Genomic DNA, 55,568 nt, shown 5'->3' on the forward strand with positions numbered 1-55,568 from the left:
GTATGCTCGCTAGCCTGCCAGAAGGGCCCGCAAACCAGGTTTGCGGGCCCTTATTTTATTTGTCCTCTCGTTGTGACCCCACAACAGCTGTTGAACTATTTTGGTGCAGCGCGTCATGGGCCGCTAATTGGAGTACTATGTCGAAAATCAGTACAACAAAACAATGGTGGGATATTGATGAGCGACACACTACTTGATACCGAGATTATGGAATTTCATAAAGAACTCGATGCGCGGGGCTTGAATTGCCCCTTGCCGATTCTGAAAGCAAAAAAAGCATTGGCAGAGCTGCAAAGCGGTGAGGTACTGCGCATCATGGCAACCGATCCCGGTTCCGTGCGCGACTTCCAGGCCTTTGCCAAACAAACCGGCAATGCGCTGCTGTCGCATGTGCAAACGGGTACGGAGTTTGTTTTCTTGATGCAACGCAAGTAAATCTGATGGGCCGGGGCCGTCGCAGAACGGCCTGGCCGCGTATCTGCACCCCGTTGCTGCCACGCTTTTGCTGCCCTGCAGCGTTCTCTTTTTTTCCTTGAAATCCGTGCAACATCCTGATTTAGATGGATTGCTCTAACAAAAAATCGCACGATCGTGCTTAAATTCGGTTCAAGATTCAAATTTCTCTTATAATCGAAGTCACAATCAGCACTTGATCCGTCATTTTTATAATTTCCCAAAGGCATAGCTATGAAAGTCTTGGTACCCGTCAAACGCGTGGTCGACTATAACGTCAAAGTACGCGTCAAGAGTGACGGCACTGGCGTCGATACCGCCAACGTCAAAATGTCGATGAATCCTTTCGATGAAATCGCGCTGGAAGAAGCCACGCGTCTGAAAGAAGCCGGCAAGGTGACTGAAGTGGTCGCCATCTCCTGCGGCGTGACCCAATGCCAGGAAACCCTGCGCACCGCGATGGCCATCGGCGCCGACCGCGGCATCCTGGTGGAAACGACGACCGAACTGGAACCGCTGGCCGTGGCCAAGCTGGTGAAGGCGCTGGCCGAGAAAGAGCAGCCACAACTGATTATCCTGGGCAAGCAAGCCATCGACGACGACAGCAACCAGACCGGCCAGATGCTGGCGGCGCTGCTCGGTTGGCCGCAAGCCACCTTCGCCTCGAAAGTCGTGCTGGAAGACGGTAAAGTCACCGTGACCCGCGAAGTCGACGGCGGCCTGGAAACCCTGGCGTTGACCTTGCCAGCAATCATTACCACCGACCTGCGCCTGAACGAGCCGCGTTATGTCACTTTGCCGAACATCATGAAGGCCAAGAAAAAGCCGCTCGACATCACCAAGCCGGAAGACCTGGGCGTCGATGTCACGCCACGTTTGAAAACCGTGAAAGTTGCCGAACCAGCCAAGCGCTCGGCCGGCATCAAGGTACCGGACGTGGCCACCCTGGTCGCCAAGCTGCGTACCGAAGCCAAAGTCATCTAAGCGGCTTGCCGCCAAAAAATTTAAACCTGGGGTCAGACCCGACGGGTCTGACCCCGGCACTTATAGGAATAATCATGGTCGCATTAGTTATTGCTGAACACGACAACGCTAGCTTAAAAGGCAGCACCCACCACACCGTGACCGCGGCTGCCCAGTGCGGCGGCGACGTGCACGTACTCGTCGCTGGCTCGAACGCCGCTGCCGCTGCTGCCGCTGCTGCGCAAATCGCCGGCGTATCCAAGGTCATCGTGGCCGACGCGCCGCATTTCGCTGACGGCCTGGCTGAAAACGTGGCCGAACAAGTGCTGGCGATCGCCGGCAACTACAGCCACATCCTGGCGCCCGCCACCGCTTACGGCAAGAACATCCTGCCACGCGTGGCCGCCAAGCTGGACGTCGCGCAAATCTCGGAAATCACCAAGGTCGATAGCCCGGATACGTTCGAGCGTCCCATCTACGCCGGTAACGCAATTGCTACCGTGCAATCGGGCGACAAGATCAAGGTCATCACCGTGCGCACCACCGGTTTCGACGCCGCTGCCGCCACCGGCGGTTCGGCTGCCACCGAGACCATCGCTGCCGTGGCCGACAATGGCAAGTCCGCTTTCGTGGGCCGCGAAGTGGCGAAGTCCGACCGTCCTGAGCTGACCGCCGCGAAAATCATCGTGTCCGGTGGCCGTGGCCTGGGTTCGGCTGAAAACTTCCAGATCCTCGAGCCGCTGGCTGACAAGCTGGGCGCCGCCATGGGTGCTTCGCGCGCTGCCGTGGACGCCGGTTTCGTGCCGAACGACTGGCAAGTGGGTCAGACCGGCAAGATTGTTGCGCCATCGCTGTACATCGCCGTCGGTATCTCGGGCGCGATCCAGCATCTGGCCGGCATGAAAGATTCGAAAACCATCGTGGCGATCAATAAAGATCCGGAAGCGCCGATTTTCGCGGTCGCCGACTACGGCATCGTGGGCGATCTGTTCGAGATCGTGCCGCAACTGGTCAAAGAACTGGGCTAATTCAAGCCACTTCGGGTTTTGTTTATTACAAAGCCACGCCGGCCCGCCTCCACGGCGAGCTGCGCGTGGCTTTTTTCTTGGAGGAAATAAGATGAGCTATCAAGCCCCGCTGAAAGATATGTTGTTCGTCATGAACGAACTGGCCGGCCTGGCCGAAATCCATACGCTCCCCGGCTGCGAAGACGCGACGCCGGACACGGCCGAGGCCGTGCTGGAAGAAAACGCCAAATTCTGCGGCGGCGTGGTAGCCCCCTTGAATGGTCCCAGCGACAAGGAGCCGAGTTTTTTCCATGACGGCAACGTCACGACTTCGAAAGGCTTCAAGGAAGCCTTCAAGGCTTACGGTGAAGCGGGCTGGCAAGGCGTGCAGCATCCAACCGACTTCGGCGGCCAGGGCTTGCCGAAACTGCTGGCCACGCCCTGCATCGAAATGCTCAACTCGGCCAGCATCTCGTTTGCGCTGGTGGCCTTGCTGTCGGATGGCGCCATCGAAGCGCTGCTGACGGCGGGCAGCGATGGTCAAAAAGCCACTTACCTGGAAAACCTGGTGTCGGGCAAGTGGACGGGCACCATGAACTTGACGGAGCCGCAAGCGGGTTCCGACCTGGCTGCCGTGCGCACGCGCGCCGTGCCGCAGGAAGATGGCACCTATAAAGTGTTCGGCACCAAGATTTTCATCACCTATGGCGAGCACGACATGGCCGAGAATATCGTCCACCTGGTGCTGGCCCGCACGCCGGATGCGCCGGCTGGCGTGAAAGGCATTTCGCTGTTCATCGTGCCGAAATTCCTCGTCAATGCCGATGGCAGCCTGGGCGCCCGCAATGATGCGCACTGCGTGTCGATCGAGCACAAGCTGGGCATCAAGGCCAGCCCGACGGCGGTATTGCAGTTCGGCGACCATGGCGGCGCCATCGGCACCCTGGTGGGCGAGGAAAACCGTGGCCTGGAATACATGTTCATCATGATGAATGCGGCCCGTTTCGGCGTCGGCCTGCAGGGCATCGGCCTGGCCGAGCGCGCCTATCAGCAAGCGGTCACTTTCGCCAGGGACCGCGTACAGTCGCGCGACCTGGCCGGCTCGCCCGGTCCCGTAGCCATCATCCATCACCCGGACGTGCGCCGCCTGTTGATGTCCATGCGTTCGCAAACGGAGGCGGCGCGCGCGCTGGCCTATGTGGGCGCGGCCATCAGCGACGTGGCCCATCACCACCCGGAGGCGGCCGTGCGGGCGGAAAGCCTGGCCACCTATGAATACCTGGTGCCGATTATCAAGGGCTGGTCGACGGAAATGTCGCAGGACGTGGCGCGCGATGGCGTGCAAGTGCATGGCGGCATGGGTTTTATCGAGGAAACAGGCGCCGCCCAGCATTACCGCGACGCCAAGATCCTCACCATCTATGAAGGCACGACGGCGATCCAGGCGAATGACCTGGTGGGCCGCAAGACCGTGCGCGACGGCGGTGCGGTCGCCAAGGCCATCATCGCCCAGGTGCGCGCCACGGAAGCCCAGCTGGGCGAGCTGACGGGCGCCGACTTCCAGGCCATGCAGCGCCACCTGGCCGAAGGCAGCGCCGCACTGGAAGCGGTCGTCGAGTATGTGCTGGCCAACGTCAAGACGGATATCAAGGGCGTGTTTGCCGGCAGCGTGCCGTATCTGAAACTGGCCGGTATCGTGCTGGGAGGCTGGCAAATGGCGCGCGCGGCCATCGTGGCGCAGCAAAAACTGGGCGAGGGCAGCGGCGATGCGGCCTTCTACAAGGCCAAGATCGGTACGGCGCGCTTCTTTGCCGACCATGTCCTGTCGCAGGCGCCGGGCTTGCGCGCCACTATCATCGAAGGCAGCGCCGGCGTGATGGCGCTGGATGAAGCGCAGTTTTGATGGTTTTAAATCTTAAATCTTAAAAACAGCGGGCCGGAGACGCGGCCCTGAGAAAACGTCGATGGCGGCGTTGCAGCTTCCTTGCCGTACATGCGTACTGTCTGCGTCGCTGCGCCTTGCCCTCGACATTTTTCAGGGCCGCTAGGCCCGGGAGCCTTGGTTCAGGACTCGGGCTTATTGTTGCTGCGCTGATTTTTATCGGCGGGCAATGCCATTGCCTGAGTTGCGCACCAGGTCACCAGCCGCCAGGCCCGGGTCCTGGTCGAAATTGAAATCGGCCTTGGCGCCGGTTTCATATTGCACGGTGACGGTCCACACCTTGGCGTTTTTGTAGTGGCCTTCGACTTGCTTGCCTGCATACGCGCCGCCCGCGGCGCCGGCCAGGGTGGCCAGGTCGCGGCCTGTGCCGCCACCCACCTGGCGGCCCAGCAGGGCGCCAGCCACGCCGCCGCCGATCAGGCCCAGCGCGCCGCCTTCACCGGCTTTTTCGGTCACATTGACTGCCAGCACCTTGCCGCAATCGGCGCAGATCTGGTGTTGTGCCTGTGGTGGCTGATATTGAGTCGAGCCGCCGGCCAGCGCCGCTTTTTGCGCAGCCTTGGCGTTGATGATGGCCTGGTCGTATTCGCTCTTGGCGTCGCGCAGGCACTGCAAACGCGTTTTCGAGGTGGTCTCTTCGGCGCACAATTTCTTGTCATCCGCATAGCGCGTGTTGGCCTGCTTGGTATCGTAGGTGTATTGCGCCTTGGGCGACAGGTTTTGCGCGCTGGCCATGCCACTGAACAGGGTGGCGATGGCGGCTGCTAATATTAAGGGGCGACGAATCATGATCTTCTCCATTAAGAAATGCCAGCAAGGCTGGTCTTGAAACCAGTATAGAGGAAAAGCATAATTGCTTGCCAACACCGCCGCGTGCAGTGCGCGGGGTGGCGATTTGTCAGGGGACATGACAACGCCTAACAAAACCGTAGCGAGCGGAAGGGAGAGGTGGCTAAGAAGCGCAACCGTACACAAGTACGGGGGCGCCTAGCTGGTGAGCATCGCAGGCTACCTATACCGACGCGCAGTAGGTTTTGATAGGCGTTCTCAACCGTAGGCACCGCCCGTATAAAGCAAATCGAACAGGCGCGCCATGGTGGCGATCAGCACGCCCGCGCCTAGCATCAGGGTAGCGACCAGCACCACGGCCAGCGGCCAGCCGGTATCGGATTGCTGGCTTGAGGCGGCGTTGTAGCGGGCATCCCATTTTTCATCGGGCATCAGTCCCAGCACCAGCGCTTCCAGGAAACCGGCCAAAGCAGAGATAATCAGGGGCAGTATCTGGTAAAACCAGTCCGCTGCGGGAAGCAGCCAGCGCAGGGCCAGGCTGGCGGGCAAGGCAGCCAGATGCAGCCAGCCCCAGCGATCCTTGCCGCCATGCAAATAGAAGCGGTGCAGGCCCAAGGTGCCCAACAGAAACGCCAGCAGGGTGGTAAAAGCCTTGTTCTTGTGTACAGATTGCGTCATGGTCGTGCTGTTCATGCGAACTCCAGGATTGCTGATCGGTAAAGATTGCCAGTATGGTGCATCGCCTGCGCCAGGGATAGCATTTTGTGTAGCATAAGCGCCATGCTACGCACGTGTAAAATACGCGTTTTATGACCGTGCAAGCCTGATAAACGCAGACGGGTATTGCGTCTTTGGCGATGTCTGGTCATAATGTTTGATTAGCCCAAATTACACGCCCGTCATCATAACGCTTGCTGCATGGCGGTAAAGCGCGCTATAATTTGCGGCTTTTTCCGCCTCAGCACACTTTTTGGAAATATTATGGTCGTTATTCGTTTAGCTCGTGGAGGCGCCAAGAAGCGCCCGTTCTTCAACATCGTCGCTACTGATTCGCGCAATCGCCGCGATGGTCGCTTCATTGAGCGTATCGGTTTTTACAACCCGATGGCGCAAGGTGGCGAAGTTCCACTGCGTATCACCGCAGACCGTCTGGCCTACTGGCAAGGCGTTGGCGCACAATTGTCGCCAACCGTTGCTCGCCTGGTTGCCAGCAACGGCAAAGCAGCAGCTTAATTTCAGATCACTGGTTTGACGGTCAAGACTGCATCCGGGGTGAAAGTCCCCGATGACCTGGTACAGGTAGGCTATGTCTCCGGTGCCTATGGCATTGCTGGCGGGGTCAGGATCACTCCTTTCTCCGACGACGCGGATGCATTATTAAACGTTAAAACCTGGTGGTTTGATAAACCGACCTTGCATGACGTCAATGTCAGGCAGGCGAAGTTACACGGCGGCGACGTCGTGGCCCAGCTGGTGGGTGTGGTAGGGCGGGATGCCGCAGAAGCGCTGAAAGGCGTCTCTGTGCATATTCCGCGTAGCCATTTCCCTACGCTGGCAGCCGATGAGTTTTATTGGTCCGATCTGATCGGGCTGACAGTTGAGAATTTACAAGGCGAGTGCCTCGGTGTAGTGAACGACATGATGAGCAATGGTCCGCAATCGATATTGCGTATCACTCCGGTCGAGAACCCCGACGACACCGCTGAAAAGGCGCCCGAGCGCCTGATCCCGTTTGTTGGCCAGTTTGTCATTAACGTGGACAAGGCCGGCAAGAAGATTACGGTCGACTGGGGCCTGGATTATTAAGCCGATTGCGCCCATTTTGCGCCGGGCAACGTTTTTGGAAAGGGTGAACGATGCAATTTGATGTCGTGACCCTGTTCCCGGAAATGTTTGCCGCGCTGACGCAGTCGGGGGTAACCCGGCGTGCCTTCGAACAGAAAAAATGTGGCTTGTCTTTGTGGAATCCCCGCGATTTCACGACCGACAATCACCGTACCGTGGATGACCGCCCGTATGGCGGCGGCCCCGGCATGGTGATGATGGCCCGCCCGCTCGAAGCGACGATCAACGCCGCCAAGCAGCGCCAGGCGGAGCTTGGCCTGGCCGCGCCGCGCGTGGTGTTCATGTCGCCGCAAGGCCGTCCATTGACGCACGAGCGTGTCACGCAGTTGAAAGCCGAACCTGGCCTGGTGATTTTGTGCGGCCGTTATGAAGCGGTCGACCAGCGTTTGCTGGACCGTTGTGTGGATGAAGAAATCAGCGTCGGCGACTTCGTGTTGTCGGGTGGCGAATTGCCTGCCATGGCCTTGATGGATGCGGTGATCCGCTTGTTGCCCGGTGTCTTGAACACCGAGGCGTCGGCGATCGAAGACAGCTTCGTCAATGGCTTGCTCGATTCGCCCCATTACACGCGGCCTGAAACGTATGAAGGCGTGGCCGTGCCATCCGTCTTAATGGGTGGCAATCATGCCGAGATCGTCAAGTGGCGCCGCCAGCGCATGCTGGAAGCGACCGCAAAAAAGCGTCCGGATCTGCTGGCCGGCGCGCGTGCCGCCGGCTTGCTGAGCAAGACCGACGAACAATTTTTGGCCAGCCTGTAAGCTTTCTTCGGAAGGCGGACAGGGTGGTTGTAGTGCCGGGCATGTTGCCCATATGTAGTACCCATCCTCTACCGGGCGGATAGTGCGCTATCCACAGTGCGCCGGCATGATGGTTTTCGGAGTTATAAAAATGGACTTGATTCAACAATTAGAGCAGGAAGAAATTGCCCGCCTGGGTAAAACCATTCCTGATTTCGCACCTGGCGATACCGTTATCGTCAACGTCAACGTAGTCGAAGGCACCCGCAAGCGCGCCCAGGCATACGAAGGCGTCGTTATCTCCCGTCGTAACCGCGGCCTGAACTCGAACTTCATCGTTCGTAAGATCTCGTCGGGCGAAGGCGTTGAGCGTACGTTCCAGCTGTACTCGCCGCTGATCGCTTCGATCGAAGTGAAACGCCGTGGTGATGTTCGCCGCGCCAAGCTGTACTACCTGCGTGAGCGTTCGGGCAAATCGGCTCGTATCAAAGAAAAACTGCCAAACCGTCGCGTTGCGGCAAAAGCAAGCGCGTAATATCAGCGTCTGCCTTGGAAAAGGGGGGTACCATCGGTACCCCCTTTTTTATTTCAGCGCAGAATGGATGTCCAGGAGGGCTGCATGACGACACTCACATTTGATCCACAGCAATTAGCTGTCGATGCGATCGCTGGCGAAGCGGCGCTCGATGCTGCGCGCCTGGCGCCGGACTGGCTGCGCGAGCGCCTGGCGGCACCGCCCGCCTGGCAAGCCGAGATTCCCGAAGCGGCGCTGTCCACGCGCGCCACGCCCGTGCCGGCTGCCGTGCTGATTCCCCTTGTTCAGCGCCCGCACGGCTTGAGCGTGCTGCTGACCATGCGTACCGACCACCTGAGCAGCCATGCAGGCCAGATCAGTTTTCCCGGTGGCCGTAGCGAAGAATATGATGTGACGCCGGTAGCCACTGCCTTGCGCGAAACGGAAGAGGAGGTAGGCCTGGCGCGTGACCACGTCGAAGTGCTGGGCTGCCTGCCCGATTACCTGACCGGCACCGGTTACCGGGTCACGCCGGTGGTGGGGCTGGTCACGCCGCCGTTCAGCTTGCGGGCCGATCCGTCCGAGGTGGCGGAAATCTTCGAAGTGCCGCTGGCCTTCCTGATGAATGGCGCGCATCATCAGCGCCTGTCCGTGGAATTGCCGGGCGGGCGCCGTTCCTTTTATGCCATGCCGTATGAGCGGTTCTTTATCTGGGGCGCCACCGCAGGCATGCTGCGCAACCTGTTTCACCTGTTGCGGGCTTGAAGTGCGCCTGCAAAAATCCGTGCCGCACGTAATAAGTTTGATTCCAGCACGGCACTGCGCTATCGTAGCGGGCATTGCGGCATTGCTGAAAAAGACAAAAAAGGACGTTTGATGACATTTCTCTCCATACTTTGCGCATTATTGATCGAGCAGCTCAAACCTTTGCGCGCGGATAACCCGATCTACGCCTGGATCAAGAGCCTGGCGATGCGCATGGAGACCTGGTTCAATGCCGGCCATGCCAGCCATGGCCGCATGGGCTGGTTCCTGATGCTGGCCATGCTGATGGTGCCGACGGCGGGTGTGTACTGGGTCTTGCAGTACTACAAGCTGACCCCGGTGGCCTTCGCCTGGAATATCCTGATCGTCTACCTGACCCTGGGTTTCCGCCATTATAGCCATTACTTCACGTCGATCCAGCTGGCCCTCAGCGCGGGTGACGAAGCGGCCGCGCGCACCTTGCTGGCCGAGTGGACCAAGCAAGATACGGTGGGCATGGAAGTGAGTGAAATCTCGCGCATCGCCGTCGAAAAAGCCTTGATCACCACCCATCGCAATGTGTTTGGCGTCTTCTTCTGGTTTTTGATGCCGATCGGCCCGGCCGGCGCCGTGATGTACCGCGTGGCCGAATACCTGGCGCGCGCCTGGAATGAACCGGAACACATGCGCAACGAAGCATTCGGCCAGTTCGCCGAACGCGCCTTTTACTGGATCGACTGGATCCCCGTGCGCCTGACGGCCGTGGCGTTTGCCGTGGTGGGCAATTTTGAAGATGCCATCTATGCCTGGCGCAACTTTGCCCACCGCTGGCAGAATGAAGCGATCGGCATCATCCTGACGGCAGGCGGCGGCGCCATGGGCGTGCGCCTGGGTACGCCTGCCGAAACAGCGGCCCGCGTGGTGGTCACGCCCGACATGGCGGTCGATGACAGCGACAGCGAAAGCGATATCCTGCCCGGCGATGAGCCTGGCCCGCGCGCCTTGCAGAGCACGGTTGGCCTGGTCTGGCGCGCCTTGCTGCTGTGGATGCTGTTACTGCTGTTGATGTCAGGCGCCGTCTGGCTCGGTTAAGGCCGGGTCTGCCGCATCCGCATCGCAGCTGTGTATGCGCATTGCGGGGTGAACAGAGGTAGAATGCAGGGCTGGCGCGTAGTGCGCGCCAGCCCTGTTTTTTTTGATCGTTCATATCTGCTTACATCTGCGCTGCAGATCGGGCTAGAACCCAGGTCTTCTATAAGATATAATACTGACTGACTGCAGTAGCCGCAGAGCAAGGTAGTAGCAAGCATGGCAATGTAGTCGATGTAATTTAAATACCGCAGTTGAAATACCAGCCCGGCTTCGCCGCCGGGGCCATTCACGCAATCCAGTCCCGACAAGCCACATGGCCGAGTTATCTCAAAACAACGGAGAACTCTCAGACGAGTTCTTTATCCTAGGTCTCACCAGCAATGGCAAGCAGTTTCGCCCCAGCGACTGGGCCGAGCGCCTGTGCGGTGTGATGTCCTGTTTCAATCCTGAAGGCGGCGGGCGCAATGCGCACCTGCAATATTCGCCCTACGTGCGCCCGACCCTGGTCAATGGCGTGAAATCGGTGGTGGTCAATACCAAACTGCGGGAAATCGAACCGATGGCGTTTCACTTCGTGCGCGAGTTCGCCAAGGATAACGACCTGCAAATCGTCGAAGCCTGTTTCCTGCCGCACCCCGACGAAAAGTAAGCTGCGTTGCAGTGGCCCCGCGCTGCCGGGTGCCAGGCGTGCTTCATGCAGCAGCTGCAGGCGCCACGCGCGCATACATGAAAAAATCCCCCGGTGCGCCCCGCACCACGCGGTAGGCGCGTAGCCAGCCTTCCCGTTCGAATCCCGCTTTTTCCAGCACCCGTATCGATGCCGCATTGGTGTCGAGTACGCAAGCCTGTACGCGCAGGCAGCCTTGTGATCGTAATGCCCAGTCGCTGGCCGCCAGGCAGATGGCGGTGGCGATGCCGCGTCCCCACAGGCGGGCGCCAGGTCGTAGGCGATTTCCGCCTGACGGTGCAAGTGCGAGCGCTGGTTGAATCCCACGCTGCCGATCAGGCGGCCCGTGCTGCCGTCTGCACAACGTTCTGCAATCGCAAAACGCAGCGGCGTCTCCGCTCCCTCGCTCCGGTAGCGGTTGAACAGCGCATACAGATCATGGATGTCGCGCAGCTGCCAGCTGGTGTGGCGGATGACTTCCGGATCGCGCAGATAGGCATACCAGTGTGGTATGTCGGCCGCCAGCAGCGGCCGGATCTCGACCAGTGGATGGTTGCAAGGGGGGAGAAGCGGCACTGGCATGGACATCTCCTATCCCGTATTGCGGCTGGCATTGATTGCTACTTAGCTCGTACTCAATTCTGCCACAAAGTCATACATGTCACCGCGAAAGTAGGAGCGGCAGAATTCCACCGCGCGGCCATCGCGCAAGAAACCCAGGCGTTCCACCGACAGGCCAGCATCGCCTTCCTCCGCTTGCAGCAGGGTCGCCTGTTCGCCCGTCAGCAATAGCGCACTCAGGCGTTGCAAGGCGCGCACGGGGCGGTTGCCTGCCTGTTCCAGCGCGTCGTACATGGAAATATCCACCGCTTCCAGGGCCGGCAGGCAGCTGGCCACGATGGTCGCGTATTCCAGGCACATCGGCACTTCGTCCGCATAGCGGATGCGGTGAAAGCGGTACACGGGCGCACCGGGCGAGAGCCGCAGCCGCAGCGCTTCTTCCGGCGTGACCGTGCCTTCCGAGCGCTTCAGCCACACGCTGCGCGGCGTACGGCCACGGGCGCGCATGTCTTCGGAAAACGAGGTCAGCTTGGCAAAATTCTTTTCGATGCGTGTATTGATGAAATTGCCGGAACCGGGACGCCGCACCAGCAAGCCTTCGCTGACCAGGCCATCGATGGCCTTGCGCACGGTGATGCGCGACACGGCCAGGTCCATCGCCAGCTGGCGTTCGGCCGGCAGCGCTTCGTCCGGGCCAAGGATGCGTTTGTCGATCGCTTCGCGCAGCGCACGCTGCAATTGCTGGTACAGGGGCAGGCTGCTGGTTTGCCCCAGGCCTTGCATGATTTGAGCCAGGGTAGTCATACGGTGGGCGTCTCCGTTATGGCGCGTTATGGACGCGCTCTGCATGTGTTTTTCGTCGCTGGATAATACCAAAAAAGGCCGTTATAAAACCAATTTTCATGGTCAAGGCGGCAATTGCGTGAAAATCACGGCTGGTATTTATCGCTGTTCCCAGAGTGAAGCACAGAATAGAGACAAAGTGGTCTGTGTGTTTCAAACAACGTTATGAAAAAAATGTTTCAACTGGTAGTGCTGTGGTATTGGTTAGTAGTATATTGGAGTTGAATTGGTTTTGTAAGTGGTTGACAGAAGGATCTGCAGAGGCTGCCAGTTGGGAGCCGACTGTCAAGAAGATCTACGTTAAAAATGAAAAGGTTCCATCCTGGGGCCCAAATCAAGGGGGAGTACATGAAAAGCAATTTGACACCTGCTGCTGTCGTTGTGAAATCCGGATCGCGCAGCCGTACGCCGATCGCCATGGCCGTTGCCGTGATGGTCGCTGGCCTGGCTTTTTCGGCGCAGGCGCAAGAAGCACCGGCCGATGATCTGACCACCGTGACGGTGACCGGCGTGCGCGCATCGCTGGAAAAATCGCTGAAGCAAAAACGGAATGCTGATTCCGTGGTGGAAGTGGTGACGGCCGAAGATATCGGCAAAATGCCAGACCGTAACGTGGCTGACGCGATCCAGCGCTTGCCAGGTGTGAATACGCAATCGTCGGCCGGTGGTGAAGGCGGCTTTGGTGAAAACGACCGCGTCAGCTTGCGCGGCACCAGCCCCAGCTTCCAGCAAACGCTGTTCAATGGCCATGCCATCAGCACCGGTGACTGGTTTGTGTTGAATCAATTCGGCGGCAACGTCGGCCGCAGCAGCAGCTTCTCCCTGCTGCCATCGGAACTGGTGAGCTCGGTGGTCGTGCACAAGAGCGCCACGGCCGACCTGCCTGAAGGCGGTGTGTCGGGCACCATCGACGTGATCACCCGCCGTCCACTGGAATTCAAGAACAAGATCACGGCAGAAGGCTCGATCCAGGGTTTTTATAACGACCTGGCAGGCAAGACCGATCCGCAGTTCTCGGGCCTGGTGAACTGGAAAAATGATGACAATACCTTTGGCATCATGGTGCAGGGTTTCTCGCAAAAATCGACCGTGCGCCGCGACGGCCAGGAAATCCTGGGCTACACCCCGATCCTGGCTGACAGCGCTGCAGCCAAGGCCCATCCGGAACTGGCTGGCGTGAAAGTGCCGACCTTTATCGGTGCATCGCTGTTCGAGCAAAAGAAAAAACGTGAAGGCGGTGCATTCGATATCGAATTCAAGCCAACCAAGGACCTGACCCTGGATTTGAACGGTTTCTACTCGGAACTGAAAGCGCCGCATCAAAATACCAACTGGCTGGCGGCCCCTGCCAACTCGGTCAACACCGCCAATCTGGTGCCGACCAATTACACGGTCAAGAACGGCACCCTGACGGGCGGTTCGTTTACCCAGAACTCAGGCGAGGTCGACAATATCTACCGTCCTAATGCAGGCGGTAAATCGCAATATATCGATTTCAACTTCAAGTACCGCGCCACCAAGGACCTGACGCTGACCGGCAAGCTCGGCTCGACCCGTGGCGTAGGCTATGACCGCGACGACGTGTACTACCAAAACAACGTCGATGGCGGCATGGTGTACCAGTTGAACGGCATGAGCCCGGCGAGCGTTTCCTATCCAGGCGGCACCACCAATAAACCAGGCTCGACAGCATGGGCCGGTGGCGGGGAATCGCAGTCCATCGATAAGGAAAAATATGCCCAGCTCGATGCAGAGCTGCGCTTGTCCAGCGGCATCTGGGATTCGGTCAAGTTCGGTGGCCGTTTCACCGACCATAAACGCAGTGCCGAGCATCCGTTTGAAACCCGTCCGGGCGCCCTGGGTTTTTCCAATCCGGGTCCGGTCTGGAATGGCACCATGTATCCGAGCGACTTTGCCAAGAACCTGGGCGGCAACCTGACGAACAATTACTTCAAGTATGACGGTGCGGCATTGGGCGCCTGGGGCGCGGCGCCTGGCAACCGTTTGTTCGACTATGTGCGTCGCCACAACTGGACCGACGAATTCAAGCTGCAGGAAAAAACCTCGGCCGTCTACGGCATGGCTAACCTGACCGGCGACAACTGGAGCGGTAACTTCGGCCTGCGCGCTGTGCAGACCAAGCAATCGACCCTGGTCAACCAGGCTGGCGGCACGATTACCGGTTCCGACTGGGGCCCGTACTCGCAGCACCTGTACGAGCGTACCTACAACGACTACCTGCCTAGCGCCAACATCAAGTTTGACGTGCGTAACGACCTGGTAGTGCGTGCAGCGATCGCCCGTACCATCGCCCGTCCTGACTATAGCGCACTGGGTGGCTCGGTTTCGCTGAACGACGATGCATTGAGCGGCAGCGGCGGTAACGTCGCGCTCAATCCGGTCAAGTCCGATAATGCCGAAGTGAGCGCCGAGTGGTACTTCGCGCCGAAATCGGCCTTCTCGGTGGGCTTGTTCTACATGGACCTGAAATCGGTCGTGTCGAACGGCACCGTCAGCGCTACCTATTTCAACAGCAAGCGCAACGCCAATGCCGTGTACCTGATCACCTCGCCATTCAACACCACCGGCAAGAACAAGGGCGCGGAATTCAGCTACCAGCAACCGCTGTTTGGCGACTTCGGCGTGCTGGCCAACTACACCTATGCAGATGGCAAGCTGGACAATGGCGATGAGCTGATCAATGCATCGCGCAATACCTACAACGTGACGGGCTTCTATGAAGCCAATGCCTGGAGCGCACGTCTGGCCTACAACTATCGTTCGTCCTACAAGGCGGGCGTGGACCGTGGCGCCAGCCAGCACGTTGAAGGCAGCGGCGGCCTGGCCGGTTCGATCAACTACAAGATCAACGAACATTTCACTCTGACGTTCGATGCCCTGAACTTGACGAACACGACCATCAAGATGTACGCCGAGAACCGCGATCAGCCACGCGCGTTCTACAGCAATGGCCGCACCTACTATTTTGGTGTGCGCGGCAAGCTGTAAGCAGTGATATGGCCTGGCGCCTGTGCGCCAGGCCAGCTTCTTCCCAGATCTTTCTTTAAGCAAGTCCCTGTTGCAGGCGGCTTGCTTTTTTTTCGGCGTCCGATCCGTACGCCTGTCCTGCCGTAGTACCTCAGCCGTTGCCTTCTGTCTTCATATAAAACACCCCGCCACCGGCGGCATACCTATAAACCGAGGAGCTTATGAACAGTCGTTTGCATGCCGTTTTCCCTTCCGTATTTCCCCCTGTCCTTGGTACCACCTTGCGTCCTGCCGCTGCCGCCGTCGCCCTGCTGGCGATCAGCATGGCGGCGCAGGCGCAGCAGGCCGATCCTGCCCCTGCCGCCACCGATCCGTCCATGCAGGCGGTGATAGTGACGGGCATCCGTGCTTCGCTGGAACAATCGCTGAGCCAGAAGCGCAACAGCGATTCCGTGATCGACGTGGTCAGCGCCGAAGATATCGGCAAGTTGCCCGACAAGAACGTGGCCGACGCCGTGCAGCGCGTGCCGGGCGTCAACATTTCATCGTCGGCCGGCGGCGAGGGCGGTTTTTCCGAGAACGACCGGGTCAGCATCCGCGGCACCAGTCCCAGCCTCACGCAAACCCTGATCAATGGCCATGCGGTGGGCACGGGCGACTGGTTTGTCACGGATCAAGTCGGCACCGTGGGGCGCAGCGTCAGCTTTGCCTTGCTGCCATCGGAAATCGTCAGCCGCGTCACGGTGCAGAAAAGTGCCCAGGCCGACCTGGTGGAAGGGGGCGTGGCCGGTTCGATCAATATCGAAACGCGCAAGCCGCTGAGTTTCAAGGATCCGTTCACGGCCGAACTGGCGGTGCAGGCGATTTATGCCGACTTGCCCGGCAAGACCGATCCGCAAATGAATGCCCTGTTCAACTGGAAGAATGAAGCCAAGACCATGGGCGTGCTGTTCCAGGTGTTTTCTGAAAAGCGCCACGAGCGCCGCGACGGCCAGGAATTCTTTGGTTATGCGCCCATCGACGCCAACAGCCCGGCCGCGCAAAAGTATCCGGAACTGGCCGGCGTGCTGGCCCCGCTGGGCATCAACGCCGCGCTGTTCGAGCAGGTGCGCAAGCGCCAGGGCGGCAGCATCGACTTGCAGTTCAAGCCCACCAATGACCTGATGCTGGACGTGAACGGTTTTTACTCCAAGCTCGACGCGGCCAACTACAACCGCAGCTTTTATAACCAGCCGGGCGCCAACCTCAATGCGGTGGACAATGACGGCAAGCATGTGGGCGTGATCCCCAGTGCCTTTACGGTCAGGAACAATACCCTGGTGGCGGCAGAAATTCCTGCTTCGCAATACCCCGTTGCCGGCGCCACGCCCTACAACGGCCAGCTGTATCCCGGCCTGGTGGACCAGATCTACCGTCCCGGCTCGAATTCCTCGACCGCGTACATCGACTTCAATGGCAGTTACCGCGCCAGCGACCGCCTGCGTATCACGGGCAGCCTGGGCTATACGCGCGGCCTCGGCAACACGCCGGTGGACCTCGGCTACGAAGCGGGCCTGAGCGGCATCGGCGTGTCGTATCAACTGAACAGCCTGTCACCGGCCAAGATGAACTTCCCTGGCCTCGATGTGTCCAAGTTCGGCAATGTCGTCACGGCTTCGGCCTGGGGTTCCCACGTGGAAACCCTGGACACGGAAAAATACGGCCAGGCCGACGCTGAACTGAGCATGGATATGGGCGTGCTCGAATCGCTGAAATTCGGCGCCCGTTATGCGGAGCACCACCGCAACGTGGCGTGGCCGGAAAACCGCAGCTGCGCCCTGTGCGATGGCAGCACCAATGCACCGTTGCCGGCCTGGAACGGCGCCACTTATCCGGGCGACTATGGCAAGGGCCTCGGCGGTGGCGGCTATGGCCGCTACTGGCAGCTCAATCCGGCCGACCTGGTAGCGTGGGCCAATCAATACGATACTTCCGGCGGCCCCAATTCGCGCAACTGGCCAGCCGAACTGGACGTAAAGGAAAAGGATAGCGCCGCGTATGTGATGGCCAATTTGTCGGGCAATAAATGGCGCGGCAACGTGGGCGTGCGCCTGGTGCGCACGCAGCAGACGACGGTGACGAACGTGCCGGGCGGACCGAATCCGATCGGCCAGGAAAACGTGTTTGGCACGTACACGCCGACCGTCGTCAAGCACAGCTACACGGACGTATTGCCCAGTGCAAACTTCAAGTTTGACCTGAGCAAGGACCTGGTGGCCCGTGCCGCGGTGGCAAAAACCATGGCGCGCGCCGATTACAGCGCGCTGGTGGGGGCCGTCAACCTGAATGACCAGCTGCTGACCGGCACGGGTGGCAATCCCGATTTGAAACCGATCCGTTCGACCAATTACGACGCTACCCTGGAATGGTATTTCGCGCCCAAGGCCATGTTGTCTGCCGGTGTGTTTTATATGGACATGAAGTCGTATGTCACTTTCGGCACGGCGCCCGTGACCTACTACAACAATACGTTCAAGAAATTTAACACCTATGTGATCCAGTCGCCGACCAATATCGGCGCCACCAACAAGGGGGTGGAACTCAGTTACCAGCAGGGGCTGTGGGGCGGCTTCGGCGTGGTGAGCAATTACACCTATACCAATGGCAAGGCGGCCGATGGCGCCGCCGTGGTGGGCAGCTCGAAGGGCACGTACAACGTGGAAGGCTATTACGAGGATGCGCGCCTGAGCGCACGCCTGGCCTACACCTACCGCTCCAGCTTCCTGGCCGGCCTGTTCAGCAGTTCGCCGCAGTATGTGAATGGCGTGGGCAACCTGGCCGCGTCGATCAATTACAAGATCGACGAGCGCTATTCGCTGACCTTTGACGTGCTGAACCTGAACAATCCGGTGCTCAAGTATTACGGCGCCAACAAGGACCAGCCGACGGCGCTGTACTCGAATGGCCGCCAATACTATTTTGGCTTGCGCGCCAAGCTGTAGTCATCCCTGATAAAACCTGCTGCCCCGGTCTTGCCAGGCGCCGGCAGGTTGGCTTGCCATCCCCCTGCCAGCTGCAGGGAGATGGTTGTTGACTTCTCCATACGACCGAACCATGACTAATTTAACGCATAGCTCTCAACGTTATCTCGCATTCGATGTGTTGCGCGGCATGACTGTCACCCTGATGATCGTGTTTAATACACCGGGTGACTGGGGTGTTTTTTATAGCCAGTTCTTGCATGCCCAATGGCATGGCTTTACCTTGACAGACCTGGGTTTTCCCAGCTTTCTATTTGTGGTAGGCAATGCCATGGCATTCGCCCTGGAGAAATATGAAAAGCTGGGCCAGGGGGCCGTGCTGGCCAAGCTGTTCAGGCGCAGCGGGCTGATCATTTTGCTCGGTGTTTTGCTGTATTGGTTTCCTTTCTTTAAGATTGACGAAGCGGGACAGTTTGCCTGGCTGCCGCTGTCGCAGGTTCGCCTGCCCGGTGTGCTGCAGCGCATCGGCGTGTGCTACCTGGCCGCCGCACTGGTCCTGTATTACTGGAAAACGCGTGGCGCACTGGTCTTCAGTGCCGTGGCCTTGCTGGGTTATTGGGCCATCCTGGCGTACTGGGGCGACTATACCTTGCAGGGCAATGCGGCGGTAAAGCTGGACGTGTGGCTGCTGGGCGAGGCGCACCTGTACCACGGCGAAGGCGTCGCTTTCGATCCCGAGGGCATACTCGGCGCGTTGCCGGCCACGGTCAACGTGATCGCCGGCTATCTGGCGGGCAGCCTGCTGCGCCGGACCGCGCCGGATCGGCTGCGCGCCAGCTTGCGCAAGCTGATGCTGGCAGGCTGCATTTGCATTGCCGTGGCCCTGTGCTGGAATGCGGTATTTCCCATCAATAAAAAACTGTGGACCAGTTCCTACGTCATGCTGGGCGTGGGTTTCGATTTGCTGATACTGGCACTGCTGATGTTTGTCACCGACGTGCGCAAGATCACGGGCTGGACGTATTTTTTCGAAGTTTTCGGTAAAAATACCCTGTTCATCTACGTACTGTCGATCGTGCTGGTACTGATCTCCTTTAACATTCGCATCGGCCCGCAACATGCATATCGCTGGCTCTACGACGCGCTGTTCCAAAGCTGGGCATCGCCACCTGTGGCTTCCCTGCTATTTGCCGTCAGCTTCATGATGCTGTGCTGGTTGATCGCGTATGGCATGGACCGGCGCAAGATTTATATCAAGGTTTGAAGCGTCAACTGGTTTGAAGTGGCCGGCGCGGCGCTGTATGGCTGGGCGCCGGCTTTTATGTTGAGTTTTATGTAGCGAGATCATCACGATGAAATTACACGCAATGTTTGCCTGCCTTGCCTGCGCCTTGCCGCTGGCTGCCGGGGCCGCCGCTGTTGCTGCGCCAGCGCCGGAAGCGGTGGCGTACTACCCGGGCTGGAAATCGGCCGTTTTCCCTGGCAGCGGCATTAATATCCGCGCCAGCAATGTCAGCCTGATCCGGCATGCGTTTGCCGATATCTGCTGCGGTGGCGAGCAGGTGCTTGGCACGGCCCTGGCGCGTATCCTGGAGGCGCAACCATGAGCCAGCGCTATCTCGCACTCGACGTCCTGCGCGGCCTGACCGTGGCGCTGATGATCGTTGTCAATACACCGGGCGACTGGGACACCGTGTATGCGCCGTTCCTGCATTCCGACTGGCATGGTTTTACCTTGACCGACCTGGTGTTTCCCAGCTTTCTGTTTGTCGTCGGCAATGCGCTGGCCTTTGCGCTGGGCAAATATGAAAACCTGGGGCATGGCGCCGTGCTGGCCAAGCTGTTCAGGCGCAGCGCGCTGATTTTCCTGCTGGGCTTTTTCCTGTACTGGTTTCCCTTCTTTAAGATCGATGCCGCGGGCCAGTTTGCCTGGACGCCGCTGTCGCAGGTGCGTATTCCCGGCGTGCTGCAGCGCATCGCCGTGTGCTACCTGGCCGCCGCCCTGATCCTGCATTACTGGAAGGCGCGCGGCGCGCTGCTGTTTTCCGCCGTGGCCTTGCTGGGCTATTGGGCCATCCTCGCGCACTGGGGCGATTACACGCTGCAGGGCAATGCGGCGTCCAGGCTCGATCTGTTCCTGCTGGGCGAGCGCCACCTCTACCATGGCGAGGGCATGGCCTTCGACCCGGAAGGCATCCTCGGCAGCTTGCCATCGATTGTCAACGTGATCGCCGGCTACCTGGCGGGCAGCTTCTTGCGCCAGACGGCGCCGGCGCAGCTGCGCCGCAGCCTGTACCAGCTGGCCGTGGCGGGCGCCATCTGCGTGGCCGTGGCCCTGTGCTGGAATCCTGTTTTCCCCATCAATAAAAAGCTGTGGACCAGCTCTTACGTGATGCTGGGCATCGGCCTCGATGTGCTGCTGCTGGTGGTATTGATGTTCATCATCGATGTGCGCCGTTTCACGGGCTGGACTTACTTTTTTGAAGTGTTCGGCAAGAACACCCTGTTCATTTACCTGCTGTCGATGGTGCTGGTGATCATTGCGTTTACAGTGCGCGTTGGCTCCCTGAACGCATATGACTGGCTGTACCGCACGCTGTTCGTGGGCTGGGCGCCGCCGCATCTGGCGTCCCTGCTGTTTGCGACCAGCTTCATGCTGCTGTGCTGGCTGATCGCCTACGGCATGGACAAGCGCCAGATCTACATCAAGGTATGAGCACTAAAATTTCAGCTTCAGCTGGTAGCGGCTGGCCAGCAAGGTCAGCAGTAGCATCAGGGCGGTGACGGCGGCGGCGTTCAACAGGCCGGCGGCGCCGCCCGTTTCCCACCAGGGCCACCAGAAGCGGGGCAGGTGCAGCACGGCGGCCAGTTGCTCCCACAGGTCGGGCACGATGTAGGCAAACAGGGCATTGGCGCCGGCTGGCAGCAGCAGGGCCGCCCAGGCGCGCCAGCGCCAGATATCGATCACGATGTAAAACAGCAGGAACATGGCCAGCACGATGCCGCTGCACACCAGCGTGTACGATTCCGTGGCGAAGATCTTGTTGATCTGGTGATACGGGCGCAACAGCAGGCCGGCGCAAAACAGGCCGGCGGCAAACCAGGCCATGGAGACGATGCGCTGTTTGTTGCTCAGGGCGGCATCGCGCAGGAACAGCCGTCCCACCAGGGTGCCGGCCATCACATTGGCCGCCGTCGAACCGAGCAGCTGCGGCACGTTCACCAGCTTGGTGATGCCGGCCGGCAAGAAGTCCAGGCTGCCCGCCGTACCGCCCATATACAGCACGATCAAGCCGGCAAACGCTCCCATCAGTGCCGTGCCCTTGCCATGGCACGCCAGGTAGAGCAGGCTGCAGACCAGATAAGACCAGCCTATCATGCCGAGAATGCCCCACCAGCTCGGCTGCAGCCAGGTGCTGGAAAATTCCTCGTTGAGCTGGCCGCGAAAAGTGGCCAGCAGGAACAGCATCAGCGCGCCGCCCGCAGCCAGTTCCCAGCGCCCCGCGCCCTGGCGCCACAGCAAGATCATGGCGACATAAAACAGCAGGAAATACAGCGCGCGCGGCAGCAGTGCGCTCTGCGCATCGTAGCGGTAGGCATTGACCAGCACCACGCCGGCCAGCATCAGGCTGGCCGAACGCCACAGCAAGCGCCCCAGCAGGGCGGGAGTCACCTTGCCACAATGGCGCTGCAAGGCCAGCGGGATGGCCATGCCGACCATGAACAGGAAGCCGGGAAACACCAGGTCGGGCAGGGTAATGCCGTCGGCGCGCGGACCTGCATGTTCCAGCCAGTAGGGGATATTCGGCATGCCGCCCAGATAGTTGACCCAGATCATCGCCAGGATCACGAAGCCGCGGAAGGCGTCCAGGCTGATCAGGCGTTCTTGTGTGGTCGTAGCAATGGTTGGCGGCATGGTCGTGGTCAAATCCTATTTTAAAATTATAAAAGTTAAGAAAAAGATAAAATCCAGCTCGAAAAAAAAGCGGCTCCGGGCTATGCCGGGAACCGCTTCGGTGCGCGCTAAGCGTGCAAATTATTGCGCTGCTGCCGGCACTGCCGCTGCCGTCGCTGGACGGTTCAGCCAGAAGATCCAGTAGCGGGCCAGGTCGCCGACGCCGTCGCCGCCCTTGATGGTTTCCAGTTCCTTGATCGCTTCATCCTTCTTGCCGGCCATGGCGTAGGAGTAGCCCAGGCGCAGCTTGGCGTCTTCAGGACGCTTCAGGCCGCCCTTGGCGATGCCTTTCTGGATCAGGTCGATACCTTTGTCGAACTGGTCCATCGTGACATAGGCGTAACCGAGGTTGATCAAGCCCGTGCCGTCCTTGCTCTTCAAGGCCGAGGCTTCGCCGCTGGCGATGTTTTTCACGTCGTCGGCAGCAGCCTTGTTCGCCTGGTCGCGCAGTTTCTTGTGCTTGGCGGCATTCGGGCCGGTCCCCAGCACGCCCTTGGCGAAGCCGGCGTCCAGTACTTTTTTCGCTTCGGTCGGGAAGGCGTTTTGCAGGGCGATTTCGCCCATGTCGCTATAGTCTTCCGGCGACATGGTTTTCACGGCCTGGTTTTGCAGGCGCAGGATATCGAGCGCGAAACGGTCGGAGTAGCCCGCCTTGCTTTGCACACGGCCCAGCAGGTCGCTCCAGTAGTCGTCCGACGGGTAGTAGCGCACCAGGTTTTCCATGGCGATCAGATAGGTGGGCTGGTCCTTGCTTTTCGAGCCGGTATTGGCCAGCAATTGCAGTTCTTCCAGCGACGGCGCCTGGCCGGCTTGCTGCTTGGCCGTGATATCGCTCATCAACTCCTGTTTCGCGCGGGCGAAATCGTTGTTGAAATAATAGGCGCGGATGATGTACTGGCGCACGCCGGCCACGTCGCCCGTCTCGGTCTGGTAGCGGGTGAACCATTTGATGGCGTTGGTGTAGTCCTTGGCGTTGTAATGGTAGTTCGCCAGTGCCTGGATGAAATCGCCTTGTGATTTCTTGTCAAGCTTGCCCGATTCGATCACCGCTTCGAGCGCCGTCATGGCCATCGGTGCATTGTTGGTGGTCGAAGCGAGGGCCACGCGCAGGCGGTTCAGCACGAACAGCTCGTAGGGCGTCAGGGCCGGGATGGCGGCGGCCTGGTCGATGCGGCTTTGTACGTCGGCATAGTTCTTGGCATCCATCGACGCTTTCACGGCTGCCGGATCGAGCAGCTTGAAGACTTCAGGACGCACCGTATCGGCAGGAGCGGCAGCCGGCGCGCCTGCGGCAGGCGCTGCAGGTTGCGCATCCTGCGCGTGCGACAGGGCGGGCAGCATGTTCAGGCCGATGGCGGCCAGGAGCAGGCTAAGACGGGCAAGGCGGAATTGGGACATGGTCAATCCTTCAATCAATAACAAAAGTATGCGCCGGTACTGGCTGCCGCGGCGGCGGGCGGCGGCAAGACTAGGGGCCGGGCTAGCTTGAAAAAACACGTATTCTGCCATTCTGGGCGCACAAGGCCAAGGGCACCAGCATGGCAAACAGCGGCTATTGTCACATAAACGGCCGCTGCAGGTCTTAAACGGTGCGCGCTAATGCCTTCCCTTCGGCATCAAACAGCAGGCAGCGCTGGGGCGGCAGATACAGCCGCATGGCGTCGCCCGCCTGCAGCAACTCTTCCTCGGCAGGCTGTTTTACGGCCAGCATGTCCGGCACGCCTTCCATGCTGGCGTAGACGATGGCCACGTCGCCCAGGTACTCCACATGGCTGACTGTGGCGTCGACCAGGTTGTCCTGCGTATCTGCCGCGCCGCGCAGGCCCAGGTGCTCGGCGCGCACGCCCAGTGTCAATTTGTCACCGTTCGCCATGGCGCTGCCATTGGCGGCGATATCGATGACGGCGCCGCCGGGCAGGCGCACGCTGGCCTTGTGCGCATCGCCTGCCACCGCGGTGCAGGGGATGAAATTCATCTTCGGCGCACCGAGGAAGCCGGCCACGAACAGGTTGCCCGGATGGTTATACAGTTCGTGCGGGCTGCCCACCTGTTCGATGCGCCCGCCGTTGAATACCACGATGCGCTCGCCCAGTGTCATCGCTTCGACCTGGTCGTGCGTGACATAGATCATGGTGGTCTTCAATTCCTGGTGCAGGCGCGAGATTTCCACCCGCATCTGCACGCGCAGCGAGGCGTCCAGATTCGACAGCGGTTCGTCGAACAGGAATACCTGCGGCTTGCGCACGATGGCGCGGCCGATGGCCACGCGCTGGCGCTGGCCGCCCGACAGGTCTTTCGGCTTGCGTTTCAATAGCGGCGTGATCTGCAGGATGTCGGCTGCCCGCTCCACGGCTGCCCGCACCTCGGCCTTCTTGTGGCCGGCCAGGTTCAGGGCAAACGCCATGTTCTCGAACACCGTCATGTGCGGATACAGGGCGTAGCTCTGGAAGACCATCGCCAGGCCACGCTCGGCCGGGGCGATATCGTTGGCCAGCTTGCCGCCGATATGCAGCTCGCCGCCGCTGATGTCTTCCAGGCCGGCGATCATGCGCAGCAGGGTGGACTTGCCGCAGCCGGACGGGCCGACAAACACCACGAATTCGCCGTCGCGGATGTCGAGGTCGATGCCGTGGATGACCGGGTGCTTGTCGTCATACAGCTTGACGATATTATTTAAAACGATTTGTGCCATGAAGATCCTGGTTGTTAGCTTGCGCTGGCTGGCGCTTGTGTGGATTCAGCTTTGTCGAGCTTGTCGCCATTCTCCTTCGGACCGACGCGCATGAAGCGCGACAGCACCAGCACGGGAATGGCCGACACCAGCACCCACAGGAAGAAATTCTTGTAGCCGAGCGCCATCTGGATGTCGCCGCTGATCATCTTGAAGAGCACGAAACCGAGCTGCATCACGCCGGTGGCAAACGCATAGTGGGCGGTCTGGTATTTGCCCACCGAGACCACCTGCATCATGAACAGGATCAGGCCGACGAAGCCGAAACCGTAGCCGAACATTTCCAGGCTGAGGGCAGCCGTGATCAGGGTCAGGTCGGTCGGCAGGCTGTGGCTCAGGTAGTAAAACACCAGGTTGGGCAAGTTCATCGCCAGGATCAGGAAGAACATGGCGCGTTTCAGGCCCAGCCAGGAAGTAAAGTAGCCGCCGCCTATGCTGCCCAGCAAAAAGGCCACCGTGCCGGCCGTGCCATACACGGCGCCCACTTCCACCGTCGACAGGCCCAGGCCGCCCAGTTCGCGCGCTTCGCGCAGGAACAGCGGGCCGATGGTCTGCACTTGCGCTTCGCCGGCGCGGAAAAGGATGATGAAGGCGATCATGCCCCAGATGCCGGGCTTTTTCAGGAAGTCCACCAGCACTTCCCACAGGGTGTTGCTGATGCCGGCGATGCTCTTGTCCTTCACGGCGGTATTGCGCACCTGTGGCAGCGACCAGATATGGTAGGCGGCCAGCGACACCATGATGGCGCCGATGATCAGGAAGATCACCGACCATGCCGGCTTGACGCCGATTTGCTTTTCGAGGTAGCCGGCCAGGATCACCAGGCCACCCAGCGAAATGAATTTTCCGGCATTGAAGAACGCGCCTTGCCAGCCCGCGTAGGCCGCTTGCTGCTTGTTCGACAGGCTGGCGATATACAGGCCGTCGCAGACGATGTCATGCGTCGATGCGGCCAGTGCCGCCACTGCCAGCACGGCGATGCAGGCGGCGAACCACAGCGGCGTGTGCAGCGCCAGCGCGATCAGGCCCAGGCTCAGGCCACCGAGGAACTGGAACAGCACCACCATGGTTTTTTTACTGGGCGCCAGTTCCAGGAAGGGACTCCACAGCGGCTTGAAGACCCAGGCGAAACCGATCATCGCCGTCCAGCGGGCGATCTGGTCGTTTGGCACACCCAGGCTCTTGAACATCAGGCCGGCCACCAGCGCCACCGCGTAAAACGGCAGGCCCTGGGCGAAGTACAGCGTGGGAACCCAGGTGATCGGGCTGCGGACGCTGCTGCCGTTTTTACTTAACTCTGTCATTCAAGGTCTCCGTGCATCCAGTGGGTGAATTAATGTGCTCTATGATTATTTGACTGCGCCATCCATGCCGCGCATGAAGAAGCGCTGCGTGAACAGGAAGGCCAGCAGGGTCGGCACGATGGTGATCAGGGTGCCGGCCGCCACCACGCGCGTGCTGCTGCCGAAGGTGCCGCGCAAATACAGCACGCCGACCGACAGCGGGAATTCATCGGGCTTGCTCATCACGATCGAGGGCCAGATGTATTCATTCCACGATTCGACGGCCGTCAGGATGCCCACTGTCGCCAGCCAGGGCGTAATCAGGGGCAGCATGATGCGGCTGAAGATCACCCACTCCGAGGCGCCATCGACGCGCGCCGCATCGATCAGGTCTTGCGGCACTTCCTCGAACGCCTGCTTGAGCAGCAAAATGGCCACCGCCGTCACCACGTTCGGCAGGATCACGCCCGTGTAGGTATCGACCAGGCTCATTTGCGTGATGGTGATGAAGTTGACCAGGAAGTTGACTTCCGACGGCAGCACCAGGGTCGCCAGGATCAGGCCAAACACCAGTTTGCGGCCGCGAAATTTCAGGCGCGCCAGCGGATAGGCGGCCAGTGAACACAGCAGCAGTTTCCAGAAGACCGTGAATACGGCGATCAGCACCGAGTTCCTGAAGAACGACCAGATCGGGATGGCGTTGAACACTTCGACAAAATTTTCCAGCGACGGCGCTTTCGGCCAGAAGGTGGGCGGAAACGCGAAGATATTGCCTTCCGTGGAAATGGCCGTCACCAGCGTCCACCAGAAGGGGAACACGCAGATCACGGCGATCGCGCACAGCACGCCATAATGGGCCAGCACTTGTAAGCGCGTCTTCAGCGGGCGGGAACGGGTTTGCATGGTCATTCCCCTATCAGCGGTGTTTTGGTTTGAGGTAGCGCAGGCACAGCAGGGCGATGCCGATGCAGAACAGCGAGACGACAAAGCTGGCGGCCAGCGCGCGCGGCAGCTTTAAATGTTTCAAGCCCTGGTCGTAGGCGTAGTACAGGGCCGTGAAGGTGGAATTCATCGGGCCGCCCTGGGTCAGCACGTCGACTTCCTGGTACGCTTTCAAGGCAGCCAGCACCGATAAAATGGAGCACAGCATGATGGTCGGGCGCAGCATCGGCACGGTGATTTTCCAGAAACGCTGCCAGCGGTTGGCGCCATCGAGCATGGCCGCTTCCTGCATGTCCGACGGGATCGCCTGCAGGGCGGCCAGGTACATCACCATATACCAGCCCAGGCCGCGCCACAGGGTGACGAACATCACGGCAAACAGGGCCAGGCTATCGTTCGACAGCCAGCCCACCGGCGCATTCACCAGCTTCAAGGTCATCATCACGTAATTCAAGGCGCCCTGTTCGTGGAACATGAAGCCCCACATGATGCCGACCACGGACACGGTGGTCACCACCGGCACATAAAACGCGGCGCGGAACAAACGGATGCCGGGCAGGCGGTTATTCACCAGCACTGCCAGCGAGATCGCGCCGATCTGCACGAAGGGCACCATCAGCAAGAACAGCAGCGAATTTTTCAGGCCCGAGACAAACATCTCGTTATTGAAGATGTAGCGGAAATTATCGAGGCCGACGAAACGCGTTTCGCGTATCAGGCTGTAATCGGTAAACGCCAGCACGGAGCCATAGCCGACGGGCCAGAAGGAGAAAGCGGCCAGCAGCAACAGCGCAGGGGTCAAAAAGAGCCAGGCTTGCAGGGTGCGGCGGTGGGAAGGTTTCATCTGCGTCTTTCTCAGTGCGGCGCCAAGGTGGCCAGCTTCTTGTTCCAGATGGCCACTGCCTGGTCCAGCGCCTGCTGCACATCCTGCTTGCCCGTGACGCCTGCCTCGACGGCCTTCACCAGCGAGCGGCGCAATTCATCGTAATCGTCGATGCCGGCCACGTACAGGGTACGCGAATGGTTCATCGACAGGGCGCCGGCGGCCACGGCTTTTTCCGCTGCGCCTGCGTTCGGCGGCGTGGACAGGAAGAACGGGTCGGCCGCCGCCTTGATGGTGGTGGGGAAGACGCTGGCCTGGCGTGCAAAGGCCAGCTGGTTGGCGTCGTTGGTAAGGAAGCGGGCGAACTTGCCGACCGCCGGCAGCAAGCCTGGCGCCACTCCCTTGGGAACCGCAAAGTGCACCAGCCAGCCGCCATCGGCGATGCCGGTCGGGCCCAGCGGCGCCGGCGCCACGTCGGTGATGGCGTAGATATCCCTGGCGTCGCTGCGGATGCGCTGCATGGCCGTCGGCGGCGCCAGCAGCATGCCCAGGCGACCACCCTTGTAGGCGTCGATCACGGCCGGGAAGTTATCTTCGGCGAACAGGCTTTCTTTCAACAAGCCGCCCACTTTATAGGTGTCGGCCAGTTTCTGCACCAGCGCCACGTGCTGCGGCGAATTGAAGACGGCCTTGTTATTGGCGATCACCGGCAAGCCCTGCTGCATGAACAGGCCATCGATTTTCGACAGTGCCGGCGCGATGCCGGCCTTGCCCGTGCGCTGTGCGATCTGGCGCGCAAACGCCAGCTGTTCATCGAGGCTGGCGGGGCCGCGCGTGAGGCCGGCCTGCCTGAAGATGGCGGTATTGAAGGCGATCACCGCGACATTGCTGTACATCGGGAAGCCATAGGTGCGGCCCTTGAAGGTCAGGTCGGCCAGGGCGCTGGGCAGGTAGTTGGCCCGTGCATCGCCGAGCAGCGCATCGACGGGCGTGAGCAAGCCGTCGCGCGCATATTCATCGGCCCAGGGCACGTTCAGGCTGACCAGGGCGGGCGGGGTGCGGGCCACGATGCGCGTGACCAGCTTGGTCTGGATCACATCCCAGGGGAAGTCGATCCATTCGATCTTGACGTCGGGATTCTGCGCTTCATAGCTGGCCACCACCGCATTGAAATACGGCGTGAACTTGGGCTTCATGCTGAAGGTCCAGAATTCGATTTTCTCGACAGCGTATGCCTGCGGCGCACATAGGGCCACAGCGGCCACGGCGGTAACGGCTGCCAACAGTCTCTTGATCATCATTCTTGTCCTGGAGCGCCGTGGCTCCATCGTTTATGAATCCGCGGCGCGGGTACATGCCCTTGCCGTCGCTTATCGTGGGTGGCAGCAGCGCCCCGTGCCGGGGGCGGTGCTGCCGGTACTGCGCTTAGTTCGTTTTTGTGACCTTGTTCAAGTGACGCGGTGCATCCGGATTCATGCCGCGTGCGGCCGACAACTGCGCCGCCATCACATAGAAGGACTGGATCGCGACGATAGGGTCGAGGTCTGGCGTGGCCGACACGGGCAGGGTCAGGTCACGCTCTGCCACGTCGGCCGGGGCGGCCAGCAAGACCTTGGCGCCGCGGCCGCGCATCTCGGTCGCCAGCTGCAGCAGGCTGGCCTGGGTAGGGCCGCGCGTTGCAAAGATCAGCAGCGGGTAGCCGTCTTCGATCAGGGCCATCGGGCCATGCTTGATTTCGGCGCCGCTGAACGCCTCCGCCTGCAGGGCCGAGGTTTCCTTGAATTTCAGGGCCGATTCCAGCGCCACGGGGAAGCTGATGCCGCGGCCCACCACCATGATGTTGCGGGCCGGCGCCAGCACCTCGATCGCTGGCGACCAGTCGATGCGGGTGGCATTGAGCAAGTCTTCAGGCAGTGCTTCCAGGCCGGCCTGCAGTTCCGGGTCGTTCTGCCATTGCGACACCATGCGCGCGCCAGCGACCAGGCTGGTGATGAAGCTCTTGGTGGCGGCCACGCTTTGTTCCTTGCCTGCGCGCAGCGGCATCGCCCATTCGGCGGCGTGCGCCAGTGGCGATTCGATATCGTTGACCAGGGCCACGGTGGTGGCGCCGCCGTCGCGGAAGTAGCGGATCGGTTCGACCACGTCCGGGCTTTGGCCCGATTGCGAAATCGAGATGGCCAGCGTGTCGCGCGTCAGCAGCGGCGACTTGTTCAGGGTCACCAGCGACATCGGCAGGGACGCCACCACGCGGCCCAGGCGGGCCATGATCAGGTAGGCGACATAATTGCAGGCGTGGTCCGAGCTGCCGCGCGCGATGGTCAGCGCGGTCGAGAACGAGGTGCTCCTCAATTTGCGGCCCAGTTCCGCGTAGCGCTCGGTGTCGCTGGCCAGTTGCAGGGCGACGCATTCGGCGGCGGAAACGGCTTCTTTAAGCATCATTGAGGTCACAGATTTCTCCTTCTATATACACAGCTTTGAGTTTGAGATCGCGATCGAGTACCACCAGATCGGCGTAAGTACCGGGGGCCAGCCGGCCACGTTCTTCCAGGCCCAGGTAATCGGCGGCATTGGTCGATACGCGTCGCGACGCATCGGCCAGGTCCAGTCCCAGCCCCACCAGGTTGCGCAGCGCCTGGTCCAGGGTCAGGGTGCTGCCCGCCAGGGTGCCGTCGGGCAGGCGCACGCCACCCATGCATTTCTGCACGGCGTGGCGGCCCAGCATGTATTCGCCGTCCGGCATGCCGGTGGCGGCGGTTGAATCGGTGACGCAGTACAGGCGCGGGATGGCGCGCAGCGCCACCTTGATGGCGCCCGGATGCACGTGCAGCAGGTCGGGGATCAGTTCGGCGTATTCGGCATGCGCCAGCGCGGCGCCCACCATGCCCGGTTCGCGGTGATGCAGGCCGCTCATGGCGTTGAACAGGTGGGTAAAGCCGACCGCGCCGTGCTCCAGCGCGGCCACGCCGTCTTCATACGAACCGAGCGTGTGGCCGATCTGCACGCGCACGCCGGCGTCGGCCAGCGCGCGCACCAGGTCCAGGTGGCCGGCGATTTCGGGCGCGACCGTGATCACGCGCAGCCTGGCCAGGGTTTGCAGGCGTTCGATTTCGGCCAGCGAGGCGGCGCGCGCATAGTTGGGCTGCGCACCGAGCTTGCCGGAATTGATGTACGGACCTTCCAGGTGGGCGCCCAGCACGCGGGCCGTGTTCGGCCGGCGGTTTTTGGCCGCGATACCGATCGCCGTCAGGGCTGCGTCGATATCTTCCGGCGGCGCCGTCATGGTGGTGGCCAGCAGGCTGGTAGTGCCATGGCGCGCATGGATGCCGGCAATCGTATACACCGCATCGCCGCCTTCCATGATGTCCTTGCCGGCGCCGCCGTGCACGTGCAGGTCGATAAAGCCCGGAATGATGTAATCGTCGCCGTTCTGGGAAGGGTGGACCGAGTCGCCCTTGATCGCCTTGACGCGCTCATCGAATTCGATGGCGCCGTGGATCCAGCCGCCTGGTGTCAGGATGTTACCTTGGATATTCAATACATCGCTCATCTGCGCGACTCCGCTACGAATTCATAATAATCACTGCGGCAATACGAGTGGGTCAGCTCCACTGCCGCGCCGTTGTCGAGATAGCTGACACGGGTGATGTGCAGCATCGCTTCCCCCGTCTTGATATTGGCCAGCTTGGCCTGTTCCGGCGTGGCGTTGACGGCGCGGATATGCTGCAGCGCGCGCATCGGGATGGTGCCGCGCGACTCCAGGTAGCCGTACAGCGAATCGCTCACCTGCTGCGGGTCCGGCATGTACAGCGCCGGGATGGTGGTCGTTTCAATCGCCATCACCACTTCGTCGGCCGTGCGCAGGCGGCGCAGGCGCGCCACCGGCATGTGCGGCGACAATCCCAGCGACAGCAGCTCCAGCGGCGCGGCCACGCCGATATCGCGCTGCAGCCAGCGCGAGCCGGCCTTGAAGCCGCGCTGGCGCAGTTCTTCCGAAAAGCTGGTCAGGCGCGACAGCGGCTGCTCCAGCTTGGGCGTGATGTAGGTACCGGAACCGCGCTTGCGGGTCAGCATGCCGCGGTCGCACAGCATGTCGATCGCCTTGCGCGCCGTGACCCGCGAAATTTCCAGCAGGTCCGACAAGACGCGCTCGGAGGGCAGCGCCTGGTTGGCGCGCCAGTCGCCGCTGGCGATGCCGTCCGACAGCATGTTTGCCAGTTGCATGTACAGCGGCGTGTCGCTGGCGGGATTCGGTTTGAAGGTCGAGAGTTTGGCTAGCATGGCGCTGTTTCCCGCAGGTGGTTGCGTATCAGGCGCAGGCCGCCTGCCGCCGAGTCGCCCTGGGCCGGCACGACGCGTTGCAGCAGTTCAGCCGGCAGGTAGGCCGACAAGGGCGCCGCCAGGCCGCCGCACAGGGCGACCGGCAGCTTGCCATCGGGATCGAGTGCGCTGGCGATCAGGGCCACTTGCTGGCCCGCTTCGACCAGGATGCTGCGCGCCACGGCGTTGTTCGGTGCGTGTTCCAGCACCAGGCGCGCCAGCTGCGCGTAGGTGGTCTGCGAGGCGCTGGCCAGCCAGGCCTGCATGGCGTCGCGATGGCCGCCGGATGCTTCGATGATCGCCGTGGCGAAGGCGCTGCCGGCCACGCGGCCATCGACCACTTGCTGCGCATGGCCCATGGCGCGCATGCCGATCCAGGCGCCGCCTGCCTCGTCTCCGGACGGGAAGCCCCAGCCGCCGACTTCATGGCGGCTGCCGTCCGCATGCAGCACTTCGCCCACGCTGCCGGTGCCGATGGCGACGATGGCGCCCGGCTTGCCGCCGTGGGCGCCCAGCAGGGTGGTCAGCGCGTCGGACTCCAGCGCCACGTGGGCGTAGCCGGGATTGTGTTCGATGAAACTGACGGCCCATTGTTTGTTGTGCACGCCTGCCAGGCCCAGGCCGATGGCCATCTGCTGCAGGGGCGGCTGTGCCAGGCCGGCCGCGCGGAAGGCCAGGGTGACGGCGTGCGCCACCGACGTCCAGGCGCGCTCGATGCCATGGGCCAGGCCGGAAGGCCCGCTTTGTCCCTGCCCCAGTTCTTGTCCATCAGGGCGCGCCAGGCGTACGCGGGTTCCGCTGCCCCCTCCGTCGACGCCGATTATGTATTCGATCATGTGTATGCAGTCCGGCTATGGTTGATTGCGCCTGTTCCCTTGTGTTTTATTGATAGTTGGGAAAAGCTGAAGGCACTATATTGTCGGCCCGGTGGCTTGTCAACAGGTATTTAAGTGGTATTGAATAAACTGCCATAAAGTTTATGCGGCTGGCCGAAGGTGTTGCTGTAAGTCATTGTTATGAAAGGTTTTTGTTGCTGCTGCGAATGGTATTGAAATTGGCCTTGTTCAATGCCAATTTTTTACAGGCATGCGGCCAGCAAGGCTTGAGGTTTGCTTGGGAGCATGCTTGGCAAGGCTGGTCATCAGGAGTACAGTCCGCCTTTTAGACCTCAGTTGGAAGACAGCAGATGAACGACAAGGCAGCAAAAAGCGAGTATTGGGACGAGTGGCAGAGCGAGGCGCTGGCCGCCGGTGTGCCGGCGCCGTTGGCGGCTCTGGGCATGGAAGTGATGCGCGCCCATCGCAAGAATCGCTGGCCGAAAGAATTCCTCGGCCGCCTGGACGATGGCCCGACCATGCTGGCGATGTGCCTGGAAGACGAGGCGGAAACGGAAATGTTGTTTACCGAGTGCCTGTATCCCTACGATACGGTGCTGCTCGAGAAGACGCGCCGGCGCCTGTGCCTGCACTGATGTAGTGTGGGAGTAGGTAGTTAGCCAAACGGCCGCCTGGCGCGGCCGTTTTGCTGTCTGGACACTATTTGCCGACGAAGCTGTCGTTGCTTTGATTGCGCATGCGCAAGACCAGCAGGCCGGCAGCGATCATCAGCAGCGCTGGCGTGCTCGGTTCGTAGGGTTGTGGGCTGGGCAGCTGGCTGAGGTGATGCCGCGTGGAATCGGCGCCGGCGAGATTGCTGCTGGCTGACAGGGTCAGGGCTGCGGTTAGCAGGATCAACTTTTTCATCATGGTGTGTCCGTTCGAGGCTGCAATCTGAATACGTATGGCCGAAATGAATCCGGCGCATGCCCTGTCTCCAGCGTGTAGTCTTGTCCACGACGAGGGGCTTGTGCCCGCACATGATGGCTTCATATCTTTTTGTACTTTCCCTGTATTTAAGCACAATACATATAAATTTGGAATGTCTTTTTGTTTTTATTGCACGCTGGGGCTGAGGCATGCAGTGGATCTGGCCGGGAAATGACGTGGCATTTTCACGCTGCAGTGTCATAATGGGCTGGGCAAACCGCCCAGGCGCATGGAGCACATGATGAGCAAGGCACAGGACAGCAAGAAGGAAAGCAAGAAGGAGCCCGCGAAATCCATGAAGGAAAAAAAGGAAGCCAAGAAGATCAAGAAAGAAGAGCGCAAGCGTTAGCCCGATGAGCATGCGCTACCTGACAGGCTTGACCCTGGCGGCCGCCTTGGCATTGTTGCCGGCCGTCAGCGCGGTGGCGCAGAAAAAAGCGCCGCCGAGCACCTTCGGCCAGGTGGTGGGCAATGCGGTGCTGTGTATCGATCATCTCGACAACAAGGCTTTTTATGCCTACCTGCTGAGCGCCTTCGGCCCGGCCTACAAGCATGAGGGCGGCGCCTACTGGTTCCGCACCGACGCCACCCTGTGGGGCGCGCCCGTTACCGACGTGATCGTCAGCGACGACACCAGTCCCCTCGTATTCATGGGCGCGGTGCTCGACAGCACGCCGGAGAAACTGGTGCCGGCCATTCGCACTGCGTCGGGCATGGCTTTCAGCAAGGCCGATAATTCCGCATTTCCTGTCCGTACTTCCGTGCCTGGCAGTAAAATCGTCTACTTTGCTCGCAAGGCGAAAGTCTATTGCGCCAGATACAAGCCGTTACCGCCCAAGCATACCCGTTGAGCGCACGGCTTGTCTGCTGCCGCGCCTGACTGTGCCACCTGATTCTCCATCCGCAGGGTCTTCATGTACACGCATTATTTTCAGCTCAAGCAATCGCCGTTTTCGATCGCCCCCGATCCCCGCTACCTGTTCATGAGCGAGCGCCACCGTGAAGCGCTGGCGCATTTGCTGTATGGCGTGGGTAGCGGCGGCGGCTTTGTCTTGCTGACGGGCGAAATCGGCGCCGGCAAGACCACTGTGTGCCGCTGCTTCATGGAGCAGATCCCCGACAATTGCCAGTTGGCCTATATTTTCAATCCCAAGCTGTCGGTGGAAGAATTGCTGCACTCGATCTGCGAGGAATTTCGCATCAGCCTGGCGCCCGGCGTTGCCAGCGTGAAAGGCTATGTCGATGCGATCAATACGCATTTGCTGGCCAGCCATGCGCAGGGCAAGAACAATGTGCTGATCATCGACGAAGCGCAAAACCTGTCGGCCGCCGTACTCGAACAATTGCGCTTGCTGACGAACCTGGAAACGAGCGAGCGCAAGTTGCTGCAAATCATATTGATCGGCCAGCCTGAATTGCGCACCATGCTGGCGCGGCCGGAGCTGGAGCAGCTGGCGCAGCGCGTGATCGCCCGCTATCACCTCGGATCCCTGTCGGCCGACGAAACGGCCAGCTACATCCACCACCGTCTGGCGGTAGCGGGCAGCACGGCGCAGCAGCCCTTTGCTGTCAGCCTGATGGCGCAGATCCATGCCTTGAGCCATGGCGTGCCGCGCCGCATCAACCTGTTGTGCGACCGGGCATTGCTGGGCGCCTATGTGGAAAACCAGCGGCACGTGACGCGCAAGATCTTGCGCCAGGCGGCGCAGGAAGTGTTTGCGGAAGAGGGCGCGGCATCCCGTACGCAAGGCTGGCGCTGGCCGCAGGTGGCGGCCGGCGTGCTGGCTGGCGCCGTGGTGACGGCTGCGCTGGCCTGGCATTTTGCACCGGCGCACGCGCCCGTGGCCCAGCCGGCGCAGGCGCCGGTGGCGGCCGTTGCGCCTGTGCCGGCCGCCAGGGTGGCGGTGCCGGACCGCAACGCCGTCTTGCGCCAGCTGGCCAGTTTGTGGGGTGAGCAATTGCCGGCCGGCGATGCCTGCCAGGCGGGCGCCCGTGCAGGTTTGCGCTGTCTGCAAAGCCGCGGCGGCATCGCCGAGCTGCGCGTGCTGGACCGGCCAGCCATGCTGGTATTGTCCGAGACGGGCGGTGGGGAGGAGCTGGTATTGCTGACCGGCCTGCATGGCGAGCAAGCCAGCGTGCTGCTCGATGGCAAACAGCAAACCTTGCCGCTGGCAGAACTGGCACGGCGCAGCGATGGCAGTTTCGTCACCTTCTGGCGCGCGCCGCGCGGCTGGCGCGATGAAGTGCCCGTCGGCGCCCGTGGCGCCGACGTCGATTGGCTGGCGCGCCGCCTGGCGCAATTGCATGGCTTGCCGCCGCCAGCGGGCAACCTGCCGCTGGACGATGCCATGCAAAAGCTGTTGCGCGACTTCCAGCAAGAACAGCAGCTGAAGGCCGATGGCCTGGCGGGACCGAAGACTTTCATGCGCCTGATGCAGCTGGGCGACAACAATACAGAGCCGCGCCTGTCGGCTGCCACGGCAGCCACAGCGGCCATGGTCGCGGGGAAATAAGATGTCGTATATTCTGGAAGCACTGAAAAAATCGCAGGCCGAGCGCCAACTGGGCGAGTTGCCATCCATCCACGCGCCGCAACTGCCGCTGCACCAGGCGCATGGCCTGGCTGGCAGCAGCCGCTTGCCGGTGTGGCTGGCGCTGGGCGCCGCCAGCCTGGCCGTGCTGGCGGCATTGCTCTGGTGGCGGCCGTGGCAACAGCCGGTGCTGGCTGCGGTCCCGGTCCCAGCCCCAGCCCCAGCCCCCGCTCCGGTCCCGGTTCCGGTTCCGGTTCCGGCTGCGCTCCCGGCCGTCGTTGCGCCTGCGCCAGTGTCTGTGCCGGCAGCACCGGCGCCCGCACCCGTCAAGGTGGCGCCCGTGCCTGAATCGAAGCCGCAGCCCCAGCCCGTCGCCAAGGCGGCAGCGGCGGCGCCCGCCAGCGCGCCAGCGGAAGAGGTGATACCCGGCCTGCGCGACTTGCCGGACCCAATCCGGCAGCAAATTCCGCCCATCGTCCTGGGCGGCTATATCTATTCGAAAAATCCGGAAGACCGATTGTTGCTGATCGACAAGGTGCTGCGCCATGAAGGCGAGGAACTGGCGCCGGGCCTGGTGCTGGAAAAGTTGCAGCCGAAGGCGGCCATCTTCAACTTCAAGGGCTACCGCTACAAGATGCCGTATTGACGGCAGCCCGGTCGTTGTTGCATATCAAGCCAGGCCAAGGTCAGTGGAACCCGGCGGACGGGACCGGGTCGAACTGCTGTTGGCGCCGTCGTGCGCCTCGCAGGCAGGCCAGCCGGGAGTGCAATCATGGTGGGCAATCTGGCGCAGATCGACCATATCGTCGTGCTGATGATGGAAAACCGTTCCTTCGACCACATGCTGGGCTATCTGAGCCTGGAGGGTGGACGCAGCGATATCGATGGCTTGCACGCCGGATACGCCAACACGCATGGCGGCGTGCATTACCCGATCCACCATTTGCAGCGCACGGCATTGGGTCCCCAGCAGGATCCATCGCATACGGGCGCGTCGGTGGCGGTGCAGCTGCAAAACAGGAATGGCGGCTTTGTCGACGATTATGCGCAAACGCATCCGGGCGATCCCGACATCGACCTGGTCATGGGTTACTACAATGCGGGCGACTTGCCCATGTATGACTTCCTGGCGCGGCAATTTTGCGTCTGTGACCGCTGGCATAGTTCGGTGCCGGGCGCGACCTGGCCAAACCGCCTGTACGCCATTAGCGGCAAGGCGGCCGGCAGCAGGGACAGCAAGCGCGTGCCCCTGTATGTCAATAAATCATTTGTGCGCCAGCTGGAGCGCTCCCTGGTCAGCTGGAAATTTTATTCCGCCTGGAAACCGTGGAGCCTGGCCCTGACGGACGACCATTACCGCTCCTCCGAATGTTATGAACCATTCGGTTCGCGCCAGCGCCGCTATGGCTTCATCGGCGATGCGCTGGCCGGCGCCTTGCCCTCGGTCAGCTGGATCGATCCCCACTTCTTTGCCAATGACGACCATCCGCCAGCCGATATCCGCGCCGGCCAGGCGCTGGTGGCGCAGGTCTACCAGGCGCTGTCGCAGGGGCCGGCCTGGCCGCGCACCTTGCTGGTCCTGTGCTATGACGAGCACGGCGGCTTCTTCGATCACGTGGCGCCCGGCCCGGCCGAAGACGACGATCCCGCTTTTCGCCAGTATGGCGTGCGCGTGCCCGCCTTGCTGGTGTCGCCGCTGGTATCGCCAGCCAGTGTCTGCCACGCGTTACTGGACCACACGTCCATCATTAAAACCATCTTGCAGCGTTTTTGCACCGATGATCACGGCGTCCTGCCCGACATGGGCGCCCGCGTGGCCGCTGCTGGCAGCCTGGGAGTGGCATTGACGCTGGCGCAGCCGCGGCCTGCGCCTGGCGTGCCCGACAGCGTGCCAGCCCAGCGCGCGTGCTGGGAAGCAGAGCTGCGCGCCGCCGATTTCGCGCCCGTGGCCAGGCTGACGGGCGTATCGTCCGCGCCAGCCATATCGGATGCCGAGGCGGGCGCGATCGCCGCCCATCGGCAACTGGCCCGCGGCGCGAAAAATGCGCTGGCGGCCAATGGTAAAAGTGGCAAGAGCGGCAGGAGTGGTGGCAAGAGTGGGCAAAGTGGCAAAGGTGGCGGAGCGCAGTCGCTCGGCCGGCGGCGGAAAAAGCATGGTCTTTCCGATGTGCATGTGCCAGCGAGGATGGCGCTGCTGGACGACGGGGAGGGCAGTGGCTGAGTGGCGGAAGAAACTGTCAGGCGGCTCGTATAATAAGGTGCATTCACGCTAAGCAGCACTCAAGCACTCACAGCAAGCTGCACTCACCGACAAAAGAGGACGAGAGGACGACAATCATGCAAGTATCCATGCCCGCACACCCGGTACTGGGCGTCATAGGCCGTTCCGGCAGCGGCAAGACAACCTTGCTGGAGTATCTGGTGCAACAACTGGCGGCGCGTGGCCTGCGTGTCAACCTGGTCAAGCATAGCCACCATGACCTGGCGCTGGAGCCGCCGCACAAGGATAGCGCCCGCTTGCGCCTGGCTGGCGCGGCCGAAGTGATGGTGGCTTCGCCGTATCGTTACGCCATCGTGCACGAGTTGCGCGGCGCGCCCGAACCGACCCTGGTCCAGCAGCTGGCCCGCATGGGGCCGGCAGACCTGACCCTGGTGGAAGGCTTCAAGCAGGATCCCATTCCCAAGCTGGAGGTATTTCGTGTTGAAGTGGGGCAAATGCCACTGTACCCGCACGACCCGCACGTGATCGCCGTGGTCTCGGATAGCCCGGCGCCGGACGACTTGCGTGCCGGACTCGTCTGGCTGGACTTGAATGCGCCCAGGGACGTGTTGGGCTGGTTGCTGCAGTGGCATCAGGACTGGCTGGAAAAATAAGACTAAAGTATTGCCCGAGCTGCCCGTTAATACAGGTAGACCCTTACTGGAGAACGCCATGGACGTCGGAAGCATTGCTCAACTGTCAACCACGATCGCGGAGACAGGAACGCGGCAAGCCGTCGGCTTGTCTGTGCTGAAAAAAGCACAGGAAGTGCAGAGTTCCACCGCCACCGCCTTGCTGGCCGCCTTGCCGCCTGTGCCAGCGGCGCCGAATCTGCCTGCTCACCTGGGTAACCGCATCAATACGACCGCCTGACAGCGCGTCATCAGGCGTGATCCCCGCGCCTGAGCTGGCTTCAGCCTGCCCACACCACCGTTGTTGACGGTGGCGCGTGGGCGTTTTAGCTTTTGCCCGCGTACCCGCGTAGATTAAAAGCGTCAATGTTCGCCACGACGCCGCCAATTCAGTAGAATCACTGTGCCGGCGGCAGCGTGGCTGCCTGGCCTGGCATGCGCCTGCTCCCATTTATCTATCACTTGCAAGAGGAACACCATGAATAAACGTCAAGCCTTCGTCGCCGCTGCTCTCGCAGGCCTGTGCGCCACCAGCGCCGTCAGTGCAGCTGCGCACGATGCGCCCGCCACTGCTGGCGACAAGGAAAAATGCTACGGCGTCGCCAAGGCAGGCCAGAATGACTGCGCCTCTGCCGATGGCGCCCATTCCTGCGCCGGACAGGCAACGCAGGATAACTTGCCAGGCGAGTGGGCCTATGTTGCCAAGGGCACGTGCACCCAGGCGGGCGGTTCCCTGAAGCCTGTCAAGGCCGCCAAGAAGGCCAAGTAATCATCGCCGCTGCCCGCCCGCTTTTGCCCACCCATGCGCTGGCCGGCGTGGGCGTCGGCTTGCGCGCCAGCCATTACCGCGACTTCCTTGCAGCCCGGCCCGCCGTCGACTGGCTGGAAGTGCACACGGAAAATTATCTGGCCCGCTCTGGCTGGGACTGGCAAGTGCTGTCCACCTTGCGGGCGGACTATGCACTGAGCCTGCATGGCGTCGGCCTGGGGCTGGGCTCGGCGTGCGGTTTTTCTGAGCGGCATCTGGTGCGCGTACGCCAGCTGGTAGAGCAGATCGAGCCGGCGCTGGTTTCTGAACACCTGTGTTGGGGCGCTGTCGCCCAGCATCAACTGAATGACTTGTTGCCTTTGCGCCTAGATAACGCGGCGCTGGACTTGCTGTGCGAACGGGTCGGGCGGGTGCAAGATGCCTTGCAAAGGCCGATCTTGCTGGAGAATGTCTCCACTTATCTGCGCTTTCATGGCGATAGCATGAGCGAAGCGCAATTCCTGGCCGAACTGGCCCGCCGCAGTGGCTGTGGCTTGCTGCTCGATATCAATAACCTGTATGTGAACCAGTGCAACCACGGCGAAGATGCGCTCGCTGCCCTGCAGGCCATCGCTCCGGGCAGCGTGGGCGAATTTCACCTTGCCGGCCACCTCGTCACGCCGCACGCCGTGATCGACCATCATGGGGCGCGCGTGGCTGAACCCGTGTGGGCCTTGTATGCGGCAGCCTTGCAGCGGTTTGGTCAGGTGCCGACCCTGATCGAATGGGATACCGATGTGCCCGCGCTGGAAGTCTTGCTCGACGAAGCGGACAAGGCGCGCAGCCTGATGGCGCCGCACCGCCCGCCCGCACCCTGGCAAGTATCGCGTGTCCCGATAACGCCCGCGCTGCCGGCCCCGGCGCTGGAAGCCAGCCAGCAAGCATTTGCCGCTGCACTGCTGGACATGGCGCACAGCGAGGCCGTCTTGCCGCAGATGCAATCCGCATCGTCCGCCGAACGCCTGGCCCTATACCGGGGCAACCTGGGCGCTACCTGGCGGCGTACCCTGGGCCATGCCTATCCCGTCGTGCTGGCGCTGGTGGGCGAGGAATTCTTTGGCGGCCTGGCCCGCGCCTATGGCAAGGTTTATCCCTCGCAAGATCCTGACCTGAACCAGTTCGGCGCCCAGTTTGCCACCTTCCTGGAGGGCTTCCCGCCTGCGGCCGAGTTGCCCTACTTGCCGGACATGGCGCGCCTGGAGTGGGCCTTGCATCGTGCCCATTACGCGCCCGATGCGGCAGCCTTGCCGGCCAGCATGCTGGCGGCCTTGACGCCCGACCAGCTTGAAACGAGCCGCTTTGGCGTGCATCCGGCGTGCACGCTGATTGCGTCGCCATGGCAAGTACTGGCCTTGTGGCAAGCGCATCAGGAGGGTGAAGGCAAGGGCGTGTTTCCCGAAAACCTGGCTGGCGATACTTATGTGCTGGTATGCCGGCCGCAATGGAAGGCGCAGGCGGTGGCGCTCGATGCGGCTGGCCACGCCGCGCTGTCGCTGCTGCAGCAAGGGCAAAGCTTTGGCGCGGCGCTCGATGCAGCGTTTGAGCTCGATGAAGACTTTGACCTGGGCGCCCAGCTGCGCCACTGGCTGGATCACGCCGTCTTGACGGAGATGCGCCAAGACGCTGTCAAGGCTGGCTAAAAGCGCGCAACAATCGCGCTTCTCCCGTCTGGTCGTGGCATAAGGCGTTGGCGGCCTCGGTGGCGGCCATCATGCGCGTCAGCTGTTCTTCCTCGAAGCGGCTCAGTTCCGCCATGGCGGCCACCAGCGCTACTTCCAGCCTGGCGCGTGCACTTTGATACAGGGTGCTCGTGTATTTATCTGTGTTGCGGAGCAATTCTTCCGCATTTTCTATGACTTGCCGCAAGTCAGCGATCAGGCGCTCCTGATCGTGCGTACCGTGCTCGGGATGGTCCATGGCTTCCCCCTTCCGCAATATCGATGCATATATGTCGATTAGTCTACATAAACACGTACTGGCCGGCGCCCGTCCTGGAGCGCGGCTGCGCCCCAGTCTTTGTTCGTCAGCCGACCACGGTGATGCGGATGTCGGCCACGCTGACCACCTGTCCTGCGCGGATCTTGGCGGTCTTGCGCAATTCCTGCTTGCCGTCGACCTTCACCACGCCGCTGTCGACCATGACCTTGCCGGCGCCACCGCTGTCACACAAGCCGACCAGCTTGAGCAGCTGGTTCAGCTCGATGAATTCGGAGGTCAAATCAAAGCTTACTTTTTGCATTGTATCCCTTATTGCAATAATATGTTTTTGGCACTGGGTGACAATATCAACCAATTTGTTACGCCTAGTTTACATCAAGCCGTCTGGGATGCAGGCAAGGCATCAGCTTTTGTTGGGGCGCGTCATCTCCAGTGGCACGATCCACGTTGCAAATTGCTCCTCTGTCACGAAGCCCAGGCCCAATGCCGCGGCTTTCAGGGTCGTGCCTTCATGCTGTGCCTGCTTGGCGATTTGCGCAGCCTTGTCATAGCCGATATGCGGCGCCAGTGCCGTGACCAGCATCAAGGAACGTTCCATCAGTTCGGCGATGCGCTCGCGGTTCGGTTCGATGCCGTGTGCGCAATGCTCGTCGAAGCTGCGCATGCCATCGCCCAGCAGGCGGGCGCTTTGCAGGAAATTGTGCGCAATCAGGGGTTTGAAGACATTGAGCTCGAAATTGCCCGAAGCGCCGCCCACCGTGATGGCCACGTCGTTGCCGAACACCTGGCAACACAGCATGGTCAGCGCTTCGCATTGGGTAGGGTTGACCTTGCCCGGCATGATGGAACTGCCCGGTTCGTTTTCAGGGATGGTGATTTCACCGAGGCCGGAGCGTGGGCCGGACGCCATCCAGCGCACGTCGTTGGCGATTTTCATCAGGGCCGTGGCCAGGGTTTTCAGTGCGCCATGCGAAGCGACCAGCGCATCGTGGGCGGCCAGGGCGGCAAACTTGTTGCTGGCGCTGGCAAAGGGCTGGCCCGTCAGGCGCGCCAGTTCGGTGGCGATGCGCTCGGCAAACTCGGCATGGGCGTTCAAGCCCGTGCCAACGGCCGTGCCGCCGGCCGCCAGTTGCAGCAGCGGTGGCAAGGATGCCGTGATGACATGTTCGGCAAAGTCCAGCTGCGCCACATAGCCGGAAAATTCCTGGCCCAGGGTCAGCGGCGTGGCGTCCTGCAAGTGGGTGCGGCCGATCTTGACGATGTCGGCAAATTGCGTGGCCTTGGTGTCCAGGGTGGTCCGCAGCTGGCGCAGGGCGGGCAAGACCGTGTTGGCGACGGCCAGCGCGGCGGCCACATGGATGGCGGTGGGGAAGATATCGTTCGAGGATTGCCCCAGATTCACGTCGTCATTCGGGTGCAGCAGGCGCTCGGCGCCGCGCAAGCCACCCATCAGCTCGGAACCCCGGTTGGCCAGGACTTCGTTCATGTTCATATTGCTTTGCGTGCCGGAACCCGTCTGCCAGACGGCCAGCGGAAATTCGCTGGGGTGTTTGCCAGCCAGCACTTCATCGGCCGCTTGCGTGATGGCGACGGCCTTCTTGCCGCTTAACAAGCCCAGGTCCAGGTTGACGTGGGCGGCCGCGCGCTTGACGGTGGCCAGGGCGGCGATCAGTTCGGGCGGCATCTTTTCCGTGGAAATATGGAAGTGCTCCAGCGAGCGCTGCGTTTGCGCTCCCCACAACTGACCGGCGGGTACGTCGATCGGGCCGAAACTATCGCGTTCGATTCTGCTACTCATGGCATCCCTTTCATCGATTTTGGTCCTTCGAGTGTACTCCAGACGCCAAAAACGCACAGGGCGTGGCCATACTGTGCTGCTCAGCCTTTATTTTGCATATTTCCTGCCGTTAATAGGGGACGTACTCCCCTTTCCCTGTTGTCAAAGCGATTCATCCATGCAGAGCAGTGTATTTTCCCGTCGGATCCTGATCGCCTGTGCCGCCGCCAGCATGGCCATGCCCGGCGCTTTTGCGGCCGAACTCGGTGATATCAGCGCGCTCTCGCACGTGGGCCAGCCCCTGTCGGCCGATATCGAGCTGACGGCGCTGGCGCCAGACGAGGCCAATGGCCTGCCCGTACGCCTGGCGTCACCCGATGTGTACCAGGGCGGCGGCATCACGATGGACCCGGCCCTGCAAGGACTGGCCATCAGCCAGGCCGTGCGCGATGGCCGGCGCCATGTGCACGTGACAACGCAGCAAGCGATTACGGCGGGCCATGTGCACCTGTATTTCGTGCTGGGCAGCGGTAGCGGCGCCAATGTTCGCCTGGCAACGGTCTGGCTGACACCGGCGCCGGCTGCGCCTGTTCCTGCGCCAGTGCCTCTTGCCGTATTACCTGCCCTGCCGGCCAAGCCCCTTGCGCCGCCCCCCGATGCGGCCGCACTGGCAGCCCGCGCGCGCGCCGAGGGCATGCTGCGTCCGCCTGCCGTGTTCGTGCCGCCTGCCGTGCCCTTGCCGCGGCCGCCGCTGCGCCGGACCATCCCGGCGGCGGCATCCTGCGCGCCGCAAGCCGTTGCCGCACCCGATGCAAGCTGTATTGCGCTCAATCAACAGAATGCCGCCTTGAATGACAAATTGGGCGAGTTGGAAGGCAAGGTGGGCGCTTTGCAAAAGGCGCTGGCCGTGCCCGCTGTCGCTCCTGCTGTTGCCGCCGCGCCAGCCGCCGCCGAAGCGCCGCACGCCAAGCCCAAGCCCCTGCATGCAGCCCCAGCCGTGAAGGAAAAGAAACCGTCCGGCGGCGGCCTGTGGTGGCTGGGACTCGGTGTCCTGCTCTTTTTGCTGCTGACGGCGGTGATCGTGTATGTCTGGCGCAAGCGCAAGGGGCAGGGCGCAGACCGGCCGCCATCGAAATACTGGGTCTTGCTGCGCAAGCCATTTCGCCGGCCGCCAGTGCCTGTCTTGACGGAAACAGTGGACGAGGTCACGGAGGGAGTGGATGATGCGCCGGCGCAGACTGAGGCATCGCCATTTTCGCGTTGAGTGAGGTGTTCAGTAAGGCGTTGAGCAGACGTAAAAAAAGCGCCCCGGGCGCTTTTTTTTTTCGTCTGTCAGTTTGGCAGCCTGTGCATTCCGTTCGGCAACAGCGTGACGGGCAACTCCGTGATGTCGCGGATGGTACGGTCATTCGCCAGTATTTGTTTCAGCAAGTCAATCTTGCGCTGGCGCGCTGCGGCAGATAGTGGCGGCACGGCGCCAGCCTGAACTGATTTCGTTTCTTGAGAGCACTGTTTTTCCAGGATACTTAAACCATCCCAGTCGCTCGACCGCGCGGCGGCGACCATTTGATTAGTCAGTCCGGCAATATTTTCATACATCGCGAGAACGTCGTTGGGAGTCATGAGCCTCTCCAGGTAAGTTACGGAAAAGTGCTACATGGCTAGCATAACGGCGAAGCGGCTGAAAACTTGAGTGATTTTTTGAAAGAAAGTGTAAGTAGTGTTCAAACAAACATCAAACCGGCCGGCTCCCCGGCAAGCCGCATGGATACTGGGGTTTGCAAGATTTCCTTCGAGTAATATTTAGCGTACTAGCTCTTCCAGGCCAGCGCTGAGCGTGGCAGGCGGCGGCATCTTGTCGACCATGATGGAAGGGGGCAAACCGAGTGCTTCAGCCACCTCGCCGGGATAGCAGGCGATGATTTCTTCGTTGTTCAACTGATTTTCCTCGATGCGGGCGCGCCAGGCGGCCAGGTGGATCACGGCCGCCATGCGGTTGAGGGAGTTGCCGGCCAGCGGATCGGGAAAAGCCGCGATGGTGTCGGCAAAAACGGGCGGGAACTTCCAGCGGCGCGCCAGTTCCGCGCCCACGTCCGCATAGCTGTAACCGAGCGATACGCGTTCGGCATCGAGGCGGCGCGCGTCGAATGGTGGGGCGATCTTGTCCAGTTGCATGGCTTGCTCGGGCGCAGCCGCATGCAGCACCAGCTGGCCGATGGCGTGCATCATGCCGATGGTGAAGGCCAGTTCCGTATTGTCGCCCGTCTGTTTGGCGATCCAGCGGGCCGAGACGGCGCTGTGCAGGCTGTAACGCCAGAATTGCTGCAGGTTCAGTCCCGGCACGGCCTTGAAGCCGCTGACCAGTCCGGAGCTGATGACCAGGGTGCGCACGGTCACGAATCCCAGCATCAGCACCGCGTCTTCCACCGTGCCGATGCTGCGCGAGACGTGATAATAGGCCGAGTTGGCCAGGCGCAGCAGTTTGGCGCTCAGGGCCGGGTCGGCGCCCAGCTTGCGGGCCAGTTCTTCGGTGGAAACGGCAGGGTTGTCGAAACTGCGCACCAGTTCATCGACGATTTTGGGGGCAGTGGGCAGGGCGTGAGGGTGTTGAAACAGCGCTTCAAGTTGCATGGCACTCTCCTTGTTGTTCGCGCGGCAAGCGGCGGGGCTGTCACGAAACTATATGCCGTTTTTTTGACTTGTTGCAAAAAATATCGACAACGCTTTTTGTCGCCAAACAGGCTATGATTTCAGCCACGATTTCAAAGACCATCACGAAAGGATTTCCATGCACGCTAGCCGCCCATCCTGGCGCATTGCCCCACTGTCCGCCGCCCTCGCGCTGGCCCTGGCCGTGCCGGCCCACGCCGCTTCTGCCGCCAGTCCTGCCGCGCCTGCCGCTACCCCTGCCGCCACTGCGCCAGCGGCTGTTTTGCCCGGCGATGACTTCTTTAATTACGTCAATGGCGACTGGGTGCGCAACACGCAAATTCCCGCCGACCGCAGCAGCTGGGGCTCGTTTGCCACCCTGTCCGACGAGACCAATAAACGCATCATCGGCCTGATCGAAGGCCTGGCAGCCAAGCCGGAGCAAAGCGCCGAAGCGCGCCAGATCAGCGATTTTTACCGCTCCTACATGGATGAAGCAGCTATCGAAGCGAAAGGCTGGGCGCCGTTGAAACCGCTGCTGAAGAAAATCGATAGCGTGCACGACCAGGCCAGCCTGGCGCGCGCGCTGGGCGAGAGCTTGCGCGCCGATGTCGATCCGCTCAACTCGACCAATTTTTTCACTGAAAACCTGTTCGGCCTGTGGGTGGCGCAAGACTTGAACGACACCACGCGCAACGTGGCCTACCTGCTGCAGGGCGGCCTGGGCATGCCCGACCGCGCCTACTACCTGGACAACAGCGCGCGCATGCAGCAGCTGCGCGGCGAATACCAGAAGCATATCGCCACCCTGTTCAAGCTGGCCGGCTACAGCGATGCGCAGGGCCGCGCCGCGCGCGTGTTTGCGCTGGAACAAAAGATCGCCGCCAGCCACGCCAGCCGCGAAGATTCGGCCGATGTCGCCAAGGGCAACAACGTCTGGCGGACTGCGGATTTCGCCAGCAAGGCGCCGGGCCTGGACTGGGCCGCGTTCTTTGAAGGCGCGGGATTGTCGGGACAAAAAGATTTCATCGTCTGGCATCCGAGCGCCATGACGGGCAGCGCGGCCCTCGCGTCCAAGGTGCCGCTGGCCACCTGGAAGGATTTCCTGGCTTTCCACGCCATCAACCATTTCTCCACCACCTTGCCGCGCGCCGCCGCCGATCAGCGCTTCGCCTTTTATGGCCGCGCCCTGAGCGGCACGCCGCAGCAATCGGCGCGCAGCAAGCGCGCGCTGGCCGCCACCAATGACGCACTGAGCGACGCCGTCGGCAAGCTGTATGTGGAACGCTATTTCTCGCCTGAATCGAAAGCACGCGTACAGGAGATGGTCAGCAAGCTGGTGGCTGCCTTCTCGCGCCGCATCGACAAGCTGGACTGGATGGCGCCCGCCACCAAGGCGCAGGCGCAGGAAAAACTCAAAACCCTGTACGTGGGCGTGGCTTATCCCGACCACTGGGCCAGCTATGCAGGCTTGCAAGTGGTGCGCGGCGATGCGCTGGGCAATGCTCAGCGCGCCGAGCAATTCCATTATCAGCAGCAACTGGCCAAGCTGGGCCAGCCGGTCGACCGCACCGAATGGGCGATGCCGGCGCAGCTGGTCAATGCCGTCAATCTGCCGCTGCAAAATGCGCTGAACTTCCCGGCCGCCATTTTGCAACCGCCATTCTTCGACCCGAACGCGTCGGATGCCGCCAACTATGGCGGCATAGGCGCCACCATCGGCCATGAGATCAGCCACAGTTTTGATGACCAGGGCGCGCAGTTCGACGCCCAGGGCAAATGGCGCGACTGGTGGACCCCGGCCGACCTGGCCCACTTCCAGGCGGCCTCGAAACAGCTGGTGGCGCAGTTCTCTGCCTATAAACCGTTCCCTGACCTGGCCGTCAATGGCCAGCTGACCCTCAGTGAAAACCTGGCCGACCTGGCGGGATTGTCGGCAGCCTACGATGCATTCACCCTGTCGCAGCAGGGCAAGCCGGTGCAGCCTGGCGCGGACCGCGAGTTCTTCACCGGCTATGGCATCAGCTGGCGCAACAAGGCGCGTGAGGCGGCCGAACGCCAGCAGATCCTGACGAACGGCCACGCACCGGCGCAATACCGCGCCGCTACCGTGCGCAATCTCGATGCCTGGTACCCAGCCTTCGACGTCAAGCAGGGCCAGCGCCTGTACCTGGCGCCGGAGCAGCGCGTGCGCGTCTGGTAGCACGCTACAATGGAGGGCTCACCGACAGGAATACCATGAACGATCAGCCCTCCACATCATCCTCAGCGCAGGATGCGCTGCACGCCATCACGGAGCGCACGCTGGCCCATTACGAGGCGACTGCCGAGCAGTTTTTTGAAGGCACGCGCGACCACGATGTGCGCCAGAATATCGATGCGCTGCTGAACGCGATAACCGCGGGCGGGCGCAGTGCGCCGTTTTCCCTGCTCGACCTGGGCTGCGGCCCCGGGCGCGACCTGAAAGCATTCACCGAGCTGGGCCACCACGCCACCGGCGTCGATGGCTCGCAGCGCTTTGTCGAGATGGCGCGCGCCTACAGCGGCTGCACCGTCTGGCAGCAGGACTTCGTCGACCTCGACCTGCCTGCCGGCCACTTCGACGGCGTGTTTGCCAACGCCGTGCTGTTCCACGTGCCCAGCGCCGCCTTGCCCGGCGTGCTGCGGGCGCTGCACGCCGGTTTGAAACCTGGTGGCGTGCTGTTCAGTTCCAACCCGCGCGGACAGAACCAGGAAGGCTGGAACGGTCCCCGCTACGGCAGTTATTACGATGAAGAAACCTGGTTTGCCCATCTGCAGGCGGCCGGTTTCAGCCTGCTCGAGCATTACTATCGTCCCGCCGGCTTGCCGCGCGAACAGCAGCCGTGGCTGGCGACCGTCTGGCGCAAGGAGCGCTGAAAAAACGATTGTCAGTGCTGTGTTAGCAACCGTACAGAGGCAATAAACGTCGACAGATACTATTTGTTCATGGACACGCGACTAGCAGTGTCAGCCCCCGAGACGGCTCTTGACGAGCCGTCGTCAGATGTACAACCTAGTGAGGAGCCATCATGAACAAAGATCAAGTCGAAGGTAAACTGAAGGAAGTCGGCGGCAAAATCCAGGAGCAAGCTGGCAAACTGGTCGGCAGCCAGGAACAACAAGCCAAGGGCCTGGCCAACCAGGCTGAAGGCAAAGTGCAAAAGAAAGTTGGCGATGTGAAAGATGCGGTCGAGACCGTCACGCGCAAGCCATAATTTTCGGTACGCATGAAAAAACCGCCGCCTGTCGCGAGACAGGCGGCGGTTTTTATTTGGGGTTAAAACAGCTTACTTGGTTGCCTCGGTCCCCAGGTTTTTCTTGAAGAAGCCGGCGATCTTCGCGTACACGTGGCGCTGGCCTGCGCGCGAGGAGATGCCGTGCTTGGCGCCAGGGTAGGTCATCAGGTCGAACTGCACGCCACGGTTGACCAGTGCATCGATCAGGCGCGTGGTATTGGTAAACAGCACGTTATCGTCCGCCATGCCGTGGATCAGCAGCAGCGGCGACTTCAGGCCGTCCAGGTGGGCGAACACTGTGCTCTTCTGGTAGCCGTCTGCGTCTTCCTTCGGCATGCCGAGGAACTGTTCCGTGTAGTGTGTGTCGTACAGCGACCAGTCGGTCACCGGTGCTACCGACACGCCCATGGCGATCTTGTCGGACGCAGCCGACAGCAGGCGCAGGGTCATGAAGCCGCCATAGCTCCAGCCGAACACGCCGATGCGTTTCGGATCGACGAAGCTTTGCTTGCCCAGCCAGTCGATGCCCACCAGCTGGTCGGCCACTTCCGCTGCGCCCAGGTTATGGTAGATGGCGTCGGTGAAGACGCGTTCGCGGCGCGAAGAGCCACGGTTATCGAGACGGAATACGACAAAACCTTGCTGCGCCATGTACTGGTCGAAGGTATTCCCCCAGCGGCGGGCCACGTGCTGCGAATGCGGGCCGCCATAGGTCGACAGGAACACTGGGTAATGCTTCGATGCGTCAAAGTTCGACGGTTTCACCAGCGAGTAATACAGGGTCTGGCCATCGTTCGATTTCAGGGTGCCGTATTCGGTCGGCAGGTGGTCAGCCTTGTATTTGGCGTAGGGGTGATCGGCGTTCAGGGCGTTTTCTTCCAGCCAGCCCACCATGCTGCCGTCAGGGCGGCGGATGCTCACTTGCGGCGGCGTCGATGGATCGGAATACGTATCGACGAAGACGGCGCCGTTGCGGGCAAAGGTCGTGTCGTGCCAGCCGTCGGCCTTGGTCACGCGCTGCGGCTTGTCGGCCGTGCTGCCGTCCAGCGCCAGGGCGTAGGTTTGCTTGTCGATCACGGCGTCGCGGTTCGATGCGACGTAGACCTTGCCGGTTTTCTCATTCACGGCCAGTACGTTGTCGATGCCCCATTCGCCGCTGGTGACGGCGTGCAGCAGCTTGCCGCTCATGTCGTACAGGTACAGGTGGTTGCGGCCCGTGCGCTCGGACGACCATAAGAAGGTGCCGTTGGACAGGAAGCGCAGGTCGTCATGGATGCTGACCCAGGTCTTCGAGGTTTCCGTCAGCAGGGTGCGCTGTGCCAGGGTTGCCGTATCGACGGCGACCAGGTCCAGCGTTTTCTGGTCGCGCGACTGGCGCTGGTAGACCAGCGATTTGCTGTCGGCGCTGAAGTCGGCGCGCACCAGGTAAATATCGGGATTGCTGCCCAGGTCGACCTGGCGCTGCACGCCCGTCTCCGGCGAGACGATGCGCAGTTGCACCAGCACGTTCGGATCGCCGGCGGCAGGGTAGCGCTGTTCGACGACATCGGTGCGGTCGGCGAAGATTTCAAAGCGGCGCACCACCGGCACCGGCGTTTCGTCATAGCGCTTGTAGGCGATGGCGCTATCGTCCGGCGCCCAGTAGTAACCGGTGCGCTGGCCCATTTCTTCCTGCGCCACGAATTCGGCTTCGGCGTTATGGATGGTGCCCTTGCCGTCGGTGGTCAGCTGGCGCTCGGCATTGGTTTTCAGGTCGATCACGAACAGGTTCTGGTCGCGCACGAAGGAGACGTAGCGGCCTTTCGGCGAGATTTTCGGATCGAGCACATTGCCCTTGGCGACCAGGCGCGCCTGGTCTGGCTTGGCCGCATCGACCAGGTACAGATTGCCCGCCAGCGGCACCAGCAGCTGCTTGCCATCGGGCGACCAGCTGTAGCTGAGAATGCCGTTCAGGCTGGCCGTGCGTTCGCGCTCGCGGCGCGCCTGCTCTTCGGGCGAGATGGTTTCATTCGGCACCAGCGCCTTGGAATCGACCAGGCGGTGGGTGCTCTTGTCTTTCAGCTTGAATTCCCACAGGTCGAGCTGGAACTGGTTGTCGGCACGGCCGCGCAGGAAGGTGACGCGCTCGCCATCGGGCGATACTTTCAGATAGCGCACGCCGGGGCCGGACAGTGCCGGATCGGCATGGATGCGTTCCAAGGTCAGCTTTTCAGCTGCCGCAGGAACGCTGGCCATCGCGGCCAGAAAACAAAGAAGAAAACGCATGGATGTCTCGGTGATAGTAAAAGAGGTGGTCAAGCGCTAAGCCTGACCACAAACGATACCAGAGCACGGCATTTAATGCGATAGGGCAGGGCACGGAATAAGGCCGTGATTGCCTTGTTTACTTCGGTGTAAGCCAAGGGTCAGCGATATTTTGTATTTCCAGCTGCAAGAGTGGCCCGCATTAATTGCGCGCCTTCCTGCGTTCAGACGGCCGCGTGCATGCGGCGCAGCGATAGCCGGTTCAGATACCAGGTCAGCAGCACGGCGGCCACCGTCAAGCCCAGCACCAGTCCGATCCAGAAACCGGTGGCGGCCATCGGCGCGGCTGGCGACAGGAAGAAGCCTTGCGGCGCCAGGCCCAGCACATAACCGATCGGCAGCGAGAAGCCCCAGAAGGCCAGCAATTGGATCAGCATCGGCTGGCGCGTCACCTTGTAGCCGCGGATCGCGCACGAAGCGGCCACCTGGGTTGCATCGGACAACTGGAACAGGGCGGCAAACAGCAGCAGCTGCGCGCACAGCGCCTGTACCTGCGGGTCCGATGTATAGGCTTGCGCGATCTGGTGGCGGAACACGGTAATGACGATGGCCGAGACCACGGCCGCCGTCAGCGACATGGCCACGCCTACCCAGGCAATGAAGCGCGCCCGGCGCAGATTGTTTTCACCGACTGCGTGGCCCACGCGGGTCACCAGCGCGATGCCGAACGTGAGCGGCACCATGAACACCACGGAGGAAAAATTGAGGGCGATCTGGTGCGCCGATACCTGGATCACGCCAAAGCGCGCCACCAGCAGGCTGATGATGCCGAAGGCGCTCACTTCCGCAAAATACGTCACGCCGATGGGCAGGCCCAGGCGCAGCATGGGGGCGATGCTGGCCGTTTGCGGGCCTTCCCAGTGGCTGAATGGATACGTGGGGCGGTAGACGGGGGCGTGGCGTATCCACAGCACCATCGCCACCAGCATCATCCACACGCAGGTGGTGGTGGCCACCGCGCAGCCGATGCCGCCCAGCCTGGACATGCCCCAGTGGCCGTAGATCAGCAGGTAGTTGACCAGGATATTCAGGCCCAGCGCGGCCAGCGCGATTACCATCACCGGCTTGGTCTGGTTGATGCTGGTGCTGTAGCCATACAGCGCGCGGTAGGCGGCAAAGGCGGGCAGGGCGCAGCTGATGATGTGCACGAACAGCTTGGCCTTGGCCGCCACGGCCGGTTCCAGCATCAGGTGGTCGAACACCAGCGCCGCCATATTGGTCAGCAGGCAGGCCACCAGGCCCACGGCCAGCGCCTTCCACAGCGCCTGGCGCACGATGTGCGGCACCTTGTCGTGGCGCGCGGCGCCGATTTCATGCGCCACCAGGGTATTGATCGCCATCATGATGCCGCTCACCGTCACCAGCACGATGGACCAGATGGCTGCGCCCAGCGACACGGCGGCCAGTTCCTCGGGATTGGTGTGGCCCGTCATCGCCACGTCGGCCGCGCCCATGCCAACGGTGGCCAGCTGGCCGATCAGGATGGGCCAGGCCAGCTTCCACAGCGAGGACACTTCATTGCGGATGGCGGGGACGGTGAACGAGGTGGTATGGGGCATTGAAGGCAGACGTGACGACATGACGGAACAGGGCATTTTACTGACATTGCAGCAACTTGTCCCCGCGCCGGCAGAAAGGGCGCGACATGGCCTTGAGCGGGAGGCTGCTGTCAGGTTGTCAATTATTGCTTTTAGTAACAATTTCTTGTGTATTTCTCATATTTTGTTACACCGTTTTTTTCGTGTGACGGCTACACTGGCGCCATGTTGTTAAGTTCTTACTACAGGAGACCCACCGATGAACCGTACGCTGAAACACGCCCTGGTCTGTGCCGCCATCCTGCTATCCCACGCCGCCGCGCAGGCAGGTGAAATCAGCCTGTATACCGATGTCAATTTCCGTGGCCGCGTGGTGGTGCTGCGCGACGCCAGCGATGATCTGTCGCGTATCAATTTCAACGACACCGCCTCCAGCATCCGGGTCGGTTCCGGCAGCTGGGAAGTGTGCACGGATTCCGAGTTCCGTGGCCAGTGCCGCACCCTGGGACCGGGCGACTACAGCTCGCTGGATGGCATGAACGACAAGATTTCATCGGTACGCGAAGCGGGACGCGACGGCGGCGGTAGCGGCCCGCGCCCGGCGCTGGAGCTGTTTTCTGACCGTAACCAGCGCGGCGCGTCGGCGCCCGTGAATGCAGACCGCGACGATTTTATGGCCATCAGTTTCAACGACCGCGCCAACAGCATCCGCGTCGAGCGCGGCTACTGGCAGTTGTGCAGCGATTCCAATTACAGAGGCAGTTGCCAGGTCTTCGGGCCTGGCAGCTACGATGACCTGGGCCGCGACCTGAATGGCCGCGTGTCGTCGGCGCGCCTGGTCGATCCGCGCGAGGCCAACCGGCCGCGCGGCGGCGATAACCTGGTGGTGTTGTATGCGCGCAGCGACATGCGGGGGCCAGGCCTGTCCGTCAACCGCGACGTCCGTGATTTGGTGAGCATGAATTACAATGACCAGGCCAGCTCCATCGTGGTCCATGAGGGCACCTGGGAGATGTGCGAGGATTCCCAGTACAACGGCAAGTGCGAGGTGATGGGGCCGGGGAATTACCCCGACCTGAAGGGACTCGACAAGAGTATCTCTTCGCTGCGCCGCCTTGATTGACGCAGTAGCCGGCAACCTTGAAGAATGCAAGCGCATGCGGGCGGCCGCCATGCATGCGCGACGAATATTAAATGGAGTGAACTATGTTGTACCGTTTGAAACGCAGCCTGCTGTGCGCAGCTGCCTTGCTGATCCACCTGGGCGCCAGCGCCGGCGAAATCACCTTATTTGAAGACTCGAATTTCCGTGGCCGCGCAGTGACCCTGCGTGAAACCACGGACGATTTGTCGCGCTATGACTTCAATGACAAGGCGTCGAGCATCGTCGTGCGTTCGGGTAGCTGGCAAGTGTGCACCGATGGCGGCTTTCGCGGCAACTGCAAGGTGATCGGGCCGGGCGAATACCCTTCGCTGCCGGGCATGAACGACGCCCTCTCCTCAGTACGCGAAATGGGCTACAACACCGGCCGTCCGGGCCGCGATCCTGACCGTGGCAATGGTGGTGGTTATGGCGGCGGCTATGGCCGTGGCTCGGTGCTGGAAGTGTATTCGGGCGCGGGGCAAAATGGCGGCTCGGCGCGGCTGAACCGCGACACCGACGACTTCGTCAATATCGGCTTCAATGACCGCACCACCAGCATCATCATCTACAACGGCTACTGGCAGTTGTGCAGTGATTCGAATTACGGCGGCGTGTGCCGCATCTTCGGACCTGGCCGCTACGATGACCTGGGGCGCGGCTTGTCCGGCAGGGTATCGTCGGCGCGCATGGTGGATGAACGCGAAGCGCGCCGCCAGCAGCAGTATGATCAGCCACAGTATCCGCAGCAGCCGCAGTATCAGCAGCGCGG

At 61.4% G+C, this 55,568-nt stretch carries 53 protein-coding genes and 1 pseudogene (1 of these 54 cut by a window edge); 31 read left to right on the plus strand and 23 right to left on the minus strand.

Annotation, left to right across the window (positions count from 1 at the left end):
* Positions 1-207 precede the first annotated feature (207 nt).
* The 4 genes from ACL9RI_RS15725 (at position 208) to ACL9RI_RS15740 (ending at position 4,326) form a co-directional block, all read left to right on the plus strand.
* Positions 208-435, plus strand: coding sequence for a sulfurtransferase TusA family protein (locus ACL9RI_RS15725; RefSeq protein ID WP_065308091.1), 228 nt, complete (start codon positions 208-210; stop codon positions 433-435).
* 252 nt (positions 436-687) lie between these two features.
* Positions 688-1,437: an electron transfer flavoprotein subunit beta/FixA family protein gene (locus ACL9RI_RS15730; RefSeq protein ID WP_422727454.1), complete on the plus strand. Its 750-nt coding sequence runs from the start codon at positions 688-690 to the stop codon at positions 1,435-1,437.
* A gap of 74 nt (positions 1,438-1,511) precedes the next feature.
* On the plus strand, positions 1,512-2,444 hold the full coding sequence (locus ACL9RI_RS15735; protein ID WP_422727455.1) for an electron transfer flavoprotein subunit alpha/FixB family protein: 933 nt from the start codon (positions 1,512-1,514) through the stop codon (positions 2,442-2,444).
* A gap of 91 nt (positions 2,445-2,535) precedes the next feature.
* Entirely contained in the window at positions 2,536-4,326 is a 1,791-nt protein-coding gene (locus ACL9RI_RS15740) for an acyl-CoA dehydrogenase (protein WP_422727456.1), read from the plus strand.
* Between the two features lie 195 nt (positions 4,327-4,521).
* On the opposite strand, the gene ACL9RI_RS15745 is transcribed toward ACL9RI_RS15740, so the two are convergent.
* Entirely contained in the window at positions 4,522-5,154 is a 633-nt protein-coding gene (locus tag ACL9RI_RS15745) for a glycine zipper 2TM domain-containing protein (RefSeq protein WP_422727457.1), read from the minus strand.
* A gap of 258 nt (positions 5,155-5,412) precedes the next feature.
* A complete protein-coding gene (locus ACL9RI_RS15750) occupies positions 5,413-5,847 on the minus strand; it encodes an NINE protein (protein ID WP_422727458.1) in 435 nt (144 codons plus the stop codon).
* A gap of 288 nt (positions 5,848-6,135) precedes the next feature.
* Between ACL9RI_RS15750 and rpsP the strand changes: the two genes are divergently transcribed.
* The 7 genes from rpsP to ACL9RI_RS15785 all read left to right on the plus strand — a co-directional run bounded on the left by rpsP (position 6,136) and on the right by ACL9RI_RS15785 (position 10,735).
* On the plus strand, positions 6,136-6,387 hold the full coding sequence (gene rpsP, locus ACL9RI_RS15755) for a 30S ribosomal protein S16 (RefSeq protein ID WP_076567307.1): 252 nt from the start codon (positions 6,136-6,138) through the stop codon (positions 6,385-6,387).
* A 15-nt stretch (positions 6,388-6,402) separates the two neighbouring features.
* Complete coding sequence (rimM, locus tag ACL9RI_RS15760) at positions 6,403-6,960, plus strand: ribosome maturation factor RimM (protein ID WP_422727459.1); 558 nt, start codon at positions 6,403-6,405, stop codon at positions 6,958-6,960.
* Between the two features lie 50 nt (positions 6,961-7,010).
* Positions 7,011-7,757, plus strand: a complete 747-nt coding sequence (gene trmD, locus ACL9RI_RS15765) for a tRNA (guanosine(37)-N1)-methyltransferase TrmD (RefSeq protein ID WP_422727460.1) — start codon at positions 7,011-7,013, stop codon at positions 7,755-7,757.
* A 130-nt stretch (positions 7,758-7,887) separates the two neighbouring features.
* Complete coding sequence (rplS, locus tag ACL9RI_RS15770) at positions 7,888-8,271, plus strand: 50S ribosomal protein L19 (protein ID WP_422727461.1); 384 nt, start codon at positions 7,888-7,890, stop codon at positions 8,269-8,271.
* 84 nt (positions 8,272-8,355) lie between these two features.
* Entirely contained in the window at positions 8,356-9,015 is a 660-nt protein-coding gene (locus ACL9RI_RS15775) for a CoA pyrophosphatase (protein WP_422727462.1), read from the plus strand.
* A gap of 111 nt (positions 9,016-9,126) precedes the next feature.
* On the plus strand, positions 9,127-10,086 hold the full coding sequence (locus tag ACL9RI_RS15780; protein ID WP_422727463.1) for a CobD/CbiB family protein: 960 nt from the start codon (positions 9,127-9,129) through the stop codon (positions 10,084-10,086).
* A 313-nt stretch (positions 10,087-10,399) separates the two neighbouring features.
* Positions 10,400-10,735: a DUF3579 domain-containing protein gene (locus ACL9RI_RS15785; RefSeq protein ID WP_183678590.1), complete on the plus strand. Its 336-nt coding sequence runs from the start codon at positions 10,400-10,402 to the stop codon at positions 10,733-10,735.
* Positions 10,736-11,071: 336 nt separating this feature from the next.
* Here ACL9RI_RS15785 and ACL9RI_RS15790 read toward each other — a convergent pair.
* Together ACL9RI_RS15790 and ACL9RI_RS15795 are read right to left on the minus strand one after the other, a co-directional pair.
* Positions 11,072-11,341 (minus strand): annotated as a pseudogene (locus ACL9RI_RS15790) (GNAT family N-acetyltransferase); the annotation flags it as partial.
* A 36-nt stretch (positions 11,342-11,377) separates the two neighbouring features.
* Positions 11,378-12,118 carry a GntR family transcriptional regulator gene (locus ACL9RI_RS15795; protein WP_422727464.1) on the minus strand — a complete coding sequence of 247 codons (741 nt, stop codon included), beginning with the start codon at positions 12,116-12,118 and terminating at the stop codon, positions 11,378-11,380.
* Positions 12,119-12,505: 387 nt separating this feature from the next.
* Here ACL9RI_RS15795 and ACL9RI_RS15800 point away from each other — a divergent pair, with 387 nt between their 5' ends.
* The 5 genes from ACL9RI_RS15800 (at position 12,506) to ACL9RI_RS15820 (ending at position 20,821) form a co-directional block, all read left to right on the plus strand.
* A complete protein-coding gene (locus ACL9RI_RS15800) occupies positions 12,506-15,166 on the plus strand; it encodes a TonB-dependent receptor (protein ID WP_422727465.1) in 2,661 nt (886 codons plus the stop codon).
* A 200-nt stretch (positions 15,167-15,366) separates the two neighbouring features.
* Positions 15,367-18,126 carry a TonB-dependent receptor gene (locus ACL9RI_RS15805; RefSeq protein ID WP_422727466.1) on the plus strand — a complete coding sequence of 920 codons (2,760 nt, stop codon included), beginning with the start codon at positions 15,367-15,369 and terminating at the stop codon, positions 18,124-18,126.
* A gap of 112 nt (positions 18,127-18,238) precedes the next feature.
* Positions 18,239-19,369 carry an acyltransferase family protein gene (locus tag ACL9RI_RS15810; protein WP_422727467.1) on the plus strand — a complete coding sequence of 377 codons (1,131 nt, stop codon included), beginning with the start codon at positions 18,239-18,241 and terminating at the stop codon, positions 19,367-19,369.
* An 88-nt stretch (positions 19,370-19,457) separates the two neighbouring features.
* Positions 19,458-19,712: a hypothetical protein gene (locus ACL9RI_RS15815; protein ID WP_422727468.1), complete on the plus strand. Its 255-nt coding sequence runs from the start codon at positions 19,458-19,460 to the stop codon at positions 19,710-19,712.
* A complete protein-coding gene (locus ACL9RI_RS15820) occupies positions 19,709-20,821 on the plus strand; it encodes an acyltransferase family protein (RefSeq protein ID WP_422727469.1) in 1,113 nt (370 codons plus the stop codon). The genes ACL9RI_RS15815 and ACL9RI_RS15820 overlap by 4 nt, the downstream gene beginning before the upstream one ends.
* Before the next feature lie 3 nt (positions 20,822-20,824).
* On the opposite strand, the gene ACL9RI_RS15825 is transcribed toward ACL9RI_RS15820, so the two are convergent.
* The 11 genes from ACL9RI_RS15825 to ACL9RI_RS15875 all read right to left on the minus strand — a co-directional run bounded on the left by ACL9RI_RS15825 (position 20,825) and on the right by ACL9RI_RS15875 (position 32,992).
* Positions 20,825-22,021, minus strand: a complete 1,197-nt coding sequence (locus tag ACL9RI_RS15825) for a DUF5009 domain-containing protein (protein ID WP_422727470.1) — start codon at positions 22,019-22,021, stop codon at positions 20,825-20,827.
* A 120-nt stretch (positions 22,022-22,141) separates the two neighbouring features.
* The gene (locus ACL9RI_RS15830; RefSeq protein WP_422727471.1) at positions 22,142-23,458 is read right to left on the minus strand and encodes a tetratricopeptide repeat protein; all 1,317 of its coding nucleotides are present in this window, start codon (positions 23,456-23,458) and stop codon (positions 22,142-22,144) included.
* 184 nt (positions 23,459-23,642) lie between these two features.
* Positions 23,643-24,752, minus strand: a complete 1,110-nt coding sequence (locus tag ACL9RI_RS15835) for an ABC transporter ATP-binding protein (RefSeq protein ID WP_422727472.1) — start codon at positions 24,750-24,752, stop codon at positions 23,643-23,645.
* Between the two features lie 14 nt (positions 24,753-24,766).
* Complete coding sequence (locus tag ACL9RI_RS15840) at positions 24,767-26,095, minus strand: MFS transporter (protein WP_422727473.1); 1,329 nt, start codon at positions 26,093-26,095, stop codon at positions 24,767-24,769.
* Between the two features lie 45 nt (positions 26,096-26,140).
* Complete coding sequence (locus ACL9RI_RS15845; protein WP_422727474.1) at positions 26,141-26,977, minus strand: carbohydrate ABC transporter permease; 837 nt, start codon at positions 26,975-26,977, stop codon at positions 26,141-26,143.
* A gap of 13 nt (positions 26,978-26,990) precedes the next feature.
* Positions 26,991-27,860, minus strand: a complete 870-nt coding sequence (locus tag ACL9RI_RS15850; RefSeq protein WP_422727475.1) for a carbohydrate ABC transporter permease — start codon at positions 27,858-27,860, stop codon at positions 26,991-26,993.
* An 11-nt stretch (positions 27,861-27,871) separates the two neighbouring features.
* Positions 27,872-29,140 carry an ABC transporter substrate-binding protein gene (locus ACL9RI_RS15855; RefSeq protein ID WP_422727476.1) on the minus strand — a complete coding sequence of 423 codons (1,269 nt, stop codon included), beginning with the start codon at positions 29,138-29,140 and terminating at the stop codon, positions 27,872-27,874.
* Positions 29,141-29,264: 124 nt separating this feature from the next.
* The gene (locus ACL9RI_RS15860) at positions 29,265-30,278 is read right to left on the minus strand and encodes an SIS domain-containing protein (RefSeq protein ID WP_422727477.1); all 1,014 of its coding nucleotides are present in this window, start codon (positions 30,276-30,278) and stop codon (positions 29,265-29,267) included.
* Complete coding sequence (gene nagA / locus ACL9RI_RS15865; RefSeq protein ID WP_422727478.1) at positions 30,268-31,386, minus strand: N-acetylglucosamine-6-phosphate deacetylase; 1,119 nt, start codon at positions 31,384-31,386, stop codon at positions 30,268-30,270. Before nagA ends, ACL9RI_RS15860 begins: the two co-directional genes overlap by 11 nt.
* Complete coding sequence (locus ACL9RI_RS15870; RefSeq protein WP_422727479.1) at positions 31,383-32,117, minus strand: GntR family transcriptional regulator; 735 nt, start codon at positions 32,115-32,117, stop codon at positions 31,383-31,385. The genes nagA and ACL9RI_RS15870 overlap by 4 nt, the downstream gene beginning before the upstream one ends.
* The gene (locus ACL9RI_RS15875; RefSeq protein ID WP_422727480.1) at positions 32,111-32,992 is read right to left on the minus strand and encodes a BadF/BadG/BcrA/BcrD ATPase family protein; all 882 of its coding nucleotides are present in this window, start codon (positions 32,990-32,992) and stop codon (positions 32,111-32,113) included. The genes ACL9RI_RS15870 and ACL9RI_RS15875 overlap by 7 nt, the downstream gene beginning before the upstream one ends.
* A gap of 350 nt (positions 32,993-33,342) precedes the next feature.
* On the opposite strand from ACL9RI_RS15875, the gene ACL9RI_RS15880 reads away from it, so the two are divergent.
* Entirely contained in the window at positions 33,343-33,627 is a 285-nt protein-coding gene (locus ACL9RI_RS15880; RefSeq protein WP_422727481.1) for a hypothetical protein, read from the plus strand.
* 64 nt (positions 33,628-33,691) lie between these two features.
* Here ACL9RI_RS15880 and ACL9RI_RS15885 read toward each other — a convergent pair whose 3' ends face one another.
* Complete coding sequence (locus ACL9RI_RS15885) at positions 33,692-33,901, minus strand: PEP-CTERM sorting domain-containing protein (RefSeq protein WP_422727482.1); 210 nt, start codon at positions 33,899-33,901, stop codon at positions 33,692-33,694.
* 419 nt (positions 33,902-34,320) lie between these two features.
* On the opposite strand from ACL9RI_RS15885, the gene ACL9RI_RS15890 reads away from it, so the two are divergent.
* The 8 genes from ACL9RI_RS15890 to ACL9RI_RS15925 all read left to right on the plus strand — a co-directional run bounded on the left by ACL9RI_RS15890 (position 34,321) and on the right by ACL9RI_RS15925 (position 41,832).
* Positions 34,321-34,812, plus strand: coding sequence for a hypothetical protein (locus tag ACL9RI_RS15890; protein WP_422727483.1), 492 nt, complete (start codon positions 34,321-34,323; stop codon positions 34,810-34,812).
* 63 nt (positions 34,813-34,875) lie between these two features.
* The gene (locus ACL9RI_RS15895; protein WP_422727484.1) at positions 34,876-36,474 is read left to right on the plus strand and encodes an AAA family ATPase; all 1,599 of its coding nucleotides are present in this window, start codon (positions 34,876-34,878) and stop codon (positions 36,472-36,474) included.
* 1 nt (position 36,475) lies between these two features.
* Positions 36,476-37,138 carry a general secretion pathway protein GspB gene (locus tag ACL9RI_RS15900; RefSeq protein WP_422727485.1) on the plus strand — a complete coding sequence of 221 codons (663 nt, stop codon included), beginning with the start codon at positions 36,476-36,478 and terminating at the stop codon, positions 37,136-37,138.
* A 126-nt stretch (positions 37,139-37,264) separates the two neighbouring features.
* Positions 37,265-38,713 (plus strand): alkaline phosphatase family protein, encoded by a 1,449-nt coding sequence (locus ACL9RI_RS15905; RefSeq protein WP_422727486.1) that lies wholly within the window; start codon positions 37,265-37,267, stop codon positions 38,711-38,713.
* 116 nt (positions 38,714-38,829) lie between these two features.
* The gene (mobB, locus tag ACL9RI_RS15910) at positions 38,830-39,366 is read left to right on the plus strand and encodes a molybdopterin-guanine dinucleotide biosynthesis protein B (RefSeq protein WP_422727487.1); all 537 of its coding nucleotides are present in this window, start codon (positions 38,830-38,832) and stop codon (positions 39,364-39,366) included.
* Positions 39,367-39,424: 58 nt separating this feature from the next.
* The gene (locus ACL9RI_RS15915) at positions 39,425-39,625 is read left to right on the plus strand and encodes a YjfB family protein (protein ID WP_422727488.1); all 201 of its coding nucleotides are present in this window, start codon (positions 39,425-39,427) and stop codon (positions 39,623-39,625) included.
* A 237-nt stretch (positions 39,626-39,862) separates the two neighbouring features.
* Positions 39,863-40,153 (plus strand): DUF2282 domain-containing protein, encoded by a 291-nt coding sequence (locus ACL9RI_RS15920; protein ID WP_422727489.1) that lies wholly within the window; start codon positions 39,863-39,865, stop codon positions 40,151-40,153.
* Positions 40,154-40,176: 23 nt separating this feature from the next.
* A complete protein-coding gene (locus ACL9RI_RS15925) occupies positions 40,177-41,832 on the plus strand; it encodes a DUF692 family multinuclear iron-containing protein (protein ID WP_422727490.1) in 1,656 nt (551 codons plus the stop codon).
* Here the strand turns inward: ACL9RI_RS15925 and ACL9RI_RS15930 are convergent.
* The 3 genes from ACL9RI_RS15930 to fumC form a co-directional block, all read right to left on the minus strand.
* Entirely contained in the window at positions 41,819-42,109 is a 291-nt protein-coding gene (locus ACL9RI_RS15930) for a hypothetical protein (RefSeq protein ID WP_422727491.1), read from the minus strand. The two genes, ACL9RI_RS15925 and ACL9RI_RS15930, sit on opposite strands and share 14 nt — an antisense overlap.
* Positions 42,110-42,215: 106 nt before the next feature.
* Positions 42,216-42,431, minus strand: coding sequence for an RNA-binding S4 domain-containing protein (locus tag ACL9RI_RS15935; protein ID WP_422727492.1), 216 nt, complete (start codon positions 42,429-42,431; stop codon positions 42,216-42,218).
* A gap of 102 nt (positions 42,432-42,533) precedes the next feature.
* Positions 42,534-43,928 carry a class II fumarate hydratase gene (fumC, locus tag ACL9RI_RS15940; RefSeq protein WP_422727493.1) on the minus strand — a complete coding sequence of 465 codons (1,395 nt, stop codon included), beginning with the start codon at positions 43,926-43,928 and terminating at the stop codon, positions 42,534-42,536.
* Between the two features lie 157 nt (positions 43,929-44,085).
* Between fumC and ACL9RI_RS15945 the strand changes: the two genes are divergently transcribed.
* Positions 44,086-45,171: a hypothetical protein gene (locus tag ACL9RI_RS15945; protein WP_422727494.1), complete on the plus strand. Its 1,086-nt coding sequence runs from the start codon at positions 44,086-44,088 to the stop codon at positions 45,169-45,171.
* A gap of 68 nt (positions 45,172-45,239) precedes the next feature.
* Here ACL9RI_RS15945 and ACL9RI_RS15950 read toward each other — a convergent pair whose 3' ends face one another.
* Together ACL9RI_RS15950 and ACL9RI_RS15955 are read right to left on the minus strand one after the other, a co-directional pair.
* Positions 45,240-45,530 carry a flagellar protein FliT gene (locus tag ACL9RI_RS15950; protein WP_422727495.1) on the minus strand — a complete coding sequence of 97 codons (291 nt, stop codon included), beginning with the start codon at positions 45,528-45,530 and terminating at the stop codon, positions 45,240-45,242.
* A gap of 180 nt (positions 45,531-45,710) precedes the next feature.
* On the minus strand, positions 45,711-46,538 hold the full coding sequence (locus ACL9RI_RS15955; RefSeq protein WP_422727496.1) for an HDOD domain-containing protein: 828 nt from the start codon (positions 46,536-46,538) through the stop codon (positions 45,711-45,713).
* Between the two features lie 157 nt (positions 46,539-46,695).
* On the opposite strand from ACL9RI_RS15955, the gene ACL9RI_RS15960 reads away from it, so the two are divergent.
* From ACL9RI_RS15960 to ACL9RI_RS15970, 3 genes are all read left to right on the plus strand, one after another.
* Positions 46,696-48,759 (plus strand): M13 family metallopeptidase, encoded by a 2,064-nt coding sequence (locus ACL9RI_RS15960; RefSeq protein WP_422727497.1) that lies wholly within the window; start codon positions 46,696-46,698, stop codon positions 48,757-48,759.
* Positions 48,760-48,794: 35 nt separating this feature from the next.
* Positions 48,795-49,454: a class I SAM-dependent methyltransferase gene (locus tag ACL9RI_RS15965; protein WP_422727498.1), complete on the plus strand. Its 660-nt coding sequence runs from the start codon at positions 48,795-48,797 to the stop codon at positions 49,452-49,454.
* Between the two features lie 152 nt (positions 49,455-49,606).
* A complete protein-coding gene (locus ACL9RI_RS15970) occupies positions 49,607-49,792 on the plus strand; it encodes a CsbD family protein (protein WP_183678528.1) in 186 nt (61 codons plus the stop codon).
* 72 nt (positions 49,793-49,864) lie between these two features.
* Here the strand turns inward: ACL9RI_RS15970 and ACL9RI_RS15975 are convergent, their stop codons facing one another.
* On the minus strand, positions 49,865-52,078 hold the full coding sequence (locus ACL9RI_RS15975) for an alpha/beta fold hydrolase (protein WP_422727499.1): 2,214 nt from the start codon (positions 52,076-52,078) through the stop codon (positions 49,865-49,867).
* A 203-nt stretch (positions 52,079-52,281) separates the two neighbouring features.
* Positions 52,282-53,676, minus strand: coding sequence for an MATE family efflux transporter (locus ACL9RI_RS15980; RefSeq protein WP_422727500.1), 1,395 nt, complete (start codon positions 53,674-53,676; stop codon positions 52,282-52,284).
* A 238-nt stretch (positions 53,677-53,914) separates the two neighbouring features.
* Here ACL9RI_RS15980 and ACL9RI_RS15985 point away from each other — a divergent pair, with 238 nt between their 5' ends.
* Entirely contained in the window at positions 53,915-54,778 is an 864-nt protein-coding gene (locus ACL9RI_RS15985) for a beta/gamma crystallin-related protein (RefSeq protein ID WP_422727501.1), read from the plus strand.
* Positions 54,779-54,861: 83 nt separating this feature from the next.
* A protein-coding gene (locus ACL9RI_RS15990) for a beta/gamma crystallin-related protein (protein WP_422727502.1) crosses the window boundary here: on the plus strand, positions 54,862-55,568 show its 5' portion. It continues 244 nt past the right edge of the window; the window shows 707 of its 951 coding nt (coding positions 1-707); its start codon is at positions 54,862-54,864; the stop codon falls past the right edge of the window.

This window comes from Janthinobacterium sp. Mn2066 (assembly GCF_049319705.1).
Lineage (GTDB): Bacteria > Pseudomonadota > Gammaproteobacteria > Burkholderiales > Burkholderiaceae_D > Janthinobacterium.

What these genes read in the sequence shown, in the direction of transcription:
- ACL9RI_RS15725 (WP_065308091.1), top strand. Translation starts at nt 208, where the DNA reads ATGGAATTTCATAAAGAACTCGATGCGCGGGGCTTGAATTGCCCCTTG.
- ACL9RI_RS15730 (WP_422727454.1), top strand. Translation starts at nt 688, where the DNA reads ATGAAAGTCTTGGTACCCGTCAAACGCGTGGTCGACTATAACGTCAAA.
- ACL9RI_RS15735 (WP_422727455.1), top strand. Translation starts at nt 1,512, where the DNA reads ATGGTCGCATTAGTTATTGCTGAACACGACAACGCTAGCTTAAAAGGC.
- ACL9RI_RS15740 (WP_422727456.1), top strand. Translation starts at nt 2,536, where the DNA reads ATGAGCTATCAAGCCCCGCTGAAAGATATGTTGTTCGTCATGAACGAA.
- ACL9RI_RS15745 (WP_422727457.1), bottom strand. Translation starts at nt 5,154, where the DNA reads ATGATTCGTCGCCCCTTAATATTAGCAGCCGCCATCGCCACCCTGTTC.
- ACL9RI_RS15750 (WP_422727458.1), bottom strand. Translation starts at nt 5,847, where the DNA reads ATGAACAGCACGACCATGACGCAATCTGTACACAAGAACAAGGCTTTT.
- rpsP (WP_076567307.1), top strand. Translation starts at nt 6,136, where the DNA reads ATGGTCGTTATTCGTTTAGCTCGTGGAGGCGCCAAGAAGCGCCCGTTC.
- trmD (WP_422727460.1), top strand. Translation starts at nt 7,011, where the DNA reads ATGCAATTTGATGTCGTGACCCTGTTCCCGGAAATGTTTGCCGCGCTG.
- rplS (WP_422727461.1), top strand. Translation starts at nt 7,888, where the DNA reads ATGGACTTGATTCAACAATTAGAGCAGGAAGAAATTGCCCGCCTGGGT.
- ACL9RI_RS15775 (WP_422727462.1), top strand. Translation starts at nt 8,356, where the DNA reads ATGACGACACTCACATTTGATCCACAGCAATTAGCTGTCGATGCGATC.
- ACL9RI_RS15780 (WP_422727463.1), top strand. Translation starts at nt 9,127, where the DNA reads ATGACATTTCTCTCCATACTTTGCGCATTATTGATCGAGCAGCTCAAA.
- ACL9RI_RS15785 (WP_183678590.1), top strand. Translation starts at nt 10,400, where the DNA reads ATGGCCGAGTTATCTCAAAACAACGGAGAACTCTCAGACGAGTTCTTT.
- ACL9RI_RS15795 (WP_422727464.1), bottom strand. Translation starts at nt 12,118, where the DNA reads ATGACTACCCTGGCTCAAATCATGCAAGGCCTGGGGCAAACCAGCAGC.
- ACL9RI_RS15800 (WP_422727465.1), top strand. Translation starts at nt 12,506, where the DNA reads ATGAAAAGCAATTTGACACCTGCTGCTGTCGTTGTGAAATCCGGATCG.
- ACL9RI_RS15805 (WP_422727466.1), top strand. Translation starts at nt 15,367, where the DNA reads ATGAACAGTCGTTTGCATGCCGTTTTCCCTTCCGTATTTCCCCCTGTC.
- ACL9RI_RS15810 (WP_422727467.1), top strand. Translation starts at nt 18,239, where the DNA reads ATGACTAATTTAACGCATAGCTCTCAACGTTATCTCGCATTCGATGTG.
- ACL9RI_RS15815 (WP_422727468.1), top strand. Translation starts at nt 19,458, where the DNA reads ATGAAATTACACGCAATGTTTGCCTGCCTTGCCTGCGCCTTGCCGCTG.
- ACL9RI_RS15820 (WP_422727469.1), top strand. Translation starts at nt 19,709, where the DNA reads ATGAGCCAGCGCTATCTCGCACTCGACGTCCTGCGCGGCCTGACCGTG.
- ACL9RI_RS15825 (WP_422727470.1), bottom strand. Translation starts at nt 22,021, where the DNA reads ATGCCGCCAACCATTGCTACGACCACACAAGAACGCCTGATCAGCCTG.
- ACL9RI_RS15830 (WP_422727471.1), bottom strand. Translation starts at nt 23,458, where the DNA reads ATGTCCCAATTCCGCCTTGCCCGTCTTAGCCTGCTCCTGGCCGCCATC.
- ACL9RI_RS15835 (WP_422727472.1), bottom strand. Translation starts at nt 24,752, where the DNA reads ATGGCACAAATCGTTTTAAATAATATCGTCAAGCTGTATGACGACAAG.
- ACL9RI_RS15840 (WP_422727473.1), bottom strand. Translation starts at nt 26,095, where the DNA reads ATGACAGAGTTAAGTAAAAACGGCAGCAGCGTCCGCAGCCCGATCACC.
- ACL9RI_RS15845 (WP_422727474.1), bottom strand. Translation starts at nt 26,977, where the DNA reads ATGCAAACCCGTTCCCGCCCGCTGAAGACGCGCTTACAAGTGCTGGCC.
- ACL9RI_RS15850 (WP_422727475.1), bottom strand. Translation starts at nt 27,860, where the DNA reads ATGAAACCTTCCCACCGCCGCACCCTGCAAGCCTGGCTCTTTTTGACC.
- ACL9RI_RS15855 (WP_422727476.1), bottom strand. Translation starts at nt 29,140, where the DNA reads ATGATGATCAAGAGACTGTTGGCAGCCGTTACCGCCGTGGCCGCTGTG.
- ACL9RI_RS15860 (WP_422727477.1), bottom strand. Translation starts at nt 30,278, where the DNA reads ATGATGCTTAAAGAAGCCGTTTCCGCCGCCGAATGCGTCGCCCTGCAA.
- nagA (WP_422727478.1), bottom strand. Translation starts at nt 31,386, where the DNA reads ATGAGCGATGTATTGAATATCCAAGGTAACATCCTGACACCAGGCGGC.
- ACL9RI_RS15870 (WP_422727479.1), bottom strand. Translation starts at nt 32,117, where the DNA reads ATGCTAGCCAAACTCTCGACCTTCAAACCGAATCCCGCCAGCGACACG.
- ACL9RI_RS15875 (WP_422727480.1), bottom strand. Translation starts at nt 32,992, where the DNA reads ATGATCGAATACATAATCGGCGTCGACGGAGGGGGCAGCGGAACCCGC.
- ACL9RI_RS15880 (WP_422727481.1), top strand. Translation starts at nt 33,343, where the DNA reads ATGAACGACAAGGCAGCAAAAAGCGAGTATTGGGACGAGTGGCAGAGC.
- ACL9RI_RS15885 (WP_422727482.1), bottom strand. Translation starts at nt 33,901, where the DNA reads ATGATGAAAAAGTTGATCCTGCTAACCGCAGCCCTGACCCTGTCAGCC.
- ACL9RI_RS15890 (WP_422727483.1), top strand. Translation starts at nt 34,321, where the DNA reads ATGCGCTACCTGACAGGCTTGACCCTGGCGGCCGCCTTGGCATTGTTG.
- ACL9RI_RS15895 (WP_422727484.1), top strand. Translation starts at nt 34,876, where the DNA reads ATGTACACGCATTATTTTCAGCTCAAGCAATCGCCGTTTTCGATCGCC.
- ACL9RI_RS15900 (WP_422727485.1), top strand. Translation starts at nt 36,476, where the DNA reads ATGTCGTATATTCTGGAAGCACTGAAAAAATCGCAGGCCGAGCGCCAA.
- ACL9RI_RS15905 (WP_422727486.1), top strand. Translation starts at nt 37,265, where the DNA reads ATGGTGGGCAATCTGGCGCAGATCGACCATATCGTCGTGCTGATGATG.
- mobB (WP_422727487.1), top strand. Translation starts at nt 38,830, where the DNA reads ATGCAAGTATCCATGCCCGCACACCCGGTACTGGGCGTCATAGGCCGT.
- ACL9RI_RS15915 (WP_422727488.1), top strand. Translation starts at nt 39,425, where the DNA reads ATGGACGTCGGAAGCATTGCTCAACTGTCAACCACGATCGCGGAGACA.
- ACL9RI_RS15920 (WP_422727489.1), top strand. Translation starts at nt 39,863, where the DNA reads ATGAATAAACGTCAAGCCTTCGTCGCCGCTGCTCTCGCAGGCCTGTGC.
- ACL9RI_RS15930 (WP_422727491.1), bottom strand. Translation starts at nt 42,109, where the DNA reads ATGGACCATCCCGAGCACGGTACGCACGATCAGGAGCGCCTGATCGCT.
- ACL9RI_RS15935 (WP_422727492.1), bottom strand. Translation starts at nt 42,431, where the DNA reads ATGCAAAAAGTAAGCTTTGATTTGACCTCCGAATTCATCGAGCTGAAC.
- fumC (WP_422727493.1), bottom strand. Translation starts at nt 43,928, where the DNA reads ATGAGTAGCAGAATCGAACGCGATAGTTTCGGCCCGATCGACGTACCC.
- ACL9RI_RS15945 (WP_422727494.1), top strand. Translation starts at nt 44,086, where the DNA reads ATGCAGAGCAGTGTATTTTCCCGTCGGATCCTGATCGCCTGTGCCGCC.
- ACL9RI_RS15950 (WP_422727495.1), bottom strand. Translation starts at nt 45,530, where the DNA reads ATGACTCCCAACGACGTTCTCGCGATGTATGAAAATATTGCCGGACTG.
- ACL9RI_RS15955 (WP_422727496.1), bottom strand. Translation starts at nt 46,538, where the DNA reads ATGCAACTTGAAGCGCTGTTTCAACACCCTCACGCCCTGCCCACTGCC.
- ACL9RI_RS15960 (WP_422727497.1), top strand. Translation starts at nt 46,696, where the DNA reads ATGCACGCTAGCCGCCCATCCTGGCGCATTGCCCCACTGTCCGCCGCC.
- ACL9RI_RS15965 (WP_422727498.1), top strand. Translation starts at nt 48,795, where the DNA reads ATGAACGATCAGCCCTCCACATCATCCTCAGCGCAGGATGCGCTGCAC.
- ACL9RI_RS15970 (WP_183678528.1), top strand. Translation starts at nt 49,607, where the DNA reads ATGAACAAAGATCAAGTCGAAGGTAAACTGAAGGAAGTCGGCGGCAAA.
- ACL9RI_RS15975 (WP_422727499.1), bottom strand. Translation starts at nt 52,078, where the DNA reads ATGCGTTTTCTTCTTTGTTTTCTGGCCGCGATGGCCAGCGTTCCTGCG.
- ACL9RI_RS15980 (WP_422727500.1), bottom strand. Translation starts at nt 53,676, where the DNA reads ATGCCCCATACCACCTCGTTCACCGTCCCCGCCATCCGCAATGAAGTG.
- ACL9RI_RS15985 (WP_422727501.1), top strand. Translation starts at nt 53,915, where the DNA reads ATGAACCGTACGCTGAAACACGCCCTGGTCTGTGCCGCCATCCTGCTA.